This is a genomic window from Pedobacter sp. (assembly GCF_041662865.1).
GTDB lineage: Bacteria > Bacteroidota > Bacteroidia > Sphingobacteriales > Sphingobacteriaceae > Pedobacter.
On record NZ_JBAZRL010000029.1, the window covers coordinates 1 to 41,361 of the forward strand.

The following is a 41,361-nucleotide window of genomic DNA, read 5'->3' on the forward strand; positions in this document are numbered from 1 at the left end:
AGGCAATATTTCGCAACCGCTTGCCTATAATCAAACGGCTATTAAGCTTCAACTGAGTGATGCAGACAAAGCCAATATTAATGACCTGCTTGATCTTAAAGTAGTAAGCCTGCTGGGTGTTGTGGTACCGGTAAAGGATTTGGTGACCATAACCAGACAGATCAAGCCCAAAAGCATTTATCGTAAAAACCAAAAAGAGGTGGTTTATGTACTGGCCGATATGGCCGGCGAATTGGAAAGTCCTTCGTATGCCATTTCTACTGTTTCTGACAACTTAAAAAAAGTGACCATTCCGAAGGGATTTTCGTTAAAAGAGGAATATACACATCAGCCTGATCTTGAAGACAATTATAGCCTGAAATGGGATGGAGAATGGCAAATTACCTACGAGGTATTCAGAGATCTTGGAATTGCGTTTGCTGTAGTAATCCTTCTGATTTATATACTGATTGTAGGATGGTTTCAGAATTTCATCGTACCACTGGTGATGTTAGCAGCGATCCCTTTATCATTGATCGGTATCATATTAGGACATTGGATGCTTCATGCGTATTTCACGGCAACTTCAATGATCGGTTTTATTGCATTGGCAGGTGTGATGGTGCGAAACTCCATATTGCTTATCGATTTTATCAATATCCGTTTAAAAGAAGACATACCACTGAAACAAGCTATTCTCGAAGCTGGTGCAGTAAGAACCACTCCTATCCTGTTAACAGCTGGTGCAGTTGCACTGGGAGCCGTAATCATTCTGTTTGACCCGATTTTCCAGGGTTTAGCCATCTCCTTAATGGGTGGGACAATTACCTCAACTTTCCTAACACTAGTTGTAGTTCCCCTACTCTATTTTAAAATGATGCGAAAAAAAGATTTGAAATAATTAAAACCTGAAACATGAAATTATTTATAACGACCTGCCTTAAAGAATACCAGGATGATGTCTCCAAAATATTCAAGCAGGCAAACATCAGCGTGTTTAGCGTAACAGACATTACTGGGTTTAAAGAGGATATTGCTAACAACCTTCTCGAAGATTGGTTCGCCAGTGGGGATGAAAAATTCGACTCTTTGCTATTGTTCAGTTTTACCAGCAATGCGAATGCAGAAGTTGGGATAGATTTAATTAACAATTACAATAAAAAGCTTGAAGAAAACTTTCCTGTCAGGGCATTTATAGTACCGGTAGACAAATCAACAAGTTACAAAAAATCATAAACATGAAAGAGAGAATTGTACGTGCTGTTGCCGGAATTTTTGTTTTAACCAGCATACTGTTGGCACATTTTGCTAACATTAACTGGTTATGGCTGGCTGTTTTTGTAGGTGTAAATTTACTGCAATCGGCCTTTACTAAATTTTGTCCCCTTGAATTGCTATTAGGTTTTATGGGAGTTAAGAATAAACGTACCTGAATTTGACCTATATTTACCTATCTGATTTGGATCACGAACTAAGCATGGATAAGGTTAACAATTTTGGAACTGACTTTGAGCCCGGATTATTGCAAGAATTGAAGCAATATGGCGAATTGAAGTACTTTAAAGAGGGAGATGTTATTATGGACTACGGCAAATACGTCCGTATGATGCCTATTGTAATTAGCGGAACCCTGAAAGTTCTCAGAAAAGATGATTTTGGCAAGGAGATACTGCTTTATTACTTGTCGAGTAATGAAAGTTGTTCTATGGCGTATAGCTGTTGTTTGGAGGCTAGGAAAAGCGAGGTAAAAGCCATAGCTGAGGATGATGTTGAATTGATTGCCATCCCGCATGTCAAATTGGATGAGTGGCTCTGTAAATATCCAAGCTGGAAAAACTACATTATGCGTAGTTTTAATGAGCGTTTTTTAGAGTTACTCAAATCCATCGAAAGTATAGCCTTCCACAAGCTGGATGATCGACTGATCGCCTATCTTAAAGAAAAACAACGACTATTTGGTTCGAGTGTGATTAAGGTATCCCATTACCTGATTGCCGATGAACTGGCTACCTCCAGGGTAGTGATATCACGATTGCTCAAACAACTGGAAAACGATGGGAAAATTCTGTTGTATAGAAATGAAATAAAGTTGTTACAGGCATTTACATAGGTTTTGCCACTTTTTGTGTTATAAATTTAATGCGAATATTTTAGCTAAAAAGACATGAATAATAAGATGCTTAGAAAAGCGGGCCTTATCTCTTTAATGGTCATTGCCAACTGCACATTTACTTATGCCCAGGGCCGAAGTATACTTTCCCTGAATGATCCATGGAAGGCAGGTCAACTGCTGCCTGCTGAACAACTGGTATCAATGATAAAAAAGGGTGAAAAAATACAAATTTATAATATTGGCCCAGTTGCCAATATCAAAGGTGCAGTCAGTTTTGGGGCGGCCAGTGAAGCAAAAAATCTGGAGAAATTTAAATTAAGCTTAAAAAACAAACCTAGGAACCAAAGGATCGTTTTCTATTGTGGCTGTTGCCCGATGAATAAATGTCCCAATATCAGACCTGCATTCAAGATGCTTCAGCAGATGAATTTTACCAATATGCAGGTACTTGAACTTCCAACCAATATCAGGGTAGACTGGATCAATAAAGGATATCCAATAGACTAACTTATTTTTTACGAATTTGCCTAGCAAACTTAAATTTTTGGACCAATTGAGGAAAGAAAATTACACTGGGAAAATGTATATTAGACAAAACGTCCCGATGAAGTAAGTTGGACCCAGGTGGTGCCAGAGGTTTCCCTTAGAGTTCCGCCTAATGGGATTAATCAGAGGGTCGCTGGTTCGAGCCCAGCAGAGGGAGCAGACTGAAAGCCTTAAAGGAATGTAAGGCTTTCATTTTTTAAAGATTTCTGATTAACTGTTTGCACAATCCACATCTAAGACCATAATCTAAAAATTAGGGTAATTGTTAAATAATAATTGATACTAGAAGAAAAAAGCTATATACCTTATTGGATGGTTCATTCAGAGCTTAATTTTATAAGGTTTGAGACAAAATAGTATTGGGAATTACTTAAAGCCGCTCAAGGCAATTTTTAATAGAGCAATCAAAACTAAAGTTGTGGATAGGGAAGATTATCCTTTTAATGATATATTTATAAAAACTGAGAAGACTAAAAAAAAAGAGCTATTCTCAAAAAAGATATAATTTTTCTTGAAAATCTTGATTTACAAGTGACCTCATAGGAATGGCATTCCAGAACTACTCTGTTAAGTTACTACTTAAGAGGACTATCATTCACAGATTAACTAATTTAACAATTCAAAATCTAGTTAATGAAGATTAACCTACTGTTTAGGGTTCTACTTATAGGCATGAAATATTCTAATAGGGAAGATATTATGGCAGGATTGAGCTTTTTCAATATTGATAAATAGTTTTTCTATTGTTAATTTTGTATCTTTACACTAAATCAGTCATTACGTACTGCAATCTGTGAGTCCGATTCGGTCTCGATCTAAATTGCCTCTTTCGACTTTTTCTCTTTTCGAATCTAATCACACTGGCTAAAGGAGCTGGTATCCATAAGTTTTGCGGCAAATCAATTTGTTTCTTAATTTTTGGTAAGACATTCAAATGGACAAAATTCTAAATCAAATCATTTGGAATAACTCAGTATATCAATGGGGTTTTGCATTTATAATCAGTGCGGGTCTCTGCCTTATTATAAAATTGTTTAAAAAATGGGGGCTTAGAAAAGCAAAAAAGTGGGCCCAAAATACCCAGACCAATTGGGACGACTTCATTATTAATACCTTAGAAACAGCCGGCATTCCCTTACTGTATATCAGTTCTGTGTACTTCGGACTGAAAATGTTAGTATTTGATGAAAAAATAGATCAAGTTATCCATGTTGCCTATTTGGTTACCATCACCTTCTACATCTTAAAAATCGTAAGTTCTGCCTTTCGGAAGTTTGTACATTCTTTTATCAAACGCGAAGAAAATGGTGAAGGCAAAGAAAAACAAGCAGCAGGCTTAATTATAATCGCCAATGTTATTATTTGGATACTCGGCAGTATATTTCTTATCGATAACCTTGGCTACAACGTAACCACCTTAATTGCAGGTTTAGGTGTTGGCGGTATAGCCATAGCGTTAGCAGCTCAAACCGTTCTGGGCGATCTTTTCAGTTATTTTGTTATCTTCTTTGATCGGCCTTTCGAAATTGGCGATTTTGTGGTGGTAGGCGACAAAAATGGTGTAATAGAATATATTGGCATCAAGACTACACGAATTAGAACACTAAGTGGCGAACAGTTAATTTGTTCAAATACGGATCTTACCAATTCTAGACTCCATAATTTTAAGAGGATGGAAAGACGAAGAATTCTATTCTCTCTAGGGGTAACGTATCAATCTACACATCAACAGCTATCCATAATACCCGAATTGGTAAGAGAAATTATCAATGCTAAAACAAAGCTCCAATATGACAGGGGGCACTTCTCTGGTTATGGTGATTTTAGCCTTAATTTCGAATTCGTTTATTATGTACTTGATGCCGATTACAATATATATATGGACAATCAACAGGAAGTGTATCTCGAAATATTTCAAGCCTTTAAGAAGGAAGGGATCGAATTTGCCTATCCAACCCAAACTCTTTTTCTACAAAAAGAGGCCGCTGATCTAAATCACTTTTAAACATTCTTAGGGTATAGGCATATGGATTCGAGCAGGTCTACCACAAGATAAGGCGTGTGCAAATTGTACTTCGCGAAGGAAGCCTGGTGGCCAACTTTTATCGTATACGCATGCGGAACATTAGCAAGCACCCCGAACATATCCTCATCCGTCTTATCGTCCCCAACACATAAAATAAAATCGTAATCCTGTTCTGCAAGTTTCGTTTCTACTGCTTTTCCTTTATTTATTCCGTGGTTCCTCACTTCGATCACTTTATTTCCATCAATAACATCTAAGGGCAAATGCAAGGTGTGGCTTAACAATTCTTCGTAAAGATCCGCAGCTTTTTTGGTAGATAAAAATCCATCGGCTTTTCTATAATGCCAAGCAAGAGAATATTCTTTCATTTCTATAAAAGAGTTTGGACTTTTAGTAACATATCGTTCCATAATCTTGTATATCTTATCCTGCCATTCACTTGCTTCAATGCCGATTTCACTCTTCCAATCCCCGTTTGGTTCGCGAACCTTAGCTCCATGCTCGGCAATAAGACCAATATTAAGTGTCCCTAACCATTGTCCTAGTGTCTCACTATCTCTTCCACTAATGATATACAGGTCATTATTTTCCAGCTCACTAACCCTACTCAATACCTTCAGTAATCCTTCACTGGGAAAAGCCATTTGTGGTTCTTTTGAAAATGGAACTAAAGTCCCATCATAATCAATCAACATAAGCCTTTTCTTCGCGTTTGCGTAAGAAGTAAGTAGGTTAGCTTTCAAAAAGCTGTCCATAAATTTCACCTCAAACTTAAGCTGTTGCGATTTCACCGCCTCCATTTCAGAGAAGTAGTCGATGGCCCAAGCTCTGACATCATATTGCTTTATTCGACTTCGCATCTGTCGTAGCCTGGTCTCTTGTTCCCTTTCATCCATTTCAAGTCCATTTTTAATCGCCTCGGCAATTTCGTCCCTATCATTGGGATTGATTAATAAGGTTTCCGACAGCTCTGCAGCAGCACCAGCCATTTCGCTGAGCACCAATACTCCTCGGAAGTCGCTTCTACTGGCTACAAATTCTTTCGCAACCAAGTTCATTCCGTCCCTTAATGGAGTAATAAGGGCAAGATCACATGTAGTATAAAGTGCTAAAAGCTCACTAAATTCTAGATGTCCATATTGATAGATAATTGGTTGCCAACCAATCTCGCCAAGTGTACTATTGATATTTCCAATATATTCATCTATTATTCTTTTACGCTCGTTATATTTCACTATTGTATCCCTTGAAGGTACTACTACGAGTACGAACACTACATTCCCCTTATATTGGGGATTGTCTAAAATAAACTTTTCGTACGCTTCCAGCCTGTTATAAATGCCTTTCGTATAATCTAGTCGATCAACCGAAAACAGCATTTTTTTCTCCCCTTTGATGCTCAGGTATTTTTCTCGGAGCAGTTGTACATCTGGGCTGGATAAGGCACTGTCGAAGAGCTCGAAATCAATACTGATAGGAAATGCATCAACCTTTAGGCGTCTATTTTTCCAATCAAGGTATTGACCATTCCGCTCAATATTCATTGTCATTTCAACTGTCTTTAGGAAATGTGAAACATAATCAGACGTATGAAAACCAATTAGATCGGCGCCCAACATACCGTTTAAAATTTCCTTCTGCCACTTTTTGGGAATAACTCTAAACAGTTCATAAGAAGGGAAAGGTATATGTAAAAAGAGTCCGATCGTTAAGTTTGGAAATCTCTTTCTCAACATTGCTGCCAGTGGTAACAAATGATAGTCATGGATCCAAATCACATCATCTGGTTTAATGCTAGCGACCAACACTTCATAAAATTGTTCATTTGCTTTGATGTAGGCGTCAAAGAATAATGTGGTATATTCCGCAAAAGAAGGGAAATAGTGGAACAGCGGCCAGAGTACCGAGTTCGAAAAACCGTTATAATATTGATCGTATGTCTCATCATCAATAAAGACTGGTAGATATTGATAGGTTGATGATTCGGCCAAGTCAAGTCCATCCCAAACTTCTTCGCTGCTTCCTGGCATACCCACCCAGATCTTTTCTGAAAAAACATCTTTTCCAGCTGTATTGAGATAGGCATCTACAGCAGAAATAAGTCCGCCAGAAGATGGTCGAGTATAAAATCCTTGATCGGTATTTTCGATTGTTAAAGGTAAACGGTTTGAAACAACAATTAATCGTTTATTCATAGTTTATATCGTAAAATTAACCTACATGAGGTAGGATGCCGAATATCACTGAGAAAACAACAGCGGCAGAAATTTTTCCTGCACGGCGGAGAGCGCCTTAGAGGCTATAAGAATATCGGTCTATCTAGCCTAATTGCAATGCGATATGCCGCATTCATCAATCCAACATGACTGTAGGCCTGTGGAAAATTTCCCCACTGGCTTCCCGTTTTAGCATCCACATCTTCACTGAATAACATTAAGTGGTTACAATATTTGATAATATTTTCGAATTCTTTAATTGCATCATCAATCCTGCCAACGCATGCCAGTGCTTCTACATACCAAAAGGCACAAATCAAGAATGTTGTTTTCGGCTTGCCGAAATCATCGGCATGTAGATAGCGGTAGAATAGGCCATCCTCGGTTTTCAACTCCTTTTCCAATCCAATTAAATGATCTTTCGCCTTTTGTGAAGTTGGATCCAAGTAATTCATTACAATGAGCTGTAAGGTACTGGCATCTAAATGCGGACTACCTACAGCATTTGTATATACTTTTCTAACGGGATCATAGCAGGCTTCGATATGTGCTGCCGCCTTGTCTATCAACACCAAGGCTCTATCAACAAAATCTTGATTCTTTATGGTTTTGGCCATTTTTAAAGCCGCATGAGCACCAGCCCATTGAAATAGGTTACTGTAACAATGGATGTTGGCAATATTTCTGAACTCCCAAATCCCGGCATCCTTTTCATCGATGGTACGTTCTATTTTGGAAAGCACATGATCGATCCATTTCAGCGAATCGCTGCGCTCAGAAAACACAAATCTATGATCAGTATATAACGGTAACATCGAGATAAGAACCTGACCGTAGATGTCGTTCTGTATATGTTCGGAAGCTTGATTGCCAATTCTAACTGGTTTTTCCCCTAGGTAGCCCTCCAAGTTTTCTAGTTCAAACTCAGCTATGTTTCTTTCACCTGTAATGCTATAGAGAGGTTGGTATCGTTTATCATCGGCAAATGAAATATCCGAGAGGTAATTGAAGTATTTTTCCATTTCCTCAAAATGTCCAATATGGCTTAGGGAAGTTAGTACATAAAAAGAATCCCTCAACCAGCAATAGCGGTAATCCCAGTTGCGGCCACTCCCTACGAATTCTGGCAAGCTAGTTGTACTTGCTGCAATAATGGCACCCGTATCTTCATACTGATGGATTTTTAAGACCAGTGCAGACCTTATTACAAATTGTTGATGAAACCCTGCTATTGATGAGTGTTTTATCCATACCCGCCAATAGTTGATGGTCTCTCTCAAAAAAGTCTCAACAATACTATCTAATGATCCTTCAAATTTTTGTTCATAGGTCAGAACAATATATTTTGCTTCATTAAGCACAAAATGCTTTTCTTCCAAAATATAGTTTAAAGAAACGTTGGTGCTAAGCTGCATTGTTTCCCCCACGCCGCCATAGTAGTCTATTTGGTCGCTCCCTGCTATGGATTTCATCTCATGCTCACCATAATCATATACAGGCTTGCACTTCACCTTAATCCTAGGATTTCCTTCTAAAGGCTCAATTTTCCTGATTAACATTAATGGTTTGGAATATTTTCCATTGTCTCTAAATCTCGGTGCAAAATCCGTTATCCTATACTTTCCATCCGCTGTCGAAATCTCGGTCCTCAGTACATTTGTATTTTCTATATAGTATTGGTTGCTTTGGTATTCTCCCTCTGGACGGACAGAAAACTCACCACCCCTTTTTTTATCCAACAGGCTACCAAAGACAAACGAGCTGTCAAATCTCGGCCAGCAAAGCCAACTGATATCGGTATCTGTGTTAATATGGGCTATAAACCCACAGTTTCCAATAATTCCTGTTTTATATAGATGCTTGTTTTCTATTGTATTCATTCCTTCTTAAATTTCTGTTCCACCTAAGATTACAGCGCCTTTTTTAACGACCACAATTCCATCCCTTACGGCGTAGTTTTGATAGTCTCCTTCTGCTAGATGATTCCCCCCGTTTATTTTAACATCATTTCCAATTCTACAATTTTTATCGATTATGGCATTGTTAATGAAACACCTATCCCCAATTCCAATCAAAGAATCTCCAGTTTCTGTCTCTGTTTTGATCTCATCAATAGTCTGATACCTGTCTGCGCCCATCACATACGAATTTGTGATTATGGTATCTTTTCCAATTCTCGACCTAATACCCAAAACGGAATGCTCGATCTTATCAGCATGGATGATACAACCTTCAGCAATTACTGTTTTATTCAAAAGTGTATTGGTAATCTTTGATGGAGGAAGCATTCTCGGCCTTGTAAAGATGGAATGAACGTTATCAAATAGATTAAACTCTGGCATTTCATCTGTTAAGCCTAGATTAGCTTCAAAGAAAGAGGAAATAGTTCCGATATCTGTCCAATATCCTTTGTACTGATAGCTCAATACCCTGCTCGAATTAATTGCTCTCGGTAAAATTTCCTTGCCAAAATCCTTTTCTTCTGGGTTATTGTCCAAAATATCGTAAAGAAATTTTTTGTTAAAAACATAGATTCCCATTGATGCCAAATAGTTTCTACCAAACTTTTGCATTTCAGCCCCCGTTTCTGAAATCCAATTTTCTAAGCCTGATTTTGGTTTTTCTATAAAGGAAGTAATGATATTTTCTCCATCAGCCTTTAAAATACCAAAATCTGAAGCATCACGTGCATTAACCGGGATGGTTGCAATAGTAACTCCGACATCGCTACCAATATGGAATTCTAACATCTCCTGAAAATCCATCTGGTAAAGCTGGTCACCAGATAAGATCAAGATGTAATCGAATTCGTGCAGAGCAATATGATGCATGCACTGCCTCACGGCATCTGCAGTTCCCTGAAACCAGTTGGCATTATGGACGGTTTGTTCTGCCGCGAGGATATCTACAAAAGCCTTGCTAAAATGGCTGAAGTGATAAGTGTTTTTGATATGCCTGTTTAATGACGCAGAGTTAAATTGAGTTAGCACGAACATTCTGTGGATACCTGAATTTAAGCAGTTCGAGATAGGGATATCGACCAAGCGATATTTACCTGCGATAGGCACTGCAGGCTTTGAGCGGGAGTGCGTTAAAGGTGCCAATCTAGAACCTTGACCGCCACCAAGAATTATTCCTAATACATTTTCAACCATGACTAATAACGCATAAAATGATAAAAAAGTTTTCAGAAATGTTCAAAAAAGGGGATAAAGAGGTTAAAAAGCCGTATAAGGTGAAAGGTGGAAAACTAGAATTCTCAACAGAAAAAAGCTTTTGGCATTAATTAGGGAAGCCTTTTTAAGATTATTTGCTTTTAGGTAGATCAATACTTTATAGGTCTCGCAATCGATGGAAATTATAGGGCTAGCAGAAACAACCCATCTGAGTCTGGTAATTTCAAAGGCAACTGTAACTTAGGGAAATTCCGCTTCCACCTGCATACGGAGAAAGTCGCCTGATAAGCCACCAAGCGACGAAACATATTGGTGAGCGACGAACATTAACCACATATTTGTAACAATACATGATTTTGGTAACTGTCTCCGCTAAAAGAAAAGCTTGCTATAGTCGACGGCCGTCAGTCCAGTAATCATTTTGTTCACTGGAGCGTGGAAGTGCAAAATGTACAAAAATTATTTTATGCCTTTTGCCTTGGCTAACTGGTAAACAGAAGCAGGAATTAAATTTGTCGATTACAAAAAGAATTGCTAATATAACAATATGAATACCCAAGAAATCATCTCCATCACCATCATATTGGCAGCAATTTTCGCCTATTTAAATCATCGGTTCATCAAATGGCCACCCACAATAGGCATAATGGCGCTCTCACTCATATCATCGATACTGTTGGTTACGGTCGGCAGCTCACAATCACTGCTTTCTGAAAAAGCGGTCCAGCTAGCCAATTCAGTAGATTTTCAAGAAGTGTTGATGAACTTTATGCTCAGCTTTCTACTGTTCGCTGGCGCTATCCACATTGATGCAGCGAAACTCAAACAACAACGTCTATCGGTCATAGTACTGGCAACCCTCGGAATCCTGATTTCCACTTTTCTCGTGGGAATTATGGTGTGGTATTTATTTGGCCTTTTCGGTATGCCGGTCCCTTTGATTAATTGTCTGCTTTTTGGTGCCTTGATTTCTCCAACAGATCCTATCGCAGTGTTGGGAATCCTAAAAAAAGCCAAAATACCAGCATCATTGGAACTGAAGATTTCAGGTGAATCTCTGTTTAATGATGGAGTGGCAGTAGTTGTCTTTGTAAGTCTTGCAGAAGTGGCCCGATCAACATCTGGAGATTTCTCAGCTCTCTCCATTGGGAAGCTTTTTTTGGAAGAGGCGATCGGTGGACTGCTGTTCGGGGTGCTATTGGGCTATATCGGTTATTGGGCGTTACGCTCGATAGATGATTATAAAGTGGAAGTACTCATTACACTTGCTATTGTAATGGGCGGTTATTTTATCGCTGGCCACCTGCATGTATCTGGTCCATTAGCCATGGTAATCGCGGGGCTGATTACTGGAAACAAATCCAAACGCGAAGGGATGTCGGATCTTACCCGTGACTATCTTGGCAAGTTTTGGGAACTCATTGATGAAATCCTTAATGCCGTGCTGTTCTTGTTCATTGGACTGGAAATGCTCATCATTAAGATTAACCAAACGGTTTTCATCATTGGTATCATCGCTATTTTTATTGTGCTATTCGCCCGGTGGATTTCTGTGTTATTACCCGTTTCACTTTTACGGTTCAAGATAAAATTCGAAAAAAATGCGGTAATAATGTTGACTTGGGGAGGTCTTAGGGGAGGGATATCAGTAGCGCTGGCACTCTCACTTGCACCTTCCATGTACCGCGATGAATTTGTGCTGATTACATATGTTATAGTGGTATTTTCGATCTTGGTTCAAGGTATGACGGTAGGAAAGCTTGCAAAGAAACTAAAGTATTAAAGTTATGAAGGAAATTTTTAATGCCATCGGCCGTTTTGTTTCTTATCGCTTCAGTCTGCGACATGACAATGCCGAAGAAAGCGATACGGTCGAATCCATTATTAGTAATGTAGAATTTAAGGGTGCCAATCTTTGGACTCTGATCTTTGCAATCTTTATTGCCTCAATAGGGCTGAACCTCAACTCTACGGCCGTTATTATAGGTGCCATGCTAGTTTCCCCTCTGATGGGGCCAATAATGGGCATTGGTTTAGGAATCGGTACTAATGATTTTGATCTTGTGAAAAAGGGTGCGCGAAATCTTGCCATCGCAACCGTGTTCAGTATTGCTACTTCATCGCTTTACTTTTATGTTACCCCCTTGCATGATGCCTCTTCAGAACTACTGGCAAGGACATCGCCTTCAATCTGGGATGTATTCATTGCTGGATTTGGCGGGCTTGCGGGGATCGTTGCAGCAACCAGAAAGGTTAAAAGTAATGTAATTCCAGGTGTGGCCATTGCAACCGCCTTGATGCCACCACTTTGCACGGCAGGGTTTGGTATTGCTTCTGGAAACCTTTATTTCTTCCTAGGAGCAATCTACCTCTACTTTATCAATAGCATCTTTATTTGTGTAGCCACTTATATAATCGTCCGCTATCTAAAATTCCGTCGAAAAGAGTTTCAGGATAGGGAGAGGGAGAAAAAGGTTAGGAGGTATATTCTAATTATCGTATTGCTTACCTCTGCACCGAGCGTTTATCTTGCTTATCGCATTGTTGATCGGAGCCTCTTCGAAAATAATGCTAAGTCATTTATCCAAAATGAGATGAATTATAAAAATACTCAGGTCATCTCCAAAAACTTCAAGTACTCAAGAAGCGGTAATGAAATCAATCTTCTGCTACTGGGTGCTGAAATTAGCCCTGTACAGATCGATTCCCTAAAAAAGAAAATGTCAGCTTATAAGCTAGATAGTACAAGACTCGTCATCCGCCAGGGACTGAGTGCCAAGAATGAGCTTGACCTTTCGCAAATCAAGGCTAGCATTCTTGAGAGTGTTTATCAGAACGATTCGACACATCAGAAATCAGCAGCTGTGCGACAGTTGGACAGACCGATACCAGAAGTTGGTGACGAGCTGCACACCTTATATCCAGACCTATTGCGGTATAGTATCAATAATGTAGTGGTTAGCAATCTGGTCACGAAAAAGAAGGATACGCTGGCGCTTGCAACCATGGACTTTGTTAAGACGCCCGCTAGGAAGGATAGATTGCAAATGGAAAAATGGCTCAAGAAGAGAATAGGGGTTGATTCGCTCAAATTAGTCCTAATCGAATAACCTACTGGAATTTCCCGTTCAATGTGTCCAATAGGAACTTCATCCTTCGGATTTCCTCTTGCTGTGAGACAATAATGCTGTCAGCTAGTTTTCTCACGTTTTTATCTGTAATACCTGCACGTTTACTGGTCAAAATTGCTGATGAATGGTGTGGTATCATGGCTTTCATATATTGTCTATCACTGATAAATGCTTGGCTACGCAAACAAACAAGTGCAATCACAAAAACCCCAATTGCACCACCGACGATGATCCTGTTCAGTTTTTTGTTCGTATACATTGAGGACATCAACAAAAGCATTAATATGGCCATCGGGCACACCATTAAAATCGACATATATAATCTTGTAAGACTCAGGTAAATGTGGCCAACATCATCAACATTAAGGAACATTACTCCATACATTACAAAAAAAGAGATTAGCAGCATTAGGGTGAACTTCGAATAGATCATTTTCATAGTTAAAAGTTTAGTTAAATAAAAGGAACAATCCGTTTCCTCGAATGTTCTTAGAGTTGTAGTTTATTGTCTGTTTGGGAAGCAAAAGATAAATTATTTGGATTTATGCCCGATTTTCGGTATATTATGGCTTTCGGGCAATTAGGTATCCACCTGCCCATATTTTCTCACCTTAAACCAAAATGCCATGATAAGTCCAATCAAAAAGATCATCATCAGCATCGATTTTTCAGAAAAATCGCTCAACGCACTCCATACAGCTATTCAAATGACTAGACGCCATTCAGCAGAACTCCATCTGCTTTATGTAATAGATGCTAACCATATCTTTCCAGTCGTGGACGTACATTCGCCAATTGCTAAAATTAAACACGAACCTATCGCAAAGGATATGTTCGTGCTCGAGGAACTTGCCCGTTCGATTACTTTCGAAAATGGTATCGAATGCACCTGTCACCAAAGAATCGGGTTTCCCGTAAGCACAGTTTGCGACATCGCCAGTGAGCTGGACTGTGACCTAGTAGTTGTAGCGACAGAAGAGCAGGATGGTCTTAGCTATCTGTTCGATAGCAACGCATATCGAGTCTTGAAAAGTGTAGGCTGTTCAGTCCTAGCAGTTCCAGCAGCTAAACAGGTAAGTTCCTTTAAAAAAGTTATCTTTCCTGTAGGGGCAGCCAATGATGTTGCTGGAAAGTATAATTTTTCTAGGACAATACTCAAGTTGAACAATTCCAAAGTGATACTAATGGGCTTAATGGATAGGCCAACCAGTAAACTGGCACTTATGCTTAAGGGTATGATCACCCAGTTTGGACAATGGATGAAGGAAGATTGTATTTCGCATATTTCTGGTACCATCGCCCATACTGACCCAGCAATTGGCACCACACAGGCGGGTGAAGATTTTGAAACCGATCTAGTAATCATCAATGCCTCCACTCGACGTAATCTCATTCAGTTTTTTACCGGGAATTATACCCAACGGATAATGGGTAGGCAAGAATTTGCCGTATTGTGCTATCAGCCAAAAAGAGAAACCATACAGCAAGATCACTATATCCAAGTCCCTTTACATCTTTCATTCAGTTGATAAAATATGCAAAGTTGTATTGTGGGATCAAAATAGCTGTCATTTGTGGCTTGCATGTTTGCAAAAAGTTAACTTTAGAAACATTCTGACCTAAAAGTATCGAACATTTGGAAACCTTTTTGAATTGCCTACTTTATGGTTTTTTCGCCTCTTTTTGGGCTAGTCTTTTATGAACTAAATTCTCCACTTGAAGTAAACGAAAGAATTGCTAAGCCAGCTGCCGCAGAGTGAGCATTGAAGCCCTTACATTTCTGTAAGCTTTATTGTTTTTAAGCTTTTTTAGTTAGCACATCTGATTAGAGTCCCACTGATCTAGATTACTCAGAGGTTGCATGGGATTAAGACTTTACTTATTTTTCTTGAAAAGATAGGCGAAAGCCCCTGTAGACCACAATGCAGCTAAAGTAAGTAGGGGTTGAAAAAAAAGTCTGATTAACCTAGCCTGATCAGTATCTAGTCCAAATGCATCTGTGTGATTCAAATACTGAGCAATATTGCCTGGGAAAATTAATACATAAAACACGGCAAGTGCAATCCCTACCTTAACCTTTTGTTTTGTCCAGAAGAGCATGGCTAGGCCTAGTGATATTTCCACTATGCCTGAAATTAATACAACACTGTCTTTACTGATGGGTATCCAGTTGGGCACCTGTGCTTGGAATGCTGCTCGCTGAAAAGTAAAATGCCCAATAGCGGCAGAGATCATGAAAATGCCCAAAATAATTCTTAGGATATTTTGAGTGGTGCTGGTTTTGATAGTATCCATTCGTAAATATAGTCCAATTATACCATTGGCAATACATATGTTAAGAGTTATGTTTATCAACACCGGTTAAGTACTCTGAAAGCCTGTGCAGCCCTTAGTGCTCAATAGCATCGTAAAAGGAGTTGCGATAATTATCGCCTAAAGCAATTACTTTATCGCCTATGGCAATGCGATTGCGTTCTATAGTGTCAATTTTGTCTACGGCTACAATAAAAGATTTATGCACACGTACAAATTGGGGATTGGGTAGCAGTTCTTCCATCTTTTTCATGGTTTGCAAGCTGGTTATCTTCTCGGTAGTGGTATAAATATTTATATAGTTTTGCATGCCCTCTATATACAATATAGCTGCAGTAGCTATTCTAATTAATTTATATTCCGTTTTAACAAAGATATGATCTATGTCCTTTCCTGTTTTCACATCAGACGTTTCGATAGATGGAATCAACATTCCTTTGTGCATTAACTTTGCTTTCTCAACAGCTTTATAAAAACGTTCAAAGGAAACGGGCTTTAACAAATAATCAATTGCATCATTTTCAAAACCCTCTAATGCATATTCAGTATAAGCTGTAGTCAATATTACCTGACATTTACCTTTTATAATTTTCATGAACTGTAATCCTGTTAATTCAGGCATCTGAATATCTAAAAAGATTAGGTCTACGTTACCTTCGGCAACTTTACTTAACGCTTCCAAGGGGTTGGTTGTGCTATAAATCAGTTCTAAAAAAGAGACTTTAGCAATATAATGTTTGAGCACGTCAATCGCTAGTGGTTTATCGTCTACAACAATGCATCTGATCATGATAAATCAATTTTTAAGTCTACCGTAAAGTTAAGCGGATCATTTGTAATTAAAAGTTGATGTTTAGCTGGATAAATCAATGCCAATCTTCGTTTTACATTCACCAAACCAATTCCACCAGTTTTATCTTTCTTATACCCGTTTATTCGATTAGTCATAATAAAATGGAAAGTACTTTGTTTAAGTTCAATACGAATCCGAATGGGTGTTTCTTTATCCGTAAATATGCCATGTTTAAAGGCATTCTCAATAAAATTGATCAAAATTAATGGGGCAATTTTTAGTTCATCTGGATGACCAATTATAGTAAAATCTACAAATGAAAATCCCTTTTGCCCAATCTTTTGTAGTTCTATTACATTTTCTAAATATTCTAGTTCTTTCGTTAATAGTACAAAAGGATCATCGCTTTCTCTAAGCATGTAGCGTAGCAATTCTGAGAGTTTAAGTAACGCTTCTGGTGCTTGTTCGTTTTGTTGCTGAGTAAGGGCATAAATATCGTTAATGGTATTAAAAAGAAAATGTGGATTTACCTGCGATTTAAGAAACGCCAATTCTGTTTGAAGTTGTTCCTTTTCTGCGATTTCTTTTTCCATTCGCATGGTTCGCCAATCCATCAGGTAGCTTAGCAATATGCCCAAGAAAATATGCAGAAAGTTAGCACTCAGTGTAATCATTAATGCTGACCAAAAATTGAGGTCTAGCTCGTATGTTTTCCAGCCGATGCTTGGGTAAAATAATTGTTCTAAGTAATAATAGAGCGGCGTAAATAATAATATGGCTATGACTAGGACGATGAGGTATTGGAAAATATTCTTTTTCTTAAGGAAACGAGGAATTAAATAGAGATAGTTAAGGTAGAAAAAACCCGCAGAGCAAGCAATTTGTAACAGTTTAACTGGCATGACAATGGTAAAGAACAATTTCCAATCGATCTGTGTGCCGAGTACGCCTGTTCCTAAAGATACCAGCAAAACTTGCACAGCCACCAATAACCAATAACCTACATGTAAGTAAAGTATTTTCTGCTTATTCATGGCTTAAAAGTACTTTAAAATAATAGTGAATGAAAAAGCGATACATCAAAAGGCAAATTTTAATGATGAAGCTCTAAATTTTATCCACTAAACCTATTTTCAGTATAAATCCATTTTGTCAATAGAATAAAGGCTTTGGTCAATCGCTTTCTTTGATTTATGAGTTTGAATGGACATTTGGGTATTCAAAATTAATATCATGAAAAAATATCTGTTCAACAACTTCATCTTTTTACTATTCATTCTTTTAGTTAACAATGTTTATGGGAATGTAAATTCGACAACAAATGAACGCACCAAAGCTTTTATACAAGTTTGGGGTTTGATAAAATATAAGTCGATAAATGGTGCGCAAGGCAAATTTAATGCTGATAGTATATTTCTTGCGTTAGTAAGCAATGTGAAAGCAGCTGATGAAAATCAGTTTAGCGCATTAATTGCAACGCTATTGAAAGAAAATCTAGGTCGACCTGAAGTGAGTAAAATCAAAGTGAATAGCGAAAGTTTATTGACTAAAAACATTGATTATAGTTGGATAAATAATAGAATATTTACGGGAATCATTCAAAAACAATTAGCTGCATTAACCAAAACGTATAACTCTGGTAGTACACATTATTTTATTCCCAATATAGCTTACGAAGGTGAATTGCCACATGAAAATGCTTACCCAAATTATGCGTTTGATAATGAAGCGATGAATCTATTGGCGTTAGCTAAAGCTTGGAATGCGATTGCTTACTTGTTTCCTTATCGTTATGTAATGGATCAAAAATGGAAGCTGACTTTGCAAAAGTTAATTCCAGTATTTAGTGCAATCAAATCTAGAGCAGCTTACGAAAAAAGTATTCTTTTACTGGAAAGTGCTATTGATGATACCCATGCTTCGGGTTTTTTAAATCAGGTTAAGGGCTTATCAGAAATCTTCAACTTGAAGTATTACCCTTCTTTTGCTTATAAGATTTATCAGAATAAGATAGTGGTTACTGAATTTCTAACTGATTCTTTAGCGAAAGCAAGTCATTTAAAAACCGGTGACTTAATTGTATCGATAAATGGGATAAAAACCAAAGAATGGTTAAAACAACGCTCTGCTTTATTACCAGCATCGAACCAAAGTGTAAAAAATAGATTATTAGCCGATAACGACGCATTTGCTTTTAGTGCAATTGACAATAGTACACTTAACGTAAGGGTTAAAAGAGAGGATAACTATTTGAATGTACAGGTTGTGCTTTTAGAGCGAAAGGAGAAGAGGGCTGGAGAAATAGTAAACAACTATTTCAAACAAAAATCTGCACAGGATCATTTGGTGAAAGGTTATGAAGAGTTACCTCACAATATTGCTTTGATAAGAGCGGGTTACTTTTTTGATAAAGATTTGCCTTCTGATAAAGAATTGATGGCTTTTTCACAAAATTTGAATAAGAAAAAAGCAATTATTTTTGATATGCGAAAGTATCCAGCATCTCCAGGCTTATTCTATTATTATTTGCCTATGGCATTGGGTAAACCCGCCTTTAAATTTGCACAATATTATGGAGTTGATATTAGCAATGCGGGTGCTTTTGTAAAGCAAGATGGAATAGAAGTTTTCTTATCTAAAGATATCACAACTACAATGCCTTTGTATAAAGGTAAAATTGTGATTTTAACTAATGAAAATACACAAAGCATGGGCGAATGGTTTACCATGATGCTTCGTCAACTTAATTCCAACACTACGGTGATTGGCAGTCAAACCGCTGGCGCAGATGGTGATACGAAACACTTGAATTTACCAGGTGGCTATGAGTTTTTGTTTACAGGCAGTGGAATCTTTTATCCAAACGGAAAAGAAACACAACGAATTGGTATTGTGCCAGATTTGCTATATCAACCTAGCGTGAAAGATTTAATATCAGCAACCGACATGCATTTAGAGAAAGCATTGGAGTATTTAAAAAGTAAATAGCATTTACGTGTAACTGCACTACTATTTATTTTTTTGTAATTTGCGCTGCGCTCATTAAACTTTCTCTGAAATCCATGTCGCAATCCAAGAAAATACTAAACTTCATTCGCCTACACCTAAAAACTTCATTTGATCGTATCGGTAACGAGCGATTTAAAAAGAACCTTTTGCAAGCTGTGCCTTTCTGGATTGCCTCAGTACTTGCGGGATTAGCTGCCGTTGCCTATGCTAAATTATTTGTCATGGCAGAAGATATAGCACTTTGGGTTTTTAACTATAATGCTTGGTTATTATTTGCGCTAACTCCAATTTGTTTTGTGCTTGCTTGGGCTTTAGTTTGGAGGTTTGCACCTTATGCTAAAGGTAGCGGTATTCCTCAGGTAATGGCGGGGATAACTATTTCTGCTCCAAAAACGCATGACTTAGTAAGCCGATTGCTTAGTCTAAAAGTTATGGTGATCAAAGTATTATCAAGTTTAGTCATGGCAATGGGAGGAGGAGCAATAGGGAGAGAAGGACCTACAATTCAAATCTCCGCATCTATATTTCGTTCGGTAAATTCGATGTTGCCAAACTGGTGGCCTAAAGTTGCAAAAAGAAACATGCTGGTAACCGGTGCTGCTGCAGGATTGGCCGCAGCATTTAATACACCATTGGGTGGAATAGTATTTGCAATTGAAGAGCTTACAAAAACACATTTTAGTTTTTTTAAAACAGCAATTTTCTCTTCAGTAATTATTGCGGGATTAACCGCTCAAGCTATATTGGGTCCTTACCTTTATCTAGGTTATCCTAAAATTGACAATACTTCAGGGTATATTTTCTTTGGAGTTCTTTTAGTGGCATTAATTTCTGGCTTATTAGGAAGTTTGATGGGGAAATTAATTTTGTTGATACTTAGGTGGAAAGCAAGATTGAAATCATTACGTGCAAATATGGTGTATGTGGTAGGTTGTGCAGTAGTGTTAGTAACGCTTGCCCTAATTTTCGGCGCTAATGCATTAGGTTCTGGTAAACAAGTGATGGAAACTGTATTGTTCACTCCAGATCGTCACGCACATTGGTACATTCCAATTTTAAGAATAAGTAGTTCGATGGTATCTTTTACAACTGGCGCTGCCGGAGGGATTTTTGCTCCAGCTCTAGCTGCTGGGGCTTCGGTAGGATCTGTTGTTGCGGGTTGGTTCAATCTATCAGAAACAAATACCAATCTTCTCATCTTAGCAGGAATGGTAGGTTTTTTAACAGGAGTAACTCGCTCACCATTTACATCAGCAATTTTGGTATTAGAAATGACCAACCGCCAAACCGCAATATTTAGCTTAATCCTTGCGGGAATGGTAGCTAGCTTAGTATCTATGTTGATAGATAAACATTCTTTATACGACCATTTGAAAGTTCAATATGTAAGAGAACTCGAAGAAATCGAAAGAACTGAGAAAAAGAATCTAATTGTACAATAAAGATTTTTTAATTAGTATTTAGCCAATGCCATGATCCAAATTTTTCAGGATCGAAAAAATCGGGGTTTAGTGGTACATTGATTTTAAAGTCGTGGTATTCTTCTGTTTGTACGAGTTTACCATTTACAAAGATCTTTACGTTCCCTTCGTGCCATATTTTACCAATTTTTTGATGGTCTTCGAATTGACACTCTAAACGAGATTTCTCGTTTTGTTGAATCATCCTTACTAAATAATGATTTTTTGCATCGTACCATAATTGGCTTTTTGTCGTATCGGCACTTGCCACTCCAATAATATCAACTTCTTTACCTTTCCACGTACTTTTAAAACCTTTACTTAGATCAAAGCCATCCTTAGTTAGCTTTTGATTAACCTGGTCTATGGGTTCAAAATACATACCTCCCAATAGGTAGACTAAAATATTAGGATTTATAGAGGGTTTAAGTTTTTTTGACTGTCTGAAATTGTAAGTGGTATCGCCTCTATAAATTATGGCATTTCCATCTTTAGGATCTCCTAAATCAATCCGAAATAAATTAGGAAAAATACCAGCTTCATACCATACTTGACTTCGAGTAAGTGTATCGGCTTTATAAAAGCCAGTTTTCTGATTAAAAGTAATCGTCTTTGGCCATTTCCCGTAAAACTGATGATGAATCTCTTTAAATTTTGAGTTGATTTGAGCAAATGCTGATGCAGCAAATGCAAATAATATTAAAAAGCAGCTTGTGGTTTTTAGATTTAATTTCATTACATACATAGTTAATAGAGATAAGATTTTGCCTTAATTAAAGTTACAGAAATAATTATTCACTTCTTTGCAGGGCGATTAAACCTAAAATTGGGCCTAACGCTAGTAACATATAAATGTATTGCACATTTGTTGCAGTCTTTAAAGCATCGATTAGCTGAATACTGATAATGGTAATTGCAAAGCCAATACAATTTACAATGGTTAAAGAAGAACCTTTATATTCTGCTACTGCATTTTGAGCTACTAAAGTGGAAAATAAAGGAGAGTCGGCTATAACTGCCATTCCCCAAATAAACATAAATACGATAAAAACACTAGCAGAGCTATTTACTACAAACAATGGGGAGGTTAAACAGCAGATACAAGATAAACTTAAAGAAAGAGTAGCGACTTTCCTTACACCAAATTTAGTTGAAATTACTCCGCCAATTACACATGCAATGCCTCCAACCGCAATAATTAAAAAAGAAAAGAGTGGAACGTTGAACGCATCATTTGGATGTTGGTTATTGTAGACTAGTAAAATAGCAGGAACAAATACCCAAAACGCATATAGTTCCCACATGTGTCCAAAATACCCAAAAGCTACAGCTCGAAACTTTTTATTCGCAAATCCCTTTATGAATGCACTTAAACTCAATCTTTGCCCAATAGTTCTATAAGGGCCATCAGGAACAAGAATAAGTATTGCGAATCCTCCTAGTAAAGAAAGTAAAGACGTAAAAAAAACAATGTAATGCCAAGGTATTCCATGTATACTTTTTAAGAAATGAGGGAAAGCGGTTCCCAAAACTAATGCGCCTACTAAAAAACCTAAAGATTTCCCTAGCCCTTGTTGAAAGTGATCTGCTGCTATTTTCATTCCCACTGGATAAATGCCAGCAAGAAAGAAACCAGTAACAAACCTAACACTCATTAATTGAGTAACAGTTATACCATCAATATTTACGCAAAGATTGATTAAAGCTGCAACAACAGCACAGCTAAAGAAAATTTTAGAAGGAGAAAAGCGATCTGAAATACTTAATACAGCAAATACCAATGTGCCAATTATAAAACCAAACTGAACAGCACTCGTAAGATGAGCTAAATAGGAAGATGGAAAGTGTAACTGTTTAACCAAGTCGCTTATAATTGCATTACCAGCAAACCATAATGAAGTACAAAAGAATTGTGCAACAACTAGTGTAGGTAAAATTATTTTCTTTGGTTTTGAAAAGGTCGATTGCATGCTAGAGATTGCAAGATAAAGATTTATGTTTCAGTTATGTATGCAATTGATGCAAAATAAAAAAGCCTCTCAGTTTTTCTGAGAGGCTGTAATTTTAACATATGTACTAATAAAAAGCAGTATAAAGCGCAACTAATAGGCCTATAATTAAAACGGCACCTACCGCAAAACCAGTAGTGGTCTTAAACATTTTAGTATCTATTTCTAAACTATTAGGTATAACTCCCTTTTTATTTTCATAAATACTAATGATGTACATGCCAATAGCACAAACTACAAAAACGATAAGCATTCTATCCATAAATGGAATTTCGAAAATACCCTTAGCGTTTTTAACCGCCCAACCAAACTCATACAATGGCGATAAATCGAACATGTTTGGCGTAAACTTTAAGAATACAGAGACTAGGAAACCGCCAATCGTTGCAAATAAAGCTGCATTTGAGGTAGTTTTTTTCCAAAAGAAACCAAAAATAAACATGGCAAAAATACCAGGAGATACAAAGCCTGTATACTCTTGAATGTATTGAAAACCTTGTTTTCCTTCTCCCATTAAAGCATCGCCAACTATAAACGATAATAAAACGGCAAGTAGCATAGATACCACCACAGCTATTTTGCCTACATTAACTAATCTAGTTTCTGATGCTTGGGGTTCGAACGCTTTTTTGTAAATATCTAACGTAAAAATGGTAGCAATACTATTGGCTTTACCCGCTAATGAAGCTACAATAGCTGCAGTTAAGGCTGCAAATGACAAACCTTTTAATCCTGCTGGTAATAAAGTTAATAATGCAGGGTAAGCTTTGTTCGGATCTTGTACACCAGAAGAGGTTAATAAATCTCCGGAATTAATTGCACCGATATCGTTTTTAATAATATAATAAACTGCTATACCCGGTAAAACAACGATTACAGGCATTAACATTTTTAAAAATGCCGCGAATAATAATCCAGCTCTGGCGGTAGGTAACGATGCACCCAAAGCACGTTGCGTAATGTACTGATTACAGCCCCAATAACTTAAGTTGGCAATCCACATACCTCCAATTAACACACTTAATCCAGGTAAATCGATATAATTAGGGTTATCCTTTTTAAAGATTAAATGAAAATGTTCTGAGGCACCATCTTTTAACATCGAGAAGCCAGTTAAAATACCTTTTCCACCAGAAATAAGATTTAAAGCAATATAAGTCGCTACTAAACCTCCAAGAACTAAGAAAAATACTTGTATTACATCAGTGTAGCCAATTACTTTCATCCCGCCAAGGGTAATAAAAATAGCAAATACTGCTAAGGCTAAAATACAAAAGGTAATGCTTAGACCAGATATACCACTAATTGCTAAAGCTCCTAAATATAAAATGGACATTAAGTTTACTACGATATAAAGCATTAGCCAAAAAACAGCCATAATCATAGCTACTTTACCATTATACCTCTGGCTGAGGAATTGAGGCATTGTAAAAATTTTATTCTTCAGGTATACTGGCATAAAGAAAACAGCTACAATAATCAACGTCGCTGCTGCCATCCATTCGTATGCAGAAATGGCTAATCCAAGTTTAAAACCCGAACCACTCATACCAATCATTTGTTCGGCTGAAATGTTAGAGGCAATTAATGATGCGCCAATGGCCCACCAGGTTAACGAACCTTCGGCAAGGAAATAGTCTTTTGAGCCTCCTGAAGCAGATTTTTTCTTGTTGTAGATGTACAAACCGTAAGCGGCTACAATTACGAAATAGACTAAAAATACAATGTAATCCTTCGTGTCTAGTAAGTTATTTTTCATTCATGTGTGTTTATTTGATTTGAATTCTAAATGTAATAAAATTGAAAAATAAAGTTCATGATTCTAGAAATTAATTTTGATGTAATCTAAGCCAAAGTGTATGCTATATATGCCTATGCTACGATAGTGCCACTAGTAAAACAAATAATTAATAATCTCCATGATTGAAATGCGGAAATTTAAATTTAGTATATGAGCTAATTTATAAATTGTAACATTTCTTTTTTTTAAAAAAACAATTTTGTAGAACTAGTTGAAATTCAATATTTTTATCAGTAGATGAAGGGTACAATTATACTACTAGCTTTATATTTTTTAAGCGAAAGTAAAGGCGTAATAAATTGGTTGCAAAATCATTTATTATCGTGTCAGTTTAAGCAAACATTAGGTATAGATTGCCCAGGTTGTGGCATACAGCGCTCAGTTATAGAATTAGTACAGGGGCATTTTATATCTTCTTTTAAGCTTTATCCAGCTACATTGCCCATTATTGCATTATTTATTTTTACCGTAGTTCATTTAAAATTTGATTTCAAAAACGGCGCATTTTTTATTAAAATGCTTTATATTGGTATCACTTTAATTATTGTAATCAATTATATTTATAAAATATTTACTCATCAATTAATTTAACGCTATGTCTGAAGAACAATTAGAACCACAAGAAAACCCTCAACCTCAACCTACACCACAACCTACTTCTCAAAATCCATTTCCCCCACAAAATGGAGGTTTTGGTTATGGTATGCAACAGTCTTTACCTAATGCAACAGTTGTTTTGGTATTGGGCATTCTTTCCATCGTATTTTGCTGCTGCTATGGTATTCTTGGATTGATACCAGCGATTATTGCATTGGTATTAAGTAAAAAAGATAGAGCACTTTATGAAATTAACCCAGCTGTTTATACGTTAAGCTCATATAAAAATTTGAATGCTGGTAGAGTTTGTGCCATTATTGGTCTAATTCTAAACATTCTTTCGCTATTATATTTCGCAGTCATCATTATTATGTTTGGTACAGGAATATTAAGTGATCCTCAAAAATTACAGGAAATGATAAAGGGAATGCAATAAGATTTTCAATTCATTTAAAAAGCAAATGTGTGATGAATACATTCGTTTTTTTGTTGACTGTAAGTCAGCAAATTGTTATTTTATGGTGTACTAATTTTTAGCGCCTCATATTTGTTATCTTTGCATATTATTAATAAAAAGAGAAAAGAATGTATCCTGAATATTTAGTAGAACCTATGCGTGCTGAGTTGACTAACGTAGGTTTTGAAGAATTAAAAACAGCGGAAGCAGTAGATAGCGCAATTAAAGGTGAAGGAACTGTATTTGTTGTCGTAAACTCTGTATGCGGTTGTGCAGCAGCAAATGCTCGCCCTGCAGCAAAAATTGCAGCATCCAATGCTAAACACCCTAATAAATTGGTAACAGTTTTTGCTGGTATGGAAAAAGATGCGGTTGATAGAGCAAGATCTTACATGATGCCTTTTCCACCTTCATCGCCTGCAATGGCATTATTTAAAGATGGTAAATTGGTTCATATGATTGAGCGTCATCAAATTGAAGGTCGCCCTGCGCAAATGATAGCAGATAGCTTAATTGGTGCGTTTGAGCAGTACTGCTAGTCTGAAAAGATAAAAGATAAAAGATAAAGGAGCAAGGATTAAAGATGTACTATCTCTAATTCTTGCTCCTTTTTTATTTGATGGTAGTCTTTGCTCTTTTATCCTTACTCTGAGTTCAGATTAAAAATCTTTATTCAGCAACTTCTCTAATTCACCAAAAGAAACATTCATGCGTACACGACCTTGTTTGGCATAGGCAATTTCACCAGTTTCTTCAGAGATAATCACAGCAACAGCATCGGCCATTTCAGAAACACCAATCCCAGCTCTGTGGCGTAAACCAAATTGCGGTGGTAATTTATCGTTATCAGTTAAAGGCAAAATACAGCTTGCACTTTTGATTTTGTTTTCAGCAATAACAACTGCACCATCATGCAATGGACTGTGTTTTTGAAATATACTTTCTAATAAACGTTTTGATATTTTAGAATCGATAAGCTCACAACTATTCGTAAAAAGTTCATCATCGTAAAACTTAACAAATACGATTAATGCACCAGTTCGTGTTTTTTTCATGCTTTTGCAAGCATCAATAATGGGTTTAATTCGTATTAAATTATCACGTTCTAAATCTTTACTGCCAAACAGATAGCCCCACCATGCTTTATTTTTTTGTAGGAAGGTATTCTTGCCGATATGCAGTAAAAAACGCCTAATTTCTGGTTGAAAAATAACAATGAGCGCCATAATACCCACACTCATAAACTTGTTAATAATGGCCGATAACAAATTCATATGCAGGCCTTTTACCACATAATAAAAAATAAGAATGATGAACATGCCCAACAGCAAATTCACGGCCAATGTATTCCGTATTAAGCTATAAATGTAATAGATAAGGATAGCTACAAGGACAATATCTATCCCATCAACCCAAGTAATTTTAAGAAAGTCAAAGTCAAGGCTTTTCATTGAGCACAAGTTAGTTAATTTAAGCCTCTCCATCAACTAAGAGCAAACTAAAAAAGCTAAAAAGTCGAACTTATTAAGGATTTTTTATTCTTTCTATTAAAGTTATGCACTCCTTTGCTTCCTTTACGTCATGAACCCTCAAGATTTTAACTCCTTTTAGCAAAGCTGATGCATTTAAAACTGTTGTGCCGTTCAATGCATCGGCAGATTTATTGTTTAGCACCTTTGTCACCATAGATTTTCGAGAAAAACCAACCAAAATTGGTAATTCGAAAGAATTTAGCCGTTCTATTTGCTGCAAAAGCTCATAATTGTGGCTAATAGTTTTCGCAAAACCAAATCCCGGATCGATAATAATATCTTTTACACCTAATTTGTTTAAAACAGCTAATTTCTCTGAAAAATAAGTGCTTACTTCATCAACTATGTTGTGGTAAGTTGGATTTTCCTGCATATTCTGCGGTGTACCTTTCATATGCATTATGATGTATGGTACTTGCAATTTTGCTACTGTTTCGAACATTTTTTCGTCTAAATTTCCAGCAGAAATATCATTAATTAAATGTGCGCCAGCCGAAACAGTTTCTTCAGCCACTTTTGCTCTAAATGTATCAATGGAAACTAAAGCAGCTGGAAATTCTTTTGTAACCGCCTCAACTACTGGAATAAGCCGATGTAATTCTTCGTCGATTGTAATATCTACTGCACCAGGTCTAGAAGAATAAGCACCGATATCTATGAATTTAGCGCCCTCATTTAAAAAGTTTTCAGTTGCTTTTAAGGCTTCATTAACACTGCTAATTCTGCTGTTCACATAAAATGAATCAGGAGTTAAATTTAAAATGGCCATAACAGCTGGACTGCTTAAATCTATCAGTTTGCCTTTGCTATTTAGTATTACTTTTCGGTTTAAAAATGTATCTTTAGCCATCATTTAATACAAAAATAGGTATTAAAATAGCTTTAAACTAAATATTTTAATTGTTTTGGCAGTAAACACATCACAAGAGTACGACAACGTTATAGCGGTTTGTAAATCGCTTTTTTTAAAGAAGACAAAAGATTATGGAACTGCTTGGCGCATTCTAAGGGCAGCTTCTATAACCGACCAAATTTTTATCAAGGCACAACGCATTCGTACTTTAGAAGAAAAGAAAGTTTCTAAGGTAGACGAAGACATCACATCTGAATATATTGGCATTGTAAACTATTGTATAATTGCAATGTTGCAACTAGAATTAAGTGAAAACGATCCTAATGAAATGGATGTTCAGGTAGTAGAAATTTTGTTTGATAAACGAGTTACAGAGACTAAAGATTTAATGTTTGCCAAAAACCACGATTATGGAGAGGCTTGGAGAGATATGCGAATTAGTTCTTTAACTGATTTGATATTGATGAAAATCTTAAGAGTTAAACAAATTGAAGATAATTTAGGTCAAACAGTAGCTTCTGAGGGTGTAAAAGCAAATTATCAGGATATGTTGAACTACGCTGTTTTTGCCTTAATTAAATTGGGAGTTAAATAGAGTTGCATGTTACGGGTTACATGTTGTAGGATTGAGTGCAAATAAATTAACAATAAAACAATTTAGCAATTATATAATGTCGAAAATAGCATTGAACTTTTCTCGTTGGTTTGTTGGAGTTTTATTCATCTTTTCTGGTTTAATAAAAGCCAATGATCCATTGGGTTTTGGCTATAAACTCCAAGAATACTTTGAAGTTTTTCATCTGACTTTTTTAAGCAATTGGGCTACTGGAATTGCCATCATTTTATGTGTGTTGGAAATTGTTCTAGGTGCTTTGTTATTGCTTGGTTTTTGGCGTAATCAGGTAACTAAGGGGCTGTTAGCACTAATTATTTTCTTCACTTTTCTAACTTTTGTTTCTGCTGCATTTAAAGTAGTTACTTCTTGTGGTTGCTTTGGCGATGCGATTCCGCTTACACCTTGGCAATCATTTACAAAAGATTTAATCCTATTGGTGATGATTGTTTATTTGTTCATCCACCGAAATAAAATAGAACCAATTACAACCAATTTAGCTTGGCAAAAAAGAGTAGCGTTGTTAGTATTAATTGCATCCTTACTTTTTGGATTGTTTACTTATAACTTCTTACCAATTTTAGATTTCTTGCCCTATAAAATAGGTTCTAGCATTCCTGAATCTATGAAAATCCCTGAAGGCGCAATGCCAGATGAATTTCTAATTATGTACCAGCTTAAAAATAAAGCAACTGGCGAAACCAAAACCATGAGCGATAAAGATTATTTAAAGTTGGAGGTTTGGAAAGATAACAATTGGGAAGTTATTGGTAATCCTGAAAAGAAGTTGATTAAAAAAGGATACGATGTTAAAATTAAGGACCTATTAATTGCAGATGCATCAGGTACAGATTACACTAAAGAACTCATAGAAAATCCATATTATAATCTAGTTGTTGTTGCGTACGATTTAAAGAACACAAGTGAAAATGCCATTGCAGAAACTAATGCTTTAGCTTTAAATGCGGCAGACCAATTTAATATTCGTACTGTTTTGTTAACTTCTAATTCGGCGCAAGATGCGGATGCCTTTAGCAAGAGAATGAAATTTTTTATGGAGGTTTTTTATGCTGATGCTGTTCCATTAAAAAGTATGGTGCGGGCAAATCCTGGTATACTATTATTGAAAAATGGCGTGATTATAAATAAATGGCATTATCACAATTTGCCATCGTTTAATGAATTATCTGAAAAATATTTTACGAAATAATGGGAGCTTACGCGATAAGAAAATTGTTATATGGCTTAGCGGTAATGGCAGGAGTTATTTTGGTGGTGTTTGTGTTATTCAACATTTTACCAGGAGATCCAGCAAGAATGACAATGGGGCAGAGATCTGATGTGCAATCGCTAGAAGCAGTACGCAAGGAATTTGGATTAGACCGCTCAAAACCTGTTCAATTCTTTTTGTATATCAATGACTTATCTCCAATTAGTATTCATCAAAGTACAGCAGAAAATCAGGAGAAATACCATTATCAAAAGCTATTTAGCGTGGGTAAAGATGTTATTGTATTAAAAATTCCTTATTTGCGCAGATCTTATCAAACTAAAAGAGATGTAACTACTATACTTTCAGAAACGGTACCAAATACTTTTGTACTTGCGTTAACCGCTATGATATTTGCTACTATAATTGGTGTTTTATTAGGCGTAGTTTCCGCTGTTCATCAAGGTACGTGGATAGATAATGCTGCAAACACTTTTGCCATTTTAGGTATTTCAGCACCTTCTTTTTTCGCAGGGATTATCATTGCTTGGTTATTTGGTTTTGTATTGGCAGACTACACAGGCTTAAACATGAGCGGTAGCTTATATAGCTATGACCCATTTAAAGGAGAAGTGATTACCTGGAAAAACCTTTGGCTACCGATGGTTACTTTAGGCTTACGTCCACTAGCTATTATTGTACAATTAACCCGCAGTGCGATGTTAGATGTTTTGGCTCAAGATTATATTCGTACTGCAAGAGCAAAAGGCTTAGGTCGCAATGCGATAATTTATAAACATGCCTTGAAAAATGCCTTAAATCCGGTTATTACAGCAATCTCGGGGTGGTTTGCTTCTTTATTAGCGGGATCATTCTTTGTAGAATATGTTTTTGGATATAACGGCTTAGGCAGGACCACAGTTACCGCTTTAGAAATGTCTGATTTTCCAGTAGTAATGGGGTCAATTCTATTTATTGCATTTGTATTTGTAGTGGTAAATATATTGGTCGATTTGTTGTATGCATGGGTAGATCCAAGAGTTAAATTAGCTTAAAATGCTGCTAAAAATGTTAAACTATACAGCAAAAGCTGATGCGATTGTAATAGCAGAATTAAATGCAATAAACTTACCTGAAGCAAACAACTTGTTTAGTCATGTATTAACAGCTCAGCACACTTGGGCAAAGAGAATTTTAAACCAAGCGCCTAATTTTGGAGTTTGGGAAGTGCAAAATGTTAAAGATTTCCAATCTATAAGCGACCATAACTTTGAAATGATAGAAGAAATACTTCAAAACATTTCACTTGAAAAGGATGTAACTTATAAAAATGTTGCAGGAGATGAATTTATAAACAGTGTTGAAGATATTTTGCTACATGTTTGCAATCATTCTACTTATCATAGAGCACAAATAGCTACCATGCTAAAAGTGGCAGGTTATGTGCCACCAATTACAGATTACATTATGTTAAAACGTACAAACCAAATATGATTATTTTTTTGGTAGGCTTTATGGGCTGCGGTAAAAGCACTAAAGCAAAGCAATTGGCAAATAGATTAAATTGTTCGGTAATAGATTTAGATGCTGAAATTGTAGCACAAGAAGGAAAATCTATTGCAGATTATTTTGCAGAAAATGGTGAAGCCGCTTTTAGAGAATTAGAAAGTAAAACATTAAAAACATTTCCCTATCCAGAAACCTGCGTAATTGCTACAGGTGGAGGCTTACCTTGCTTTTTTGATAATATGGAGTGGATGAATAAACATGGTAAAACTGTGTATTTACACATGACCCCACCACAATTGGTATCTAGACTTCACAACAGAGAGAAAAGGCCTTTACTTAAAGGGATGGATGATGAGCAGCTATTAGCTTTTATAGAAATGAAATTAGCAGAACGAGACCATTACTACAATCAAGCGCAGATCATTGTAAATGCATTTGATTTAGATGCAGAAGTGTTGGAAAAACAAATAAAAGGGAATTAGATTTCCTAAATCCTATTGTAAGTATTAATCGATTAATTATCCGTTTGCCGCTCAAATCACTCAGATGAAAATAACCCAAGCTAGCCTTGATGACGTTAAGGAATTGAACAACCTGGTAAACTCTGCCTACCGTGGCGAGGAATCGAAAAAAGGCTGGACAACTGAGGCCGAAATCCTTGATGGCATCCGGATTGATGAAAAGGCTTTGGAGCTGTTGCTGGCCAAGCAAGAAGTGACAATCCTAAAGCTGAGCGATCAGAGTGGTAAAATGCTGGGTACGGTTTGCTTGGAGGTAAAATCGCATGAGCTGTATCTGGGTATGTTTGCTGTATCACCTATTGCTCAAGGTAATGGCATAGGTAAGTCTCTTTTATTAGCAGCAGAGCGCCATGCCCTCGAAAATAATTGCGCCAGGATTGTCATTTCCGTGATCAGCAGTCGAGTTGAATTGATTAATTGGTACAGCCGCCATGGTTATGTGCCCACTGGAGGGTCTATTGCATTCGAGGAGATTGAAGGCAGGTTTGGCGACCCTAAGGTGTCAGCCATTAGCCTTATCGAGATGGAAAAGATGCTTTACATGTAATAGGATAAAACGTTTGCTGAAATTTGTTTAAGGTGCTTCGACAAGCTCAGATGGCAAACCAATAATCACTATTCTCCTTCTTGATCAAACTGTTCTTCAATATACTTAATCTTTGTTTTGCCATGTGGAGTTGGCTCGCCGTAATCGTTAATGTTAACGAACACAATTTTATCAATCGTTAAAATGCTTTTTCTGGTAATTTTATTTCTTACCTCACAGCACATGGTAATGGATGTATTGCCAAAAGATGTAGCTGTTATGCCTAGTTCAATGATATCGCCAAGTTTGCCAGAACTAACAAAGTTAATTTCAGACATATATTTGGTCACCACTTTTGGATTTTCTAATTGAACAATCGCATAAATAGCAGCTTCTTCATCAATCCATTTTAATAAACTACCCCCAAATAATCCCCCATTCGGATTAAGATCTTCTGGTTTTATCCATTTACGAGTGTGAAAATTCATATGATTTGCTTTTATGCTAAGTTAACGATTACGTAGTACACAAAATCTCATATTTATGCAACAAGCTTAATTTCTTTCCCGTTTAGAGACTCCATTGAAGCCAATTACCGAATCAGGAAGTTGAGATAACTTAATTTCAACCTTTTTATTGGGTACAAAAGTTCGGTACGAAAAATTTTTATACGCCTTAATTGGGATTTCTATAATGGTATAAGTTCTAGTTGCTGAAGTAGAATCGCCAATAAGTTTTCGAGGACCTTCGCCAATGCATCCAGTATTTAATAATCTTAAACCATCTTCCCCAGCTGGATAATATGCGTGCTGATGTCCACTAATATATAAGTTGATATTATTTTTCTTAAAGAAATCCACTGTCTGTTTTGTCGATGCTAAAACCTCGCCTGGTTTATTCTTGCTATCTACAATAGCATAAATAGGTAAATGACCTAGCAGTATTCGTAATTTAGCTTTTTTAGCTTTTTCAGAATTTAGTTGTTCTTCCATCCATTGGTAAACTTCTGTTTGAACAGTAGAACTTGCTGCATCCCAACTAATAAAAAAGACATCATTTTTGGTATAACTATAATAAAACGGGAAATTTTCCTTGTCAATAAAGTTTAAACCTAAATCATCCTGATTATCTCTCCAAAACTTTTGAGTGGCTGCTCTATCTTTTTTGAAATTTGCCGAAGCATCATGATTGCCAACTGTAAAGGCGAAAGGTATTTTCATCGCTTTTATGGGAGACAATACATTTACCTTAAAACTCTGCCACATTTCTACTAAATTCTCATCTGTTAGAGATGATTTTTGTCCCGCTACCATGTCTCCTGCACACAAAATCATATCTGGTTTAAGACTATCTAATTCCTTAAGTGCAGCCGCTACATCAGGATGATATACTGTAGAGCCATATCCAGAATTTAAATCGCTTATGACAGCAATTTTGAAGAATTTATTTTTTGTAGTTTCTTTAGTAAAAGTAACTTGATAGTTATTTATTGGCCTTCCAATTAAAAATAGGCAAATTGAAAAAACAAAAGCTACTGCAAATTTCATTACTTTAATTCGCCTAAATAAGCTTGTACTTGTTTCTCTAGTGCTAATGTTGCCACTTTAATAGACGAACCAACTCGTGTTGTTTTTGCATCAACAGGCATTGTTCCTATTGTTGCTAAAGCATCTGTATACCATTTGCCCCAAACTTCTATAATATGTTTTTCATCAGCCACAGGTTTACCCTCAGCTATAGCTTTTTTACTTAACTCAAATTCTGTTTTTAAGCGAGTTAAAGCATCTGTTTTCACTTGGGTAACTGTAGCTGTTGCTGTATTTTCATCTGCAGTAACTAAGGTATAAGCAGCAGTTAATGCACTAACGCCAACATTTTTCATAGTAATTGCAGATACTTTGTCAATTCTATCATTATCTGTATGGTAAAATACATCCGTAAAATGCCACATCAATAAACCAGGTATTTTATTCTGTAAAAAAGGAGTATGATCACTACCACCTTCAAACGGATTGTAGTTCACTGTCCAGTTGGCAAACTTGCCTTGTGTTTTACAGATGTCGAAAATAAAATCGTTGTAATAGTGAGGGAAAAGATCCTTTTCTTTTACATCGCCAGCGCCCCATTCGGTATGTTTATCAGTGCCACGAGTCCAAATTGCAGAAGGATCAGGCATTTTTTCAATTAAGAAAGAACCACCGGTTTTTTTAGTATCCTCACCAACCATATCTAAACTCATTCCCCATAAAATTCCGTTTGCACGTTCTTTATTATCAGTAATATATCTTCTTGTCGATACAATTTCATCTCCCCATAAAAAGGTTAGCGTACGTTGTGGTTTCAATTGACCAGTTTTAACCAAATTTGCAGTTACACGAGCCATTTCTGCTAAAGTTCCTACGCCCGTAGCGTTATCATTCGCACCTGGTTCTTGCACATGTGCACTATACACAAAACGTTCATTGGGTTTTACGCTGCCCTTTACGTTTGCAACAATGGTTAATTCATCAGAATCATAAATTTTAGTTTCAATATCAACTTTTAAACTTACTGTACCTTTTAAGCAAGCAGTTTTTAGTTTTTCTTTTACACCATACGATAAAAGCAAAGACCATATACCCGCATTAGCTGGCATGCTGCCAAAAGAGATGGAAGTTTGATATTTTTCTGGTTGATTATATTTAGGCACTGAATAACCCATCACGCCAATTGCACCAGCTTTTGCAGCAGTTGCAATCAACCTTCCTGCAGCTACATCAGCAAATAAAATTTTTCCTTTTAGATCTTTTCCTTCTATATCAGCGGCTGTGCCTTTGCCTACAAAAACAACTTCAGCGGTAACACCACCAGTAGCGGTTGATGGGCAATTAATGGGAATCATATTGCGATTAGTTTGAAAAGCAATGAGCGGTTGTGTTTCGCCAACTACGGTTACACTTGCATTTACAGGCTCCCAAGTACTACGTTTCATTGGTCGTTTTTCAATACGATAGGTCAGGGGAGCTTCAAATTCATTGGCTTTTTCTTCTATATAGCCGGCTTTTTTCAATATTTCTTCCACACGGTGGATACTTGCGTTAAAGCCAGTATTGCCTGGTACACGGAAATATTTTTCTACAAAAGCAGTAGTTTCATATGCATTTTTCTCATTAAAACCTGCACGAGTTAATTTGAAATAATTAGCAGTTTGAGTTTGAGAAAATGCAACCGTAGAGAATAGTGATAATGCAAAAAGAAAGATTTTTTTCATCTGTATAATTTGTTTTCATCTGTGATGAACCTATCAGATTGTTCATCTCACGGTGTGATTGAAAAATCATGATGGTTTCATACTTGTTTTCTAAACCGAAAGGTAATCAGTTATCCTGAAAATAAATCATTAATGAAATAAAATCTATGTGACAAAGGAAGAAATAGTATCAGGAATTTTTATTTTTTTCGCTTAATCTGATGATCTACAGAAATAGGTCCAGAGCCAACTATCCAAAATAAAACGAGTAGACAAAGCACAATCAATGATAGCCATAACTCGGAATTTAAGGCAGAAAATCCGTTAGATATGTTTACAAATACAATTGCGCAGATTAAAATAGGGATTTGAATAACAACTGCAAAGCGTGTTACTAGACCAATGATAATTAAAATACCACCAACTAAATGTGCAAATGCCACAATGTGAATAGCAACGCTTGCCATCATTCCAGAAAAACCATAGATGCTATTATTGATTAAGATTTCTTGCTGTGCTCCAGTATCGCTAATGAGCGCAATACCTTTACTAAATATGATTAGGCCTAATACAATTCGAACTATATCTAGCCATTTTGCATGATGGGCATCGCCCCAGTGCTCAACTTTTTGGATAACATTCATAACAAATCTCCTTTTAAGCTATATGAAGTTACAAATCAAAAACTATATCTGCAAGTATATTTTTGTAGTCTATCAAACCTCATAGATTGGGATTAAAGTTAGAGTTTCATACCATAGCAGCCACATTACTCATCCTTATAGGTGTGGGAAATTTTGTGTATTGTGGTATAATGTTTTTATGCAGTGGAGAATAACGCACCATCTTAAAATAACGAGCCTTTTCTAATTAAATGAATTGTACGAAAATTCTCATCATCACCTAAAAGATGATTTTACTAACTAGAAGGTTAGTGTAGTTTTGCTCTTACAGGAATTATCAATAAATCAATATTAAAACCATTACTATGAAAATCACAAAAGATATTTTATTTATACTATTTCCGTTGTAATTGCCTCATGCGGGAAAGATAAACCCATTGTAACTCCTGAAGTTACATCTATTACCATTACAGAGTTTTATCCTCAAAAAATGATTACTGGCAGCGAAATAACCATAGTTGGAACAAACTTTGACCCTATCGCTTCCAACAATGTAGTGAAGATAAATGGAGTTGTAGCAAAGGTAAATAGTGCAACAGCTACAACCTTAGCCATAACTATACCAACTGCAGCCACAAGTGGTAAAATAACTGTGAACAAGGGTGCGGTAGCCGCAACATCAAGTAATGATTTTATGGTAATGAATAATCCATATCAAAATGTGAGGATTAAGTACATAACAACCATAGAAACTAAAATAAGAAGACTATTCCATTATGATTCATCAAATAGGTTAACCAGTATCGAGACCTGCCTTATGGATAATTTGGGAACGCTAAATATACAGTCTATAAATACATACACTTATCTGCCCGATGGTAAATTAGATAAGGATACCTACAAAATCATATCCCCTGCGTCAAATACTTCAACAGTTGATCAATATACTTATGTAGGTAATGTTTTAGATAAAATAACCAATTCAACTATTGATGAAACCACTGCTTCATCTCCAATAGTTACAATTAATTCAATAGAAAAATATGATTTTATAAAAGGATCAATTAATACCATAACGCGTACAGACAGTCAGGGTAAAATTTTATTTATTAATAAATACGCTTATGCGATAATAGCAGGAAATCCACAAATAGTTCTCACACAGACACCTGGACCTGGTAGTGGTGGTGGAGTATCTTCAAGAACCACACTTTATTCTGGAGATGTGCTGAATCCGCTAAGCTTAACAATTCCTACCGTTCAAGAGTCACTTTTCTTTGAAAAAAGCTATGCTTTTAGCCAAATTGCAGACGACTACACTTTCTTTCCTGCACTTAATCAAGAAACAGGAAGAATTACGGATGCTTATTTTTATATAAATAAAATTACTAAAGCTACCCAAAATTATCAGTATGAAGATAAATAACACTAATTACAAAGAACATAAAACTAAATTCTCATGTTGCAGTAAAAGTATTTTTGCTACTGTGATTGACATTCTTTTAGTGTTATAGTCTATACAATTTTACGTAATTGATGCAATGGGCATATTAATGTCATTACCAACAACTATTCTGTTTTAGAATTCTACAGATACCCTAATCTATTTTTTATAAAACCATCCATTGCATGTTCAACGCCATTTATGTCTTTTGATGTGATTGAAGACCCAATTACATGATTTCCAGCTTTTGGAATTGCTATTTTTTCTTTATCTCTAGTAGATGTGCCTAATTCATCGAACATTTTTAACATAGCATCAACTTTTACAACAGGATCTTGTTCAGTGTCATTTTTATAATAATAAAGGAGTAATACTGGTTGTTTTACCTTTTTGAATAACGATGTAGTCATGCTACTTTCTAACATTTCTTCGAGTTGTACTACCGATTCGAGACGATAATGAGTATACCAGTATTTTTTATATTCCGGACTTTTGCCATCCACTTGTCTTTCGTTTCCACCAGTTACTTTACGAGCAATTTGTAATCCCCATGGGTTATTCAATAACCATGCTTTACTGTCGTTTATCGCAATATTTGGTGATAGTAATACTAAGCTATTTATTTCCGGATAAGCAGCTGCCAATTGTAAAGCTAAGCTTCCGCCAGTAGATGTGCCTACTAATATTACTTTTTTACCTAACTTCTTGCCTATGGCATATGCTTGTTTGCCAGTTTCCCATAGGCGGTCTGCAGTAAAATATTGCATAGGTGCTATGGTGTCTAAACCGTGATCTGCTAAACGAGCTAAATATAAATTTGCATGTAAAGCCTTTGCTAAATAAGTAAAAGCTGGGTTTCCTTCTTGTTTAGATGCCGAAAAGCCATGTAAATACACAATTGCATATTCTGTTTGTTGTTGTGTGCTATCTGCCCAAACAATTTCGGCTTCGTTACCCGGTTTAATTTTATGTTTTGCTTCTTGCGATGCAACGTATGCTGGCAGAGCAATTAATTCTGGAACTACTGGAAGTTTAGAATTATATAATGGCTTAGTTGGTTTTGGGCCTACAAAATAAACGATTACTAGTATCACAACAAGGATAGATAGTACACTTAAGAATATTTTCATGTTAATAGTTTGATTAAAAATACGCTTTTAATGGAATTTAAGTAAGTTTGCAGACACATTTTTAGCTGAATGCCCGGAATAAATCAGATAAAACTACCAATAGCCACAGAGATTGATGCATTTGAAGCAAAATTCAAAGATTCAATGCACAGTGAGGCGCCGTTATTAAATCGAATTACGCACTATATAGTAAAAAGAAAAGGCAAACAGATGCGACCTATGTTTGTGTTTTTTGCTGCGAAACTTTGCGGTGGAATTATAGAATCTACACATCGAGGAGCTGCTTTAGTGGAGCTTTTGCATACAGCGACTTTGGTACATGATGATGTAGTTGACAATGCTTATGAACGTCGTGGATTTTTCTCTATTAATGCATTATGGAAAAATAAAATTGCTGTTTTAGTAGGTGATTATTTATTAGCCAAAGGTTTGTTGCTTTCGGTAAACAATAGTGAGTTTGCTTTGTTGAAAATAGTATCTGAAGCCGTGCAGCAAATGAGTGAAGGTGAATTACTACAAATCGAAAAAGTAAGACGGATGGATATTAGTGAGGAATTGTATTTTGAGGTTATCCGACAAAAAACAGCTTCCCTAATTGCTTCATGTTGCGCTTGTGGTGCCGCATCTGCAGGTGCAGATGCAGTTACGATTGAAAAAATGCGCCTATTTGGAGAGAAAGTTGGAATCGCTTTTCAGATTAAAGATGATACTTTTGATTTTGGAACCGATAATGTTGGGAAGCCTTTGGGGATTGATATTAAAGAGAAGAAAGTGACACTACCTTTAATTTATGCCCTAAATAGAGCAGAAAAGACAGAGCGAAAACGAATAATAAATCTGGTAAAGAATCATCAGGATGATCCTAAAAAAATACAAGAGGTGATAGATTTTGTAAATAGTAAGGATGGAGTGCATTATGCCAATGAAAAGATGTTAGAATATCAGCAACAAGCTTTTGATATTTTATACCAATTTGAAGAAGGCGATGCCAGAACAGGTTTAGAGCAATTAGTAAGGTATACAACTGAACGTAAAAAATAATGTCGAACGAATTATTATTCATTGGTGGTTTCTTAGTCTTCATCGTGCTTATTTTAGCATTAGACTTGGGTTTATTCAGTAAAAAGGATCACATCATTAGCTTAAAGCAGGCAGGTATCATGAGTTTTATCATGGTGATGTTGGCATTGGGTTTTTACTTCTTACTAATTTTAGAGGGACAAGAACTACATGGCATTCGTGATTATGCAAAGCTTGAACAAATTGTAAAAGCACATCAACATCAAATTACATTGATTCCTGGGAATTTTGAGGCTAGTTTAAAGATTTATAATCAAAACTTAGGGATAGAATTTTTAACGGGTTATGTAATTGAGTACGCACTTTCGGTAGATAATATATTTGTTATTGTGCTTATTTTTTCTGCATTTGCTGTACCTGAAAAGTATTACCATCGCGTTTTGTTTTGGGGTATTTTAGGTGCTATTGTGATGCGTTTTATCTTCATTTTCGTAGGTGCAGCCTTAATTAATCAGTTCTCATGGATTTTATATGTATTTGGGGCGTTCTTGATTTTTACAGGTATACGAATGTTCCTTTCTAAAGAAGGAGATGATAAAATTGATACAGAGAAACATCCTGTAGTTAAATTTGCATCAAGATTTTTTGCTATCCATCCACGTTATGAGGGAAATAATTTCTTCCATAAAGTAAATGGTAAAACATTGTTAACCCCTTTATTTTTAGTGCTTTTAATTGTAGAATTTACGGATTTAATTTTCGCAGTAGATTCAATCCCTGCAATTTTTGCAGTCACTAAAGATGCTTACATTGTTTTCTTCTCAAATATTTTTGCCATTATGGGCTTAAGATCAATGTTCTTTTTATTGATCAACATTATACACAAATTTCATTATTTAAAAACTGGTTTAGCAGTGTTGTTAACTTTTATAGGTGTGAAAATGTTAGCTCATGATTACTTAAAAGCCTGGGGTTTTACAACTGAGCATTCTTTATTAATTATACTATTTATATTAACTACAAGTGTTGTTGCTTCATTGATTTTCCCTAAAAAGAAGCAGGTTCATGCTGATTAATTTGTAATACGTTAGATTCAATCATTTTAAAACTCATCTATGTAGGTGAGTTTTTTGGTATAATGATAATTTACTGAGTCTTTAAGATTGATTAAAATTCCCATATCTAATTGCTTTTCCTTTTATTTTATCAGATTACTGATGTTTAAACATTAATAAAAGTTTTTATTAGCACATCCCCCAAAAGACGATTTTTTGAATGTGATAATCAGGCTACTTTTGAAATGTTAATTCAAAATCGTCCCATTTCGAATTTTCTACAATTTAAAAGCAGCTAATGACAGTTATGCCAACTGAACCTTTAAGCTGACAGAGATATTAAGATTTTAGGAAAGGAGTTTCCTAATTAACAAGTAGAGAGGACGGGGTCTGGCAATGAAAAACGCTAGGCCCTTTTTAATTCGGAAAAGTCATAAGGTGAGAAACTGATATGGAAGCCTATAATCATG

General features: G+C 36.2%; 41 protein-coding genes. 24 read left to right on the forward strand and 17 right to left on the reverse strand.

Annotated elements, in window-relative coordinates; genetic code table 11:
• The 7 genes from WC622_RS10710 to WC622_RS10740 all read left to right on the forward strand — a co-directional run.
• The coding region (locus tag WC622_RS10710; RefSeq protein ID WP_372819681.1) for an efflux RND transporter permease subunit at positions 1-880 on the forward strand (880 nt) is incomplete at its 5' end.
• A gap of 14 nt (positions 881-894) precedes the next feature.
• Positions 895-1,215 (forward strand): hypothetical protein, encoded by a 321-nt coding sequence (locus tag WC622_RS10715; protein ID WP_372819682.1) that lies wholly within the window; start codon positions 895-897, stop codon positions 1,213-1,215.
• Positions 1,216-1,217: 2 nt separating this feature from the next.
• Positions 1,218-1,412 carry a DUF2892 domain-containing protein gene (locus WC622_RS10720; RefSeq protein ID WP_372819683.1) on the forward strand — a complete coding sequence of 65 codons (195 nt, stop codon included), beginning with the start codon at positions 1,218-1,220 and terminating at the stop codon, positions 1,410-1,412.
• 26 nt (positions 1,413-1,438) lie between these two features.
• Entirely contained in the window at positions 1,439-2,089 is a 651-nt protein-coding gene (locus WC622_RS10725; RefSeq protein WP_372819684.1) for a Crp/Fnr family transcriptional regulator, read from the forward strand.
• Positions 2,090-2,143: 54 nt separating this feature from the next.
• The gene (locus WC622_RS10730) at positions 2,144-2,599 is read left to right on the forward strand and encodes a rhodanese-like domain-containing protein (RefSeq protein WP_372819685.1); all 456 of its coding nucleotides are present in this window, start codon (positions 2,144-2,146) and stop codon (positions 2,597-2,599) included.
• 382 nt (positions 2,600-2,981) lie between these two features.
• Entirely contained in the window at positions 2,982-3,143 is a 162-nt protein-coding gene (locus tag WC622_RS10735; protein WP_372819686.1) for a phage integrase SAM-like domain-containing protein, read from the forward strand.
• Positions 3,144-3,572: 429 nt separating this feature from the next.
• The gene (locus tag WC622_RS10740) at positions 3,573-4,643 is read left to right on the forward strand and encodes a mechanosensitive ion channel family protein (protein ID WP_372819687.1); all 1,071 of its coding nucleotides are present in this window, start codon (positions 3,573-3,575) and stop codon (positions 4,641-4,643) included.
• On the opposite strand, the gene WC622_RS10745 is transcribed toward WC622_RS10740, so the two are convergent.
• From WC622_RS10745 to WC622_RS10755, 3 genes are all read right to left on the reverse strand, one after another.
• Positions 4,640-6,859, reverse strand: coding sequence for a bifunctional alpha,alpha-trehalose-phosphate synthase (UDP-forming)/trehalose-phosphatase (locus tag WC622_RS10745; RefSeq protein ID WP_372819688.1), 2,220 nt, complete (start codon positions 6,857-6,859; stop codon positions 4,640-4,642). The genes WC622_RS10740 and WC622_RS10745 overlap by 4 nt on opposite strands.
• Before the next feature lie 104 nt (positions 6,860-6,963).
• Positions 6,964-8,760, reverse strand: coding sequence for a glycoside hydrolase family 15 protein (locus WC622_RS10750; RefSeq protein WP_372819689.1), 1,797 nt, complete (start codon positions 8,758-8,760; stop codon positions 6,964-6,966).
• A 6-nt stretch (positions 8,761-8,766) separates the two neighbouring features.
• Entirely contained in the window at positions 8,767-10,035 is a 1,269-nt protein-coding gene (locus WC622_RS10755; RefSeq protein ID WP_372819690.1) for a glucose-1-phosphate adenylyltransferase, read from the reverse strand.
• Between the two features lie 568 nt (positions 10,036-10,603).
• On the opposite strand from WC622_RS10755, the gene WC622_RS10760 reads away from it, so the two are divergent.
• Together WC622_RS10760 and WC622_RS10765 are read left to right on the forward strand one after the other, a co-directional pair.
• The gene (locus WC622_RS10760; RefSeq protein WP_372819691.1) at positions 10,604-11,839 is read left to right on the forward strand and encodes a cation:proton antiporter; all 1,236 of its coding nucleotides are present in this window, start codon (positions 10,604-10,606) and stop codon (positions 11,837-11,839) included.
• Between the two features lie 4 nt (positions 11,840-11,843).
• The gene (locus WC622_RS10765) at positions 11,844-13,166 is read left to right on the forward strand and encodes a TIGR00341 family protein (RefSeq protein WP_372819692.1); all 1,323 of its coding nucleotides are present in this window, start codon (positions 11,844-11,846) and stop codon (positions 13,164-13,166) included.
• A gap of 1 nt (position 13,167) precedes the next feature.
• Here WC622_RS10765 and WC622_RS10770 read toward each other — a convergent pair whose 3' ends face one another.
• Positions 13,168-13,626, reverse strand: a complete 459-nt coding sequence (locus WC622_RS10770) for a DUF305 domain-containing protein (RefSeq protein WP_372819693.1) — start codon at positions 13,624-13,626, stop codon at positions 13,168-13,170.
• 187 nt (positions 13,627-13,813) lie between these two features.
• Between WC622_RS10770 and WC622_RS10775 the strand changes: the two genes are divergently transcribed.
• A complete protein-coding gene (locus WC622_RS10775) occupies positions 13,814-14,716 on the forward strand; it encodes a universal stress protein (protein ID WP_372819694.1) in 903 nt (300 codons plus the stop codon).
• A 346-nt stretch (positions 14,717-15,062) separates the two neighbouring features.
• Here WC622_RS10775 and WC622_RS10780 read toward each other — a convergent pair whose 3' ends face one another.
• The 3 genes from WC622_RS10780 to WC622_RS10790 form a co-directional block, all read right to left on the reverse strand.
• Positions 15,063-15,482, reverse strand: coding sequence for a hypothetical protein (locus WC622_RS10780; protein ID WP_372819695.1), 420 nt, complete (start codon positions 15,480-15,482; stop codon positions 15,063-15,065).
• A gap of 94 nt (positions 15,483-15,576) precedes the next feature.
• A complete protein-coding gene (locus WC622_RS10785; RefSeq protein ID WP_372819696.1) occupies positions 15,577-16,290 on the reverse strand; it encodes a LytR/AlgR family response regulator transcription factor in 714 nt (237 codons plus the stop codon).
• Positions 16,287-17,327, reverse strand: coding sequence for a sensor histidine kinase (locus tag WC622_RS10790; protein WP_372819697.1), 1,041 nt, complete (start codon positions 17,325-17,327; stop codon positions 16,287-16,289). The genes WC622_RS10785 and WC622_RS10790 overlap by 4 nt, the downstream gene beginning before the upstream one ends.
• 199 nt (positions 17,328-17,526) lie before the next feature.
• Between WC622_RS10790 and WC622_RS10795 the strand changes: the two genes are divergently transcribed.
• Both WC622_RS10795 and WC622_RS10800 read left to right on the forward strand, forming a co-directional pair.
• Positions 17,527-19,281, forward strand: a complete 1,755-nt coding sequence (locus tag WC622_RS10795; RefSeq protein ID WP_372819698.1) for a S41 family peptidase — start codon at positions 17,527-17,529, stop codon at positions 19,279-19,281.
• 74 nt (positions 19,282-19,355) lie between these two features.
• Positions 19,356-20,744, forward strand: coding sequence for a chloride channel protein (locus WC622_RS10800; RefSeq protein ID WP_372819699.1), 1,389 nt, complete (start codon positions 19,356-19,358; stop codon positions 20,742-20,744).
• Positions 20,745-20,751: 7 nt separating this feature from the next.
• Here the strand turns inward: WC622_RS10800 and WC622_RS10805 are convergent, their stop codons facing one another.
• The 3 genes from WC622_RS10805 to WC622_RS10815 all read right to left on the reverse strand — a co-directional run bounded on the left by WC622_RS10805 (position 20,752) and on the right by WC622_RS10815 (position 24,530).
• Complete coding sequence (locus WC622_RS10805) at positions 20,752-21,498, reverse strand: hypothetical protein (protein WP_372819700.1); 747 nt, start codon at positions 21,496-21,498, stop codon at positions 20,752-20,754.
• Positions 21,499-21,553: 55 nt separating this feature from the next.
• The gene (locus WC622_RS10810; RefSeq protein WP_372819701.1) at positions 21,554-22,732 is read right to left on the reverse strand and encodes a nitrate/nitrite transporter; all 1,179 of its coding nucleotides are present in this window, start codon (positions 22,730-22,732) and stop codon (positions 21,554-21,556) included.
• A 106-nt stretch (positions 22,733-22,838) separates the two neighbouring features.
• Positions 22,839-24,530 carry a sodium/sugar symporter gene (locus WC622_RS10815; RefSeq protein ID WP_372819702.1) on the reverse strand — a complete coding sequence of 564 codons (1,692 nt, stop codon included), beginning with the start codon at positions 24,528-24,530 and terminating at the stop codon, positions 22,839-22,841.
• Positions 24,531-24,809: 279 nt separating this feature from the next.
• Here WC622_RS10815 and WC622_RS10820 point away from each other — a divergent pair, with 279 nt between their 5' ends.
• The 3 genes from WC622_RS10820 (at position 24,810) to WC622_RS10830 (ending at position 26,165) form a co-directional block, all read left to right on the forward strand.
• Positions 24,810-25,163, forward strand: a complete 354-nt coding sequence (locus WC622_RS10820; RefSeq protein WP_372819703.1) for a DUF2752 domain-containing protein — start codon at positions 24,810-24,812, stop codon at positions 25,161-25,163.
• Between the two features lie 4 nt (positions 25,164-25,167).
• Positions 25,168-25,605, forward strand: a complete 438-nt coding sequence (locus WC622_RS10825; protein WP_372819704.1) for a CCC motif membrane protein — start codon at positions 25,168-25,170, stop codon at positions 25,603-25,605.
• Between the two features lie 149 nt (positions 25,606-25,754).
• Entirely contained in the window at positions 25,755-26,165 is a 411-nt protein-coding gene (locus WC622_RS10830; protein ID WP_372819705.1) for a BrxA/BrxB family bacilliredoxin, read from the forward strand.
• A 120-nt stretch (positions 26,166-26,285) separates the two neighbouring features.
• Here WC622_RS10830 and cdaA read toward each other — a convergent pair whose 3' ends face one another.
• Together cdaA and folP are read right to left on the reverse strand one after the other, a co-directional pair.
• Complete coding sequence (gene cdaA, locus WC622_RS10835) at positions 26,286-27,077, reverse strand: diadenylate cyclase CdaA (protein ID WP_182923510.1); 792 nt, start codon at positions 27,075-27,077, stop codon at positions 26,286-26,288.
• A 73-nt stretch (positions 27,078-27,150) separates the two neighbouring features.
• The gene (gene folP, locus WC622_RS10840) at positions 27,151-28,011 is read right to left on the reverse strand and encodes a dihydropteroate synthase (RefSeq protein ID WP_372819706.1); all 861 of its coding nucleotides are present in this window, start codon (positions 28,009-28,011) and stop codon (positions 27,151-27,153) included.
• A gap of 52 nt (positions 28,012-28,063) precedes the next feature.
• Between folP and WC622_RS10845 the strand changes: the two genes are divergently transcribed.
• The 6 genes from WC622_RS10845 to WC622_RS10870 all read left to right on the forward strand — a co-directional run bounded on the left by WC622_RS10845 (position 28,064) and on the right by WC622_RS10870 (position 32,411).
• On the forward strand, positions 28,064-28,606 hold the full coding sequence (locus WC622_RS10845) for a DUF1599 domain-containing protein (protein ID WP_372819707.1): 543 nt from the start codon (positions 28,064-28,066) through the stop codon (positions 28,604-28,606).
• A gap of 76 nt (positions 28,607-28,682) precedes the next feature.
• Positions 28,683-29,834 (forward strand): BT_3928 family protein, encoded by a 1,152-nt coding sequence (locus WC622_RS10850; protein ID WP_372819708.1) that lies wholly within the window; start codon positions 28,683-28,685, stop codon positions 29,832-29,834.
• Positions 29,834-30,889, forward strand: a complete 1,056-nt coding sequence (locus tag WC622_RS10855; protein WP_372819710.1) for an ABC transporter permease — start codon at positions 29,834-29,836, stop codon at positions 30,887-30,889. The genes WC622_RS10850 and WC622_RS10855 overlap by 1 nt, the downstream gene beginning before the upstream one ends.
• A gap of 13 nt (positions 30,890-30,902) precedes the next feature.
• Positions 30,903-31,328, forward strand: a complete 426-nt coding sequence (locus WC622_RS10860) for a DinB family protein (RefSeq protein WP_372819711.1) — start codon at positions 30,903-30,905, stop codon at positions 31,326-31,328.
• Positions 31,325-31,825 (forward strand): shikimate kinase, encoded by a 501-nt coding sequence (locus tag WC622_RS10865; RefSeq protein ID WP_372819712.1) that lies wholly within the window; start codon positions 31,325-31,327, stop codon positions 31,823-31,825. The genes WC622_RS10860 and WC622_RS10865 overlap by 4 nt, the downstream gene beginning before the upstream one ends.
• Before the next feature lie 64 nt (positions 31,826-31,889).
• Complete coding sequence (locus tag WC622_RS10870; protein ID WP_372819713.1) at positions 31,890-32,411, forward strand: GNAT family N-acetyltransferase; 522 nt, start codon at positions 31,890-31,892, stop codon at positions 32,409-32,411.
• 68 nt (positions 32,412-32,479) lie between these two features.
• On the opposite strand, the gene WC622_RS10875 is transcribed toward WC622_RS10870, so the two are convergent.
• The 4 genes from WC622_RS10875 to WC622_RS10890 form a co-directional block, all read right to left on the reverse strand.
• Entirely contained in the window at positions 32,480-32,878 is a 399-nt protein-coding gene (locus tag WC622_RS10875; RefSeq protein ID WP_372819714.1) for an acyl-CoA thioesterase, read from the reverse strand.
• Between the two features lie 66 nt (positions 32,879-32,944).
• A complete protein-coding gene (locus tag WC622_RS10880; protein ID WP_372819715.1) occupies positions 32,945-33,937 on the reverse strand; it encodes a metallophosphoesterase in 993 nt (330 codons plus the stop codon).
• On the reverse strand, positions 33,937-35,640 hold the full coding sequence (locus WC622_RS10885) for a M28 family peptidase (RefSeq protein WP_372819716.1): 1,704 nt from the start codon (positions 35,638-35,640) through the stop codon (positions 33,937-33,939). Before WC622_RS10885 ends, WC622_RS10880 begins: the two co-directional genes overlap by 1 nt.
• 179 nt (positions 35,641-35,819) lie before the next feature.
• The gene (locus tag WC622_RS10890; RefSeq protein ID WP_372819717.1) at positions 35,820-36,263 is read right to left on the reverse strand and encodes a DoxX family protein; all 444 of its coding nucleotides are present in this window, start codon (positions 36,261-36,263) and stop codon (positions 35,820-35,822) included.
• Positions 36,264-36,708: 445 nt separating this feature from the next.
• Between WC622_RS10890 and WC622_RS10895 the strand changes: the two genes are divergently transcribed.
• Positions 36,709-37,668, forward strand: coding sequence for an IPT/TIG domain-containing protein (locus tag WC622_RS10895; RefSeq protein ID WP_372819721.1), 960 nt, complete (start codon positions 36,709-36,711; stop codon positions 37,666-37,668).
• Between the two features lie 161 nt (positions 37,669-37,829).
• On the opposite strand, the gene WC622_RS10900 is transcribed toward WC622_RS10895, so the two are convergent.
• Entirely contained in the window at positions 37,830-38,816 is a 987-nt protein-coding gene (locus WC622_RS10900; RefSeq protein WP_372819718.1) for an alpha/beta hydrolase, read from the reverse strand.
• Between the two features lie 69 nt (positions 38,817-38,885).
• Between WC622_RS10900 and WC622_RS10905 the strand changes: the two genes are divergently transcribed.
• Both WC622_RS10905 and WC622_RS10910 read left to right on the forward strand, forming a co-directional pair.
• Complete coding sequence (locus WC622_RS10905) at positions 38,886-39,857, forward strand: polyprenyl synthetase family protein (protein ID WP_372819719.1); 972 nt, start codon at positions 38,886-38,888, stop codon at positions 39,855-39,857.
• Positions 39,857-40,912 (forward strand): TerC/Alx family metal homeostasis membrane protein, encoded by a 1,056-nt coding sequence (locus WC622_RS10910; RefSeq protein WP_372819720.1) that lies wholly within the window; start codon positions 39,857-39,859, stop codon positions 40,910-40,912. The genes WC622_RS10905 and WC622_RS10910 overlap by 1 nt, the downstream gene beginning before the upstream one ends.
• The last annotated feature ends 449 nt before the right edge of the window (positions 40,913-41,361 follow it).

Excerpts from the sequence above, each read along its gene's own strand:
- WC622_RS10715 (WP_372819682.1), top strand. The coding sequence starts at position 895 with ATGAAATTATTTATAACGACCTGCCTTAAAGAATACCAGGATGATGTC.
- WC622_RS10720 (WP_372819683.1), top strand. The coding sequence starts at position 1,218 with ATGAAAGAGAGAATTGTACGTGCTGTTGCCGGAATTTTTGTTTTAACC.
- WC622_RS10730 (WP_372819685.1), top strand. The coding sequence starts at position 2,144 with ATGAATAATAAGATGCTTAGAAAAGCGGGCCTTATCTCTTTAATGGTC.
- WC622_RS10740 (WP_372819687.1), top strand. The coding sequence starts at position 3,573 with ATGGACAAAATTCTAAATCAAATCATTTGGAATAACTCAGTATATCAA.
- WC622_RS10745 (WP_372819688.1), bottom strand. The coding sequence starts at position 6,859 with ATGAATAAACGATTAATTGTTGTTTCAAACCGTTTACCTTTAACAATC.
- WC622_RS10750 (WP_372819689.1), bottom strand. The coding sequence starts at position 8,760 with ATGAATACAATAGAAAACAAGCATCTATATAAAACAGGAATTATTGGA.
- WC622_RS10755 (WP_372819690.1), bottom strand. The coding sequence starts at position 10,035 with ATGGTTGAAAATGTATTAGGAATAATTCTTGGTGGCGGTCAAGGTTCT.
- WC622_RS10760 (WP_372819691.1), top strand. The coding sequence starts at position 10,604 with ATGAATACCCAAGAAATCATCTCCATCACCATCATATTGGCAGCAATT.
- WC622_RS10765 (WP_372819692.1), top strand. The coding sequence starts at position 11,844 with ATGAAGGAAATTTTTAATGCCATCGGCCGTTTTGTTTCTTATCGCTTC.
- WC622_RS10770 (WP_372819693.1), bottom strand. The coding sequence starts at position 13,626 with ATGAAAATGATCTATTCGAAGTTCACCCTAATGCTGCTAATCTCTTTT.
- WC622_RS10775 (WP_372819694.1), top strand. The coding sequence starts at position 13,814 with ATGATAAGTCCAATCAAAAAGATCATCATCAGCATCGATTTTTCAGAA.
- WC622_RS10780 (WP_372819695.1), bottom strand. The coding sequence starts at position 15,482 with ATGGATACTATCAAAACCAGCACCACTCAAAATATCCTAAGAATTATT.
- WC622_RS10785 (WP_372819696.1), bottom strand. The coding sequence starts at position 16,290 with ATGATCAGATGCATTGTTGTAGACGATAAACCACTAGCGATTGACGTG.
- WC622_RS10790 (WP_372819697.1), bottom strand. The coding sequence starts at position 17,327 with ATGAATAAGCAGAAAATACTTTACTTACATGTAGGTTATTGGTTATTG.
- WC622_RS10795 (WP_372819698.1), top strand. The coding sequence starts at position 17,527 with ATGAAAAAATATCTGTTCAACAACTTCATCTTTTTACTATTCATTCTT.
- WC622_RS10800 (WP_372819699.1), top strand. The coding sequence starts at position 19,356 with ATGTCGCAATCCAAGAAAATACTAAACTTCATTCGCCTACACCTAAAA.
- WC622_RS10805 (WP_372819700.1), bottom strand. The coding sequence starts at position 21,498 with ATGAAATTAAATCTAAAAACCACAAGCTGCTTTTTAATATTATTTGCA.
- WC622_RS10810 (WP_372819701.1), bottom strand. The coding sequence starts at position 22,732 with ATGCAATCGACCTTTTCAAAACCAAAGAAAATAATTTTACCTACACTA.
- WC622_RS10815 (WP_372819702.1), bottom strand. The coding sequence starts at position 24,530 with ATGAAAAATAACTTACTAGACACGAAGGATTACATTGTATTTTTAGTC.
- WC622_RS10820 (WP_372819703.1), top strand. The coding sequence starts at position 24,810 with ATGAAGGGTACAATTATACTACTAGCTTTATATTTTTTAAGCGAAAGT.
- WC622_RS10825 (WP_372819704.1), top strand. The coding sequence starts at position 25,168 with ATGTCTGAAGAACAATTAGAACCACAAGAAAACCCTCAACCTCAACCT.
- WC622_RS10830 (WP_372819705.1), top strand. The coding sequence starts at position 25,755 with ATGTATCCTGAATATTTAGTAGAACCTATGCGTGCTGAGTTGACTAAC.
- cdaA (WP_182923510.1), bottom strand. The coding sequence starts at position 27,077 with ATGAAAAGCCTTGACTTTGACTTTCTTAAAATTACTTGGGTTGATGGG.
- folP (WP_372819706.1), bottom strand. The coding sequence starts at position 28,011 with ATGATGGCTAAAGATACATTTTTAAACCGAAAAGTAATACTAAATAGC.
- WC622_RS10850 (WP_372819708.1), top strand. The coding sequence starts at position 28,683 with ATGTCGAAAATAGCATTGAACTTTTCTCGTTGGTTTGTTGGAGTTTTA.
- WC622_RS10855 (WP_372819710.1), top strand. The coding sequence starts at position 29,834 with ATGGGAGCTTACGCGATAAGAAAATTGTTATATGGCTTAGCGGTAATG.
- WC622_RS10860 (WP_372819711.1), top strand. The coding sequence starts at position 30,903 with ATGTTAAACTATACAGCAAAAGCTGATGCGATTGTAATAGCAGAATTA.
- WC622_RS10865 (WP_372819712.1), top strand. The coding sequence starts at position 31,325 with ATGATTATTTTTTTGGTAGGCTTTATGGGCTGCGGTAAAAGCACTAAA.
- WC622_RS10870 (WP_372819713.1), top strand. The coding sequence starts at position 31,890 with ATGAAAATAACCCAAGCTAGCCTTGATGACGTTAAGGAATTGAACAAC.
- WC622_RS10875 (WP_372819714.1), bottom strand. The coding sequence starts at position 32,878 with ATGAATTTTCACACTCGTAAATGGATAAAACCAGAAGATCTTAATCCG.
- WC622_RS10880 (WP_372819715.1), bottom strand. The coding sequence starts at position 33,937 with ATGAAATTTGCAGTAGCTTTTGTTTTTTCAATTTGCCTATTTTTAATT.
- WC622_RS10885 (WP_372819716.1), bottom strand. The coding sequence starts at position 35,640 with ATGAAAAAAATCTTTCTTTTTGCATTATCACTATTCTCTACGGTTGCA.
- WC622_RS10890 (WP_372819717.1), bottom strand. The coding sequence starts at position 36,263 with ATGAATGTTATCCAAAAAGTTGAGCACTGGGGCGATGCCCATCATGCA.
- WC622_RS10900 (WP_372819718.1), bottom strand. The coding sequence starts at position 38,816 with ATGAAAATATTCTTAAGTGTACTATCTATCCTTGTTGTGATACTAGTA.
- WC622_RS10905 (WP_372819719.1), top strand. The coding sequence starts at position 38,886 with ATGCCCGGAATAAATCAGATAAAACTACCAATAGCCACAGAGATTGAT.
- WC622_RS10910 (WP_372819720.1), top strand. The coding sequence starts at position 39,857 with ATGTCGAACGAATTATTATTCATTGGTGGTTTCTTAGTCTTCATCGTG.